The sequence below is a fragment of the Pseudoalteromonas sp. BSi20439 genome (genome assembly GCF_000241165.1).
GTDB lineage: Bacteria > Pseudomonadota > Gammaproteobacteria > Enterobacterales > Alteromonadaceae > Pseudoalteromonas.
Genome location: NZ_BADW01000043.1, coordinates 1 through 57,671, shown reverse-complemented (window position 1 = coordinate 57,671; position 57,671 = coordinate 1). Strand labels below are relative to the sequence as shown.

Genomic DNA, 57,671 nt, shown 5'->3' with positions numbered 1-57,671 from the left:
ACTGACACTGCTTCGCGTTGCTGCGATTAGTGCTTGTGGTTTGTTATTCCTATCATTTAGCTTAGATCTTATGTCGTCGAGTATTATTTCAAATATGAGTTTAGTTTTGATCAACACATTTTACTTGTTCAAAGTTTATACATTTGGGCAATTTACTGTATCTCAACACTAATTACTTCCCCTTAGAATATTTTATAGCCCAGTTTTTCTGGGCTTTTTTTATCCCACAGCTTTAAAAATCTTGGGTCTTAGTTTGAACTAAGTTAAAATTAATCTCGTATTAGCCTATTTTGAGATAAGCCCATGCCGTTGTCAGATTTCGATTTATTCTTATCCTCTATGGAAGATGTTACCCCTATCAGTCACGACACCGTGACATTGCCACCTAAAAGCCATAAAGCAGCTATCGCTCAACAAGAAAAAAATAAAGCTGCACAATCAAATTTAAACAGTGAACAATTTAATCCGTTAGATGAACCACTTGAATTGCTCGACCCACTCGCCATATTAAGCTTTAAACGAGATGGCGTGCAAAGCCCGGTTTTTAAAAATGTAAGATTAGCTAAATATCAGCTCGATGCGACGTTAGATTTACACGGGCAACTTCTAAAAAATGCCTATGCTTCGTTGCAGGCCTTTATTAAAGATTGCCACAATCGCAATATAAGAATGGTTCTTGTTCGTCATGGAATAGGCATTAAAAATAAAGCCAAACCGGGTATTTTAAAAAGTTACGTAAATCAGTGGCTGCAAACAATTCCTTGTGTTTTAGCATTTCATACTGCACTCAGGCAACATGGAGGAAGTGGTGCAACGTATGTTTTATTGAAGAAAAGTGATGATAAAAAGCATCAAAACAGAGAAATTCACAGCAAGCGCAGTTAAACCTTGCTGTGCTAATAAGGGTTAGTTAAGCATCAGGGCTGCCGCATTAGCTTGATTAAACCACGCAGATATTCCTAATATAATGATGGATACAACCACAATGCTGATTTTTGCGCCCCCTTGACTGGGTTTCATAATTCATCCTATTTATTATTTTTGTTAGAACGGCTTTTAACAATAATAAAAATTACAAATGTTAACAAGCTGTTTCTGTTAAAAATTAAACAAATTGTTCATTAATAACCCTGAATTTTGTTAATACTATTATGTAATGGCTGTTTCGCTTGTAAGCGTAGGATGTTGCCTGCTATTTGTTCAATAACACTATCTAGATCTGACAGCGCAGCACAGTGCGGCGTTAAAGTAATATTTGGGTGCTGCCAATAAGGGTGTTCGCTTGGTAGTGGCTCACTGGCAAATACATCAAGCGTTGCTGCTCGTAAACGTGCGTTGTTGAGCACATCGAGCAAATCAGCTTCAACAACATGCTCACCTCGGGCCACATTAATTAGCACGGCGTGCTCAGGAAGTTGCTTAAGCAACTGTTGATTAATAATACCTTTAGTATTGCTAGTAAGTGGCAATAGGCAAATTAAATAATCGGTTTGCTCAAGCATCTGTGTTAAGCCGTCATCGCCATGGTAGTGTGTTGCTATCGTTGATATTTTAGGGCTTCGGCTCCAAGCACTAACTTTAAAACCATTATTAGCCAACCTGTAGGCACAAGCTTGGCCTAATTCGCCAAACCCTAAAATACTGACTTGATTGTGCTTATACGCTCTTTTGGGCTTCCATTCACTTTGCTGTTGTTTTAAAAAATATTCTTTTAATCGCAATTTTTGCGCTAATACATGAGTAAGTACATATTCAGCCATGTCGTTGGCTAACTGTTTATCGACAATGCGCACTACTTCAACATGTGCAGGTAGTAAACTTAAATCGATACTATCAACCCCAGCACCAAACGATGACACCGCTTTCAAATTTATCAACTTTAGCCATAAAGACGCGGGCGCATTCCAAGCCAGTACAAATTCTACACTTGCAAAATCTTGGCAATCATCAAGCTGCTCAATTTGAATATTGGGCAATTGCGATTGCATTTTTGCAATTAATTTTGTGTTATCTCGACCGGTAATCGCGACTAAAACTGACATGATGATTCCTTAAAAAGTAACCGTAAATAATAGTACTGGTATGGTTTAATTCAATAGTAAGTAAACGGTTTTAAAAAGTCACACAACTGACCGCGTATTGTCATATGCGCACTCTAAGCTAAACATATTGGCCTTAGCCTAGTATAAAAAGAGGTGCGTATGATCAGTGTAGATAAAGTAATAGCAACCAATTTACCACAGTTAACTAACTCATTTAAAATAAAAAACTGGTAAAAAAAGTCTTAGCTACTTATTACATGAACAAGAATTTACAAACTTTGCAACTGCCTATCCCCACCTTCAAGGAATAGAATTTGTAGAGCAAGTACTTGATGAACTTGACTTTGAAACTCGTTATAAAGCTAAGCAAATAGAAAATATTCCCAGTGAAGGAAAAATTGTCATTATTGCAAACCACCCTATCGGCTCCTTAGATGCGCTTGCATTAATTAATGTGTTATCAACGGTAAGAGCCGATTTAAAAGTGGTGGCTAACCGTATGTTAATGACCGTTGACGCCATGCATTCGTTATTACTACCCGTTGATAACCTATCAGGGCAAAGTAAAAAACAAGAGCTGAGTAATATCCACCAGCACTTAAAAAATGAAGGAGCGTTACTTATTTTCCCTGCCGGTGAAGTTTCTCGACTTCGTCCTACGGGTATAAAAGACTGCAAATGGAACAGTGGCTTTTTACGCATTGCTAAAAAGGCTAACAGCCCTATTTTGCCTATCTATATTAAAGCCAGAAATAGTCCGCTGTTTTACGGCGCATCAATGCTTTATAAACCACTGGCTAGCTTATTACTGGTAAAAGAAATGTTTAAGCAACGTCAAAAATCACTCGAGTTTGAAATTGGCGCTTCCATTGCTCCTGAGTCTTATTTAATCCCAGACTTAAAAGACAAAGAAGTGGTTGAGCTAATCCGTAAGCAACTATATCGTTTAACCACAAAAAAAACGCTACCATTAAAAACTCATGCTCCGATCGCCTCTCCTGAATGTAAAAAAGAATTAAAAAAAGCCATAGAATGCTGCGAACATTTAGGTAAAACCAGTGATGGCATGGTGATTTATTTGTACCAATATCAAGGAAGCTCTCCCTTATTTCGTGAACTGGGCCGCTTACGAGAAATCGCTTTTCGGGCTGTAGGTGAAGGTAGTGGAAACCGCCGAGACATAGATAAATACGATATGCACTATCAGCACTTAGTATTGTGGGATGAACATGCACTAGAGTTGGTGGGTGCTTACCGATTAGCTTGTGCACAGGATGTGATTGAACAACACTCACAAAGTGGGCTTTATACCGATAGCCTATTTAATTATACCCAAGATATGACTCCTTATTTTAAACAAGGCATAGAGCTAGGCCGAAGCTTTGTACAACCTAAATATTGGGGCAGAAAAAGTCTCGACTACTTATGGTATGGTATTGGCGCTTTTATAAATCGCTACCCTCAATACCGTTACTTATTTGGTGCGGTGAGTGTGTCAAACGCACTACCTGAGCAGGCAAAGTCTTTATTAGTGCATTATTATCAGCACTATTATGGCTGTGAAAAATCACTCGCAACGCCTAACAATGCTTTTCGTCACACAACTGATCAGCAAACTCAGTGCACTAACTTGTTCGAGGGTAATAATATAAAAGAAGATTTTGTAGAGCTTAAACACATACTCGCTAACATGGGCACGCATGTACCCACACTATTTAAACAATATACAGAGCTATGCGAACCAAATGGCGTTAAATTTTTAAGCTTTAGTATTGATCCACAATTCAATAATTGTATTGATGGCCTAGTATTGGTTGATCTTGAAAAAGTAAAACCAAGCAAAGCAAAACGCTACTTGGGTACTGATAAATCAGCATCAGCAAGTTAAAGCGTTAACCCTTAATCGAATAACTATTAAAGCGGCATTAAGCGGCGCTTTAATAGTTATTAATACTTCAAGGCTGAGTAAAAATACCATCGAGTAATTGCGTATAAATCTTTTCTATTTCTAACAAGTCGCAAATCGGTACATGTTCATTAACCTGATGAATACTATGGTTTCGTACCCCACACTCTATGACTTGTGTTGTTTGCTGTGCAAAAAATCGTCCGTCCGACGTCCCACCACTGGTGCTTAATAAAGGATAATTCCCCGTCACTTTAAAAATTGCCTGCTCTAACTGAGCGAGTAAGCAACTCTCAATCTTATGGCTTGTATAATAGGGTTCACATGGACGCTCCCACTGTATAACCAAATGCTCGCTGAAATCCTTCAGTGCAGCAAACACACGTTGCTTAACATGTTTACTTTTATACCCATGGCTATAGCGAATATTAAAAGTAATATCACACTGAGCTGGCACGAGGTTATCTAACACATTATCAATATTAATACCGGTGACTTGCAGCGTTGTTTTTGAACTAAGTTCATCTAAAGGCCAGTCTATTTGTGTGAGCCTGTTAACCACTTCAGCACTGATGTGCGCAGCATTAATGGTATTCTCAGGATAGGCTACATGCCCAGCCTTTCCTTGAATAGCTAATCGCGCAGATAAGGCTCCACGTCGACCATTTTTTATAGTGTCACCTACCTGCAGGTGGCTGGTTGGCTCACCAACAATACAGCCATCAAGCACAACGCCCTGTTGTGCTAATCGCTTGGCAATCAACACAGAGCCATGCTCCGCCTCACCTTCTTCATCTGAGGTGATCAGCCAAAATAATGTTCCCTGCTTTTGCTGCGCGCTGTTTATTAGCGTCTGCGTTGCGCTAAGCATGGCGGCAATGCCTCCTTTCATATCGGCGGCACCACGCCCATAAATCGCATCGTTAATTATGTGTCCATCAAAGGGATCGGCTAACCAGCCACCTTGCCCTGCGGGTACCACATCAATATGCCCAGAAAATGCCACCACAGGGCCTGCCCCAAAAGTTATTTTTGCAATTAAGTTTGTCACATTATTAGAACTAAATTGCTCTGTACTAAAGCCTAACTCAGTAAGATGGTTCGCAAGCCACTCAATGCCACCAGCTGAGTTAGGAGTAATCGATTTAAATCGGATCAGAGTTTTTAAGTGACTCACTGTTTTTAACTGTGCAATAGTTAAGTACGGCGCTTGTGCTTTTGTATTGATAGCTTTTGTCATAATAAACACACCTCGTTTTAGCAGTGTATTTATTACAACGACTTTTTATGACCGCATTATGAATTTACTTGCTAACGTGCGCCCTCTTCTATTAATGTTTCTCGTGTAACCTGCACTATGTGCTTATCTTCTTTGGTTAACTTGGTTTTTTTCCAAGAACCACGCATAAACCATGCAAATGCTATTAATGCGATGGTTATGTTAGTAATTGCAAAAGAATACCAAATGCCTTGATCGCCAAGTTCAGTATGATTAGAAAGAATATAAGCGGCGGGGAACTGCACTACACATTGTGATAATAATGCGATAACCATGGCGTTGAGCATGTTTCCAGAGGCACGAAAAGCAGCAACAATACAAAGCTGCACCCCAATTCCACCCCAACTTAAGCACATTACTTGCACAAATTGCGCCCCATTAGTAATAACGTCATTATCGTCAGGAATAAAAAATGCAACTAATGAATCTGCATATAAATATGCAATGGCGCCAACACATGAGAGCCCTAACAAGCCCCACACACTAGCAAGTTTAGTGATCTGCTCAGCCCGCTTGATATTACCAGCCCCCATATTTTGCCCAACCAAGGTTGATACCGCCATTGATAAGCCCATAGCGGGGATCATTACCATTTGCAAAATATTAGAGCCAACACCATAAGCAGCAATTGTCGTTGTACCAAAGCTGGCAACTAGAAATGACATGATGATCAAACCAAATGCACGTGTCGATAATTCAATAGAGCCAGGCGCTCCCAAGAAAAAAGCGCGCTTAATATAGTGCCAGTCGGGGTAAAAGCTTTTTAGCTGTAATTGAATACCATGGCGACCACGTAAAAATATAATGATGCCCGCAAGCGCCGCTAAGCTCTGTGTAACCAATGTTGCTAGCGCAGCGCCCATCACACCAAGCCCCTCAAAACGACCATAACCAAATATAAATAACGGATCGAGTATAAAATTAAGTAACACGGTTGTGCTGACTATAATTAACGGCACCTTAGTTTGCCCAATACCCCGCATTAGCGATTGAAACATGGCATAAATAAATACAAAAATAACGCTAATAAAAGATACATGCATAAACTTTAACGCATCACTATATACGGCTTCTTCAACCCCCAGTAAGGTTAAAAAATAAGGTGATAATGCATAACCTAATAAACCAAGTAATAATGCAACTAATGTCACCATTAACACCGTTTGCGCTGCAACATGGTTGACCTTATCTTGTTGGCCTGCCCCCATGTATTGTGCCGATAAAATCGCCCCCGCCATAGCAAAGCCTGAACCTATCGCAATAACCAAAAATGTGACGGGCGTACTTATAGATACAGCAGCCACTTGCGCAGCCCCTAATCGGCCAACCCAAAAAGCATCTGTAAGCTGATAAGCAGACTGCAAAATATTAATGAGGATAATCGGAATGCCTAATTTTAATAGCGCTTTGGCAATAGAGCCTTGAAGAAATAGTTGACCAGAGGGAGTCATGAGGCCGCTTACTTGTATTAAATCGTGAACATAGCGTTAGTTTAACAAACCTAGCTGATTATATTCTGAATACTTCGTTTACGGCTGGTATTTATATGATCAGTCAATAATTTTTAAGCACGAACTGACTAAAAGTTTAATCTAAATCAATAAATAGAAGCTCTTTACTCACAGGCTTTTTAAACTTTGATCTAGAACAGGTTTTTATTTTTAACCTCGAGCAATAATAGCGCCATCAACAAATAGTCACACAGTAGTTCACGGAGAACAACATGAAAACTAAACTAAGCATTGCAATACTTACTTCTTTACTGGCTCTTTCTCCTGCAGCACACGCTAACTTTAGCGTTAATGTTGGCGCAATTAATGTTAACCCAGATAACGATGGCTCAAAGATTAACGAAGCACCTACTCTTGGTTTAAAAGGTGATTCAAATACTCAGTTAGGTATTACTGTAGATTACGCATTTAACGACCAATGGGTGTTAGAGCTTATTGCAGCAACGCCGTTTTCTCATGATGTAGAAGGTACGGGTGGTTTAGCTGGTAATAAGATTGCCGACATTAAACATTTACCACCATCATTGGTTGCACAATACCACTTTTTAGATAGCAGCTACGCACTTCGTCCATTTGTTGGTGTAGGTATTAACTATACGACGTTCTTTGACGAGCAACCTTCTGCAGCACTTAAAGCAACCTTAGGCACTAACGATGTGGAAGTAAAACTAGATGACTCATTTGGTTTTGTTGCTCAAGTAGGTGCTAACTACAAGATTGATGAGAAATGGGGCCTACACGCTATGGTATCTATCATGGATATCGATACCGATGCGACTGTTTATGCTAATGGTGCAAAAGCATTAACTTCAACCGTGTCACTTGACCCTGTTGTAGCTATGTTTGGTCTTAAATATTCGTTTTAATAACGATTATGTGTGTGTTAAAAAGGCCGTAAGGCCTTTTTTTTGCGTGTAATTAACGAGGTAAGTTATTTACTTTTTTTGCTCAAGCATTTCTTTCCAATGAATTATTTCTGCCGGTAAAATAGGTGCTACGCCTTCAAAACCAGCAACCTCCAGCATATGCTCAACGCTTACCACCCCTTTTTTACTTTTAAATACGCCACGTACATAGGCAATTGCATGTAAGCCACGCTCTGAATGAAATTTTTGTTCAATATAAAAGTATTTATGATCCCAACCGACTAAACGGGTACTAATGGTAAAGCGCTGCATAGGCTTAATATCACGGATATAAGTAATGGCGGTTGCATTAACAATAGGAAACCAACGACGCTTCATTATTTGCTTTAGTAAGCCGACTCGCTCAGTCATCCATGTGCGCGATAAGTCCATCATTGCTAAATAGCGTGAATTAGTTAAGTGTAAATTAATATCACAGTCACTTGGCAGTGCTTTGTAGTCTATATCAACCGTGTCTAACAATGATTGATAATCACGATTACGTTTAATTTTGAAAAATAATAGCAGCAGTCTAAAATATAAGTTCACAGTAGAGGTCTTACCAGTTTGTTTTTTGTGAGTGTATCATAGCAATTGATCCCCTAGGGTATTTTTACACCAAGGGGCCAATCACTAAGAAAGGTTGTTTTAATATCTATCTTTAAACTTTAACCGTTTTACGGTTAATACCGTAATCACGTAGTTTATTAGCTACTGCTGTATGACTCAGCCCTAGGCGCTTAGCTAACTGACGTGAACTTGGATAAGCTGGATAAAGCTTACGCAATAAGGTAGCTTCAAAACGCTTAACCGCTTGATCAAGCGAGCCCTCAAAATCAGACTCTAAATAGCCTAAATCATGGGTAAACGTCGGCAGTTGTAAATGCTCAACGCGCAGTTCACTGTCTTCTAACAAGGATACCGCACGGTAAATAGCATTTTCTAATTGGCGCACATTACCTGGCCATGGGTAATCTTGTAAAAACGTTAAACACTCTTCAGATAACTCAGGCACAGTATGGCCATTTTGCTGCGCATATTTTTGAATAAAGTGCTCAGCAAGTGGGCCAACATCGGCTTTACGATCTCTCAATGGTGCAATTTCTAACGTTAGTACATTAATGCGATAGTATAAGTCTTCTCTAAATACGCCTTCTTGCACCATTGCAGGTAAATCTTTTTGGGTAGCAGCAACTATGCGAACATTTACTTTAACTTCGTTTTCGTCGCCTACTTTTCGAAACGTACCGTCTTGTAAAAAGCGCAGTAATTTAGTTTGGAGCTGAGTCGACATTTCACCCACTTCATCTAAAAATACTGTTCCACCATCCGCTTGTTCAAGTACACCGCGTTTAGGCGCTGCGTTTTCTTCATATCCGGCGTAACCAAAAAGTTCTGACTCGGCAACATCATCTGGTAACGAGGCACACGATAAAGCAATAAACGGTTTTACTGAGCGGTTAGATGCATAGTGACAAGCTCGCGCTAGTAACTCTTTACCCGTACCCGTTTCACCCGTAATAAGAATGGGGGCTTCAAGTTGCGCCATTTTTCTCGCTTCGCGCACCACACGACGCATCGCCGTGCTAAAATTATGAATAGTCGCAAAGCTTTCTTGGCCATAGCGTCTAAATGCACTCACTTGTTGGCCTAGACGGCTTTGCGATTTTATATTAATTACCGCACCCGCTAACACATCCCCCTCACTGCCTTGTGGTACAGCAATAGGTAAAATATCGGCAATAAAGTCTTCACCTGCCACTTCTACACGGGTAGTTTGCCCCAGTACTTCTTTGCCCTCTAACCAACGGGTAAAATTAAAACCTTTAAGTAAATTATTGATATTGGCGCCAATAACTTCTTTTTCTGTTAGCTGTAAATCTTTACACGCCGCGTCGTTACACAGACGCACCCAGCCTTTAGCATCAATAGATATAACGCCATCGGGAAGTGCTCTTAATAAGGTGTTTAATTCATTGTGCTCACGTTCAGACGGTAAAAACGCGGTCGTGCGTACATCATGTACACCATCGATTAAGCGAATAGACGGCATAATTTTTTGAAATTGTTCAAATTCAATCTCAGGAAAACTCACATACATACGACAATTTACTGAGTCGACTTCAATCCCTTTTAAGTCAACATTGTAGCTAACTAAAATATTAAGAATCTCTTGAGCAATACCAACTCGGTCTGCACAGTGAATATCTAAACGCATACACCCTCAGGTAAGGAAAAACTAGTTGGCGTGAATAATACGCTAACTCTGTTTACGAGCATAGTTTATTGTAAAGAAATTTGGACGGAAAAATATTTTTTAAATAGCTAAAGCGCTTTTTTTAAGCAATTAACGTTTCTAACCCTTGTTGTTCACTAAAAGTTGAGTTGATTGCAAGTAACCACTGTAAAGCGAGTTTGTATAAATTATGTTCTGCAGAGGCTTATCACTTCTGTACTTAGGTTAATGCTAAGCCATGTTTAATCTAAGCGGTGATTATTAAATTAAAGTAGTAAAGGTTAACTATTATTGAAAAATTTGGTAGCTGTAACTACCCGTAAAACAAAGCTTTTATTTGTTTTTTAAGGCGTGTTTAAACAATATAAAAGGTAACTTTGCAAAGACAATATTACCTATGATGTTAACTATCTTTTTTGATAAGTTTAGGTGTTTACTGCAGCAAATAGAGGTTCACATACTGGTATTTAACAATTACATAACCGATGTATGATAGCGCGCTCAACGCTTCCCCTCGCACAAAGGTCTATGTATACTTAAGCGCAATTGTAACTAGGATAAGGGTGTGACTCTTACCTAAACGTATAGCTGCGTTTAGCAAACCATTACCTTAGCTGCATAAAAAACACTGATGATCGAGCATTTATTATACTTTTTAGAAGTAAAAATTTAGCTAAATAAAAAACCACAAGGTCATCAAAACAATAATGAATTAGGAAGTAAATATGAGTTCAAATTCTGACAGTGGCTGGTTTGGTCACCCTAAAGGACTTTCAACCCTGTTTTTCACAGAAATGTGGGAACGAATGAGTTACTACGGTATGCGAGCGATGCTCGTATTATTTATGACAGCAAGTTTACAACAAGAAGGCCTAGGATTTACCGTTGCTTCTGCTGCTGCAATTTATGGCTTATACACAGGTTCAGTATACTTTTTAGGTTTACCTGGTGGTTGGTTAGCAGATAGATTGTTTGGTGGCCAAAAAGCAGTATGGTATGGCGGTGTTATTATCATGTGTGGCCATATTATTTTAGCCGTGCCACATGAATATTCATTTTTTATTGGTTTGATCTTTGTTGCAACAGGTACTGGTTTACTTAAACCTAATATCAGTGCCATGGTAGGTCAGCTTTATACTGACGAAGATGAACGCCGTGATGGTGGTTTCGCTATTTACTACATGGGTATTAACTTAGGTTCTTTAATTGGTTACTACGTGTGTGGTTACTTTATGGAAAACGTAGGTTGGCACTGGGCATTTGGTGCGGCGGCTGTTGGTATGGGTATTGGTTTAATTCAATACAAGCGCACACTTAAAAACTTACCAGATCACAGCGCATTACCTGCTAACCCATTAAGCCCTAAAGGTACTTCGCGCGCATGGGGCGGTATTGCTGCGTTTGTTATTGCGACCGCCGGTGTTACCGCTGCTGCGATGACGGGTGCGATTGTAATTAACCCGACTATTGTTGCAGGGTACACCGCAGTTATATTTACTGTTATCTTTTTCGTTTACTTTGGCCTTATTTACTTTAAAGGCAAACTAACCGACGCTGAAAAGCAAAGAATGTGGGCGCTATTTTTAGTCTGTGTCGCTTCTGCGTGTTTTTGGTCTGGCTTTGAACAAGCGGGTTCTTCATTAAACCTATTTGCTCGTGACTACACAGACCGTCTTATTGGCACATTTGAAATTCCAACGACTTGGTTCCAATCTTTAAACTCGCTATTTATTATTGCCCTATCACCATTTTTTGCCGCTCTTTGGATTAATTTATCTAAGAAAATGGTATCGCCTACTTACAGCGTAAAATGTGCGTTGGGCTTAGTTATTATGGCTTCAGGCTTTTTAGTTATGTTTATGGCAGCGCATTACGCAGCTGAAGGCTTAAAAGTAGCTCCTTACTGGCTGGTTACTACGTATTTCTTACATACAGTGGGTGAGCTTTGTTTAAGCCCAGTTGCATTGAGTGCGGTAAGTAAATTATCTCCTCGTCGCTATACGGGTCAAATGATGGGTGTATTTGTACTGACATACTCAATTGGTAACGTAATTTCAGGCTTACTTGCTGGTAACTTTGATCCTAACAATGTTGCAGAAATTCCTAACCTTTACTTACAAATTGCATTATTTAGTATCGGTGTAGGTATCATCTTAGTGCTGATGAGCTTCAAAGCTAAGGTATGGGAAAAACAAGGTTTAGAACAAACCGCACCAGCACAATAATTTAGGTTTATCACAGTGCGTAATTATGCGCTTTGACTAATGATATTAAATACCCCCTGCAGCTAACTGCAGGGGGTATTTTTATGGCTAACTAACCTAATTGTTACAATGTAATACTACACAGTAAATGAAGTTAGTGAATCAAATCCTCAGTATCTATTGCTTTGTTAATGTTGTGAGCAGCTACGCTCAGGTTGAGTGTAAACAATAAAATACAAAAACCACTCTTTTTTTAGTATGAAAAAACTAAAAAAACAGATGGGTAATTAAATTTAAAAGCAATAAATTCAATAACATAAATAAAAAATACGTACATTATCCGAGCTGGCTAATTTTTACTTACCTCGGCACGTATGTAAATAAATATCATACTTTGCTAACCGTCCCGTAAAATTTACACACGCGCTATTTACTAAATAACAACACCCTCTTCCCCAAAGCAGTAATCTGGTTAATCATGCAGGCAATACGATAACTAATAATCGCAGTGCTTAATTGCGGGAGTAATTATAATGAGTGAAGTAAATAATCCTTTAGGTTTGGTTGGTATTGAGTTTACTGAATACGCAACACCCGATGCCGATTACATGGACAAAGTGTTTACCGATTTTGGTTTTTCAAAATTAAAAAAATTCAAAGGTAAAGACATTGTTTATTACAACCAAAACGATATTCATTTTTTACTAAATAATGAACGCGACGGCTTTTCAGCTGAGTTTGCTAAAAACCACGGCCCAGCAATTTGTTCTATGGGCTGGCGTGTAGAGAACGCTCAAGCAGCGTTTGAAGCAGCGGTTAAGCGTGGCGCTAAGCCTGCCACTGATGCAGCTAATAAAGACTTACCATACCCTGCTATTTACGGCATTGGCGATAGCTTAATTTACTTTATTGAACAATTTGGAGATAAAGGCTCTATTTACGATAATGATTTCGAAGATCTGAGCGAGCCAAACAAAGTAGATAGTAAAGGCTTCTTACGTATCGATCACTTAACCAACAACGTATATAAAGGTACTATGGAAACATGGGCTAACTTTTACAAAGACGTGTTTGGTTTTACCGAAGTACGTTACTTTGATATTAAAGGCCAAAAAACAGCCCTGCTTTCATATGCATTAAAATCACCATGTGGCACATTCTCTATCCCAATCAATGAAGGTAAAGGTAACGACAATAACCAAATTGATGAATACCTAGGTGAATACAATGGCCCAGGTGTGCAGCATTTAGCGTTTTTAACTGACGACTTAGTAAGCTCACTAGATAAGCTAGATAAATCAACTATCGCTACTTTAGATATTATTCCAGAGTACTACGATACTATTTTTGACCGTGTGCCATGGGTTAAAGAAGACAAAGAAAAAATCCGTGAGCATCAAATTCTGGTTGATAGCCAAAGCGAAGATTGCTACTTACTGCAAATTTTCTCTAAAAACTTATTTGGCCCTATCTTCATTGAAATGATTCAACGTGTTGATGATGGTGGCTTTGGTGAGGGTAACTTCCAAGCACTGTTTGAGTCAATTGAACGTGATCAAGAGCGCCGCGGCGTTTTATAAGCAAATAAAGCAACTTTAAAAAGCAGCGTATTTCGCTGCTTTTTGTCGTTTAATCGTAATTGAGAGGTAAAACTATCTCTCTGTGTGTTTAAATCGCGCTTTTCATCACCATATAGCTAGGTAATAGATGAAATTAACGGGTGCTATATTCTTATTTAATAAATTGATATTTATACTGATAAGCGCGACCAACTAAACCAAAGGAAATGTAATGAGTTTAATTAACGAAACCCATGATATAAATTTAACTAGCTGGGTAGCATCAGCAAATGATGCACAATGTGACTTCCCTATTCAAAACCTACCTTTTGCAGAAGTACGTCGCAAAAACAGCAATGAAGCTTTTCGTGGTGCTGTTGCCATTGGCGACCAGGTTATTGATTTAGCAAAAGTAAATGAACTCGGTATTTTTTCAGGTGATGCCCAAACAGCCGTTGCATCTGCAAGTAACCCGACTTTGAACGAGTTTATGGGATTAGGTGAGCAATATTGGTCAGCACTTCGTTTAGCACTGTCTAAAGCATTACGTGAAGGTTCTGCTCATCAAGAGCAACTAGCACAAGCGCTTATACCTCAAAGCGAAATTGAATTTGCTCTACCATGTCGCATTGGCGATTACACTGACTTTTACACATCGATTTATCATGCCACGGCCGTAGGAAGTTTATTCCGTCCTGATAACCCATTACTACCAAATTACAAATGGGTGCCGATTGGTTATCATGGTCGCTCATCGTCTATTGGTGTGTCTGGTCAGCAGTTTCATCGCCCTAAAGGACAAACTAAAGCGCCAGACGCAGAAGTTCCTTCATTTGGTCCATGTAAACGCCTTGACTACGAGCTAGAACTAGGTATTTATCTAGGTAAAGGTAATGAGCTTGGCGATGCTATTGCAATTGAAAATGCTGAAAAGCATGTATTCGGCTTTTGTGTTTTCAACGATTGGTCAGCACGTGACTTACAAGCATGGGAATACCAACCGCTTGGTCCATTCTTAGCTAAAAACTTCGCATCAACCGTGTCTCCATGGATTGTAACCACCGAAGCACTTGCACCATACAGAACAAGTTGGACGCGTGATGAAAACGATCCGCAACCACTAGAGTACTTAGAATCAACGGCTAACCGTGATCAAGGCGCATTTGATATTCAAATGGACGTTAAAATTCAAACGCAAAAAATGCGTGATGAAGGCTACAACCCAACTCAAGTGTCTAAGTCTAGCTTTAAACACTCATACTGGACTGTAGCGCAAATGGTAACTCACCATACAGTAAATGGTTGTAACTTTATGCCAGGCGACATGCTGGGCTCTGGCACGCAATCAGGACCAACTCACGAAGAAGCCGGTTCACTACTTGAGCTTTCTCGTGGTGGAAAAGAAAAGATTACGCTAAGCAACGGCGAGCAGCGTAGCTTCTTGGAAGACGGCGACAATGTAATAATGCGTGGCTGGTGTGAAAAAGAAGGTTTTGCGCGCATTGGCTTCGGCTGCGTAGAGAGTACCGTACTGCCAGCAAAATAATTTTAAAATCAATAAACTAGTAAAAAAGGGTTGCTGAGTAAGCAGCCCTTTTTTATTAATTAAGCCGCAGTTACAATTTTTTTCTGGCTTTTTTAGTTCAAATTGCTATCTTGAATCCGTTAATAGCCAGTATATATGTGACATGCCTGTATTTATAAAGTCTTTTTTTCATAAACATTTCCCAGCTCGCCAGCTGCTTATTCGCCAAAATGGTGAAGTTAAGCATGTTGTTTTGGCGCCTTGGTTACAAGTTTCTGTGCTTGCTGTTATTTTTATTGCTATTGCATGGATCAGTGTTTCTAGTATCCGTGTTTATATGCAAACACACCAAATCTCTCATATCGAGCAAACCCAGCTTGATAAACAAGTACAATGGCAACAAAAAGTAAAGCAACAGCAGGCACGCTATGCATTACAACAAGAACAATTAGCTGAACTTGAACAAAAACAAGCTTTACTTCAAGGTATGATAGAGTCACTTCCTGCTTCTATTAGTAAAGATGCGATTAAACTTGAAGAGCAGCTTGGCTCTCCTGTTAATGAGGGCGAGAGCGAATTTCATGAGCCGCTCGAAGAAGAAAAGCCACAAAACAAACACGCACAAAACGGTGTTGTCAGTTTTGAACAGCGCTATACTTTGCTAAATCAACAATACGACACTAATTTCACCTTATTAGCCGCGCAAATTAATCAACGTCACGATGCGATTATAGAAATACTACAAGGCACGGGTCTTGAAAATGCACTGGCGCAACATCTTGCTTTAAGCACACAAACAACGGCGCAAGGTGGCCCGTTAGATATACTCGATGAAAGTAAAATTCCTAGTTCCTTTCTCGCCATTGCAGATAAGCTACTGTTGTTAAACCAGCTTGAGAGCTTTTTAACAGCGCTGCCAAATACCCTGCCTTTACCTGCTGCTAAGTATTATATTTCCAGTAATTTTGGACTTAGAAAAGACCCAATGAATAAAAGGCGCGCTTTTCATAAAGGCATTGATTTAGCTGGGTGGCATAAAACAGAAATTTTTGCTCCTGCCGATGGCACGGTTCGTCGAGCGGGTCGTAATGGCGGTTATGGTAACTTTATAGAGTTAGAGCACAAAAATGGTGTCGTTACACGGTTTGGTCATTTAAACAAAATTAATGTTAAAAAAAGGTCAAGCTATCACAAAGCACGATGTCATTGGTTTAATGGGCAGTACCGGAAGAAGTACAAGTACTCATTTACACTATGAAGTATTAATAGACGACAAGCATGTCAATCCACTAAAAATAACAAAGGCGCTTTCTCGTGTTTGGTAAAAATAAACAAGCAAAAAAAGACTCATCCATTAAGCGAGTGAGTCACACTCCCTCAATCATTTCTAATGATGTGCGTATTACGGGCTCTTTGGTAAGCCAAGGTGAAGTACAACTCGACGGACGTATTGATGGTGACATTAAGGCCGAACATTTAGTGATTGGCACCTCAGGTGTTGTTGAAGGCGTTGTTGAGGCAAGCAGTGTCGTTGTTAAGGGTAAAATCATCGGCTCTTTAAATGCAAGTGAAGTAAAGATCGAAAATAATGCTCATGTGCTTGGCGATATATTTCATGACACCCTGAGCATAGAAGCAGGTGCGATTATTGAAGGCAGTTTAAAGCAGCGCTTTGAAAAAGAAGTCATTGAACATGCTAAAGATAAGCCAAAACCAGCTCACGACGTAAAAGCCATTGTTGATAATGAAGACAGCGGGCTTTCGTTTGTAAACAAGCAACCTGCAGCCAAAAGCTAGTTGTATTAGTTTAAATGGTTTAGCCTGCCTGTTGGCTAAACCATTAATCACCTCTTTAAAATCCCTTGGGCGGCTTATACGCTTACTTTTTCTGCGTTATATACATGGTTATGTCTGCGGTAAACACCAGTTCGTTACGCGTATTGTAAAGCTTTACCGGTACGACTAAATCTTCTTTATCAACCCACTGATGAGGCAGGTCAATCTCAGCGATAGCAGTAACATCAGTGTCGACCTTAGCCAAGTACTGTACTGTCATTCCCTTAGGGATCCAACGGTGGGTTTTATAAGGTACCGTTGCATCAACCATTACCCCCGCGCACAGCTCAGCTAAATTACATTGTGCAATCGCATGGATAGTGCCAATGTGATTGTGCACACGGCGAGTATTTTTAACCACAGCACTACAGTGCCCTGCTTTTAAATCTAAAATCGTCGGTTTCATAGAGCCAAAGTAAGGCGCTTTAAAACATACGGCTTTACTAAACAGCCAATTACCAAACGGCAGCTTTTTAAATTTATGCCATGTTTTTATTAGTGCAGACTCATTACTCATTATTGTTTTTCCATTGTCTTTGCTTAAAAAGCAAATTAACACATCGGATCAGTTTAAAGAAGTGTGATACTTAAACAAAAATAATCATAATAAAGTTAAAAGTAGGTAACATGTCTGATGCATCGGTCATAAGCCCTTTCTTTTTCATCAGTCGCCACTTAAAATACCGACAAAAGGAGACCTGATGCAAACACAGCCCGCTAAACCAAACTTAATTTTATTACTGATCTTAGCGTTACTCGTCATTTTTTGTCCTATGGGCATTGATATTTATTTACCTGCCTTTCCTACTATTGCAGAGCAATTTTCAGTGAGCGAAAAACAAGTACAGCAAACGGTGGCTATTTTTATGCTTACTGTTGGTTTGGGGCAATTAATTGCAGGCCCTCTTGCTGATCGTTTTGGACGTAAGCCGGTAGCCTTAACCGGTGTAACTTTATATGGACTGGCGGCATTAGGTGCATACTATGCTCCTAGCTTTTTAATACTGATGTTTGCTCGTGCAATTCAAGGGTTAGGCGCATGCGCCACCTTTGTTGTTGCTTTTGCAATAGTAAGAGATAAGTTTGGTAGTGAACGCAGTGGCCAAATAATTACCTACCTAAACGGGATCGTGTGCTTTATTCCAGCGTTAGCACCCATTTTAGGTGCGTGGTTAACCGTGCAGTTTGGTTGGCAAATGAACTTTCTATTTCTAACTGGCTTTGCATTATTGGGGTTTATTGTCACCTTATTCTTGTTCAGAGAAACACGCCCAGCAGACAGTCATTATCAGGGGCATATATTAGATTTAAGACGCTTTATCCCTATTATTTCAACTCCGTTATTTTTATTTAATAGCTTGCTATGTATGGTCACTATGTCGGCTATATTAGTATTTGTAACATTGGCTCCTGGTTGGCTTATTACTGAATTAGGGGGCAGCGTAGCCGACTTTACCTTTTGGTTCTCGCTTAATGCAGTGCTTAGTATTCTTGCTAGCTTTATCATGCCTCTTTACATTAAACGCCAACCAAAAAGAGCACTAAAAGCAGGTCTTGTGTTGTTAGTGAGTGCAGGCTTACTGATGCTAGTATTAAGCCAATATAAAACCCCATTAGCATTAATGATCCCTATGTTTATTGCTGCCTTTGGTTTTGCTTTAACACTTGGCTCTGCCGCTGGACGAGCTTTAAGTCTGTTCCCTAAGCAAGCTGGCACCGCCTCAGCTCTTTTAGGAGCGATGCAAATGAGTGGGGCAAGTTTATTGGTGTTTATTACTCAATATTTAAACTTATCTACACCCGAGCTTATAGGCACACACTTTTTATTATTAATTCCCTTTTCTTACTTACTATTTCGTTATACTAAATATGCTTAGCCGCTAAAGCGTTTTCTATTACTCTTCAATTTTGGCTAATTCAGGTTTTACCTGATTAGCCGCCCCTAATTCAAATACAAATGTATATTTTTTGTTTAATACTGGCTGCTTTAAAGTTAAATAGTTTTGTTTTTGTAGATAAAATAGCTTGTTTTCTGCTTTATATTATTTTACTGTCTGCTAAAGTTAACAATTAGTTAACCAATTAATTCTAGGATAATATAATATGAAAAAGAATAAACTCGCCTTAGCATTAGTTCTCTCTGGTATTTGTTCAGCAGGTGCTGCCCAAGCTGCGAACGATCGCTTCATCATCCAAGTTGATAATAATAAAAAAGGTGTTGTTAAAGCGCTGACTAAAAAACTAGGTGGTGACATTAAAGTAGATGGCAATGGATTCATTGCAGCCAAGTTTACTGGACAAGATTTAAGTAGCTTAAAAGGCCTGCTTAACAACCCGCATATTAAACTCATTGAAGAAGATCATAAGCGCGTTCCTATGTCATTATTTAACGATGATGTAGGTGATGCCATGCAGCAACAAATTACGCCATATGCGGTTTATCAATCACAGGTTGATCAAGTTACTTTTGATGCCAATGCCGGTATGAAAGTATGTGTTATCGATTCAGGCTTAGATAGCTCAAACCCTGATTTTGTTTGGGGTAACATTACTGGCGATAACGACAGCGGTACTGGAAATTGGTTTGATAATGGCGGTCCACACGGGACGCATGTCGCCGGTACGATTGGTGCTGCAGATAATAACCTCGGTGTTGTGGGTATGGCACCGGGTGTGGCAATGCACATTATTAAAGTATTTAACGAAGCGGGTTGGGGTTACTCATCTGATTTAGCTCAAGCGGCTGATTTATGTTCTCAAGCAGGTGCAAATATTATTAGCATGAGCTTAGGGGGCGGTGGCTCAAACAGTACAGAGTCAAATGCGTTTGCTAACTTTACTAATGCTGGCGGCCTTGTAGTTGCTGCAGCGGGTAACGATGGTAATAACGTACGTTCTTATCCTGCGGGCTACTCATCGGTGATGATGGTCGGCGCTAATGATGCCGATAATCAAATTGCTGACTTTTCACAATTCCCAAGCTGTTCATCTGGCCGTGGTAAACGCGCAACTAATGATGAAACAATTTGTGTTGAAGTAACTGCTGGTGGTGTTGATACTCTATCGACCTACCCTGCGGGCATGGCAACAGCAGCGAGTATGTCGGCTGATGGCACAGCATATAATTCATCAGCAATGGAAAATGCAGGTCAAATCACTGCGAGTACCTACTTTATGGGAACTGGCGAAACAGTTGATCCAGCGGCGGCTGGTAAAGTATGTATGATTGACCGCGGCGTTATTTCATTTTATGACAAAGTCGCTAACTGTGAAAACTCAGGCGGTGTAGGTGCGGTTATTATCAACAATGAAGCTGGCATGTTATACGCAACACTAGGTGATACCAACGATACTACAATTCCCGCTGTAGGCGCTGCATTTGAAGATCGTAACGCATTAGTTGCTAGTACAAACGTGACAATTAATATTGGCGCAACTGATTATGGCTTTATGAGTGGAACGTCAATGGCAACTCCTGCGGTTTCAGGTATTGCTGCGCTAGTATGGTCTAATCATAGTGACTGTACAGGCACAGAAATTCGCGATGCGTTAAAGGCAACTGCGCAAGATCAAGGGGCTGCTGGTCGTGATGATTACTTTGGCTACGGTATTGTAAAAGCGGCTGACGCTGATGCTTACCTTACAGCAAACGGCTGTGCGGGTGGCGATACTGGTGGTGTTGATCCAGAGCCAGGCGTAGATGCTATCTCTCTTAGCGCTTCAGGTTACAAATCAAAAGGCACTAAATTTGTTGATTTAAGTTGGAATGGCGCGGCAACAAGCCAAGTTGATATCTACCGCAATGGTAACAAAGTCATTACCACTGCAAATACTAATGCCTACACCGACAGCATTAATACTAAGGGTGGCGGCACCTATACATATCAAGTGTGTGAAGCGCTGAGCACTACGGTGTGTTCAAATAATATCACCGTTAGTTTTTAATAAATTTAGCACTTCATTATGTTTAAAAGCATAACGACTAGTTTTATAACAACTTAGTATCCTCAACTTAGCGGGCAATATGCCCGCTTTTTATTTTCCTCATTGCTTGATAAAATCACTTACCACTTCTTTTTCGTACTATTTAATGATCAACCCCGACTTTTTGCTCTCATTTTTACTCGCTAGCTTTTTAATGGCCGTTGCGCCTGGGCCATCAAACGCGTTTTTAATGGCGCAAACTTTTGCAAATGGGCGAAAAGCAGGTATGCAGAGTGCTTTTGGCTTTGCGTTAGGTGGCGTAGTACATACATTTTTTGCGGTTGTCGGTTTAAGCGCTATATTAAAGGCCTCTGAAACGGCTTACGCCAGCGTGCAATATGCAGGAGCAGCCTATTTATGTTACTTAGGGTTTATGATGCTTAAAGGCACCTTCAAGCCCCCCATTTGCGAGCAAGACGATAAGCCTCATGTTACCACCAGTAAAAACAAAAACGTGATGTTTCAAGCTATGATGACTGAAGTACTTAACCCAAAAGCCGCTTTGTTTTTTATTGCTTTTATCCCACAATTTGTTGACCCTAGCTTATCCTCGGCGACCTTTCAGCTGGCGTTTTTTGGGCTACTGTATCCAATCTTTGCTTTTCCTATCGACTGCACGTATATTTATTTCGGCGATAAAATAGCCCAGTTTTTTAAAAGTCACCCTAATAGCCAACTTTGGATAGATAGGTTCACAGGCATTGTATTTATTGCCTTGGCTATCAATTTATTACTCTAACTAATAAGAATCAGCATGGACCAAAAAATACAATCTCTTCCAGCTAAGAAAAACATAGCCCTTGTTGCACATGATGGAAAAAAAGCCGCGTTAAAATTGTGGTGTGAAAAACACACCCCAATGTTAAGTAAACATAAGTTATACGGTACTGGAACAACCGGACATTTAATAGAAAAAACCACTGGTTTGAATGTCGTGCAATTACTCAGTGGACCTATGGGTGGCGATCAGCAGCTAGGGGCTAAAATAGCGGAACATGAAATTCATGTGTTAATCTTTTTTTGGGATCCTCTGGCTTCTCAGCCGCACGACCCCGATGTAAAAGCATTGCTTCGTTTGGCCGCGGTGTGGAACATTCCTGTTGCCTGTAATGAAGTAAGCGCTGATATGTTACTAAGCTCACCACTTATGGACACCGAATTTGAGCGTTCTTTGCCAGATTACGAAAAGTACCTCGCAACCCGACAAATCTCTTTATAGCCGCTTATTTATAAAGCATATTCGCCCATTTAGTCAGGCCTGCGGTAACACTGCCAAAGTGATCACCATTAACCATTTTAATGTCGCCTAAGTGGGTTTTTAAAGCCGCTTTGATCAGTGGTGATTGCGCGCTACCACCCGTTAAATAAATTACATCTGGGGTGGTGTTAGCATCTGCAATGGCCTGTTTTGCTAATGTCACTATTTGGCTAATACTATCGTCAACGGCTAATGCTAATTCATTAATAGAAATATCTTTATCAAGTGATGAATCTAAAAATGTTAAATCACAATTAAAGCTTTCAGACGAGCTTAGTGCAATTTTTGCCGCTTCAGCTTGTTGAACTAATTGATGCCCTTGCTTATTTTGCTGTAAATGGATGAGACGTTTATATAAATCGGGAGCACTCACATCGCGTAGCTGTGCACTCAGTTCACGATAATGCTGAGCACTATAAAACTGACTTTGTAAATTCACATCGTTAATTTTACATGCTTGCCAAAATGCCTGATTAGGTAATGGTAAACCCGATTTAAAAGTACTGCCTAAGCCAAGTAACGGCATTAAACCATGGTAGCTCAGAGCAATATCTAAATCATTACCGCCTACTCGCTTTCCGCTATGTGACTAAAAAGTCTGCATCTCGCTGTTGTTTATTTCTAAAGCTGGGCCCCATTTGTACAAATGAACAGTCACTTGTACCACCGCCAATATCAATTACCAGCACTTTTTGGTCTTGCGTTAAATCACTTTCATAGTCAATCCCAGCGGCAAGTGGTTCATATAAAAATTCCACATCTTTAAAGCCGGCTCGGTTTGCTGCGCGTGTTAAAATACCCACGGCTTGTTGGTTTGACTGCTCACCACCAACCGCTTGAAAATTCACTGGGCGACCAATAACAGTTTGGCTCAGCGTATACCCTAACGATGATTCGGCACGTTGTTTTATTTTTAAAATCATTGCAGTGGCAATATCTTCAAAAAAATTAATTTGTCCTTGCTTTAAACCAGTAGCGCCAAAAAATGATTTAGGGGATTTTACAAAATAACCTTCTTCAGGAAATTGCACATATTCACTAATCGCCTCTCGGCCGATGAATAGAGTCTCGTCGCCGGCTTGTAGGTCTAGGTCTGATTTAATTCGCGCAAGCGTATTAAGTAATGGTTGGCGCGCGGTTTTATAGCCATGCTCATGCTCTGAGCCCTGCAAGTGCTGCGCTACAAAATCAACGACTAAGGCACTATGATGTGTGTATAACGTTGATGGAAGATAATGTTTGCCTTGCTCTAAAGGAATGAGCTGAACACGCTCTTCGTTTAAAACACCCATAGCACAATTAGAACTACCATAATCAAAACCAACGAACATAGATCACCAAACATCACTAAAAAGGCCGCGCAATTTAGCATAATTGCTAAAAAATATATACTGAATTGGCCTACACTCGTTATTTTTCGGGTCTTTCCCGTAAGAAGCTGGCAAAACGCGGCAAGCCATTTTTAGTGTACCCGTGGTATCGATAAGTAATTGTTGCGCCTATAGCTGGCGGATACTTTCGCTCTTTATCGCTAAAACCCGTACCAATAGAAAATGTCAGCCCTTGTTTTGTCTGTACTTTCAATGCACCAAGCATTCCTGCGTATTTACCTTTACCCGGTAAATGTTCAATCACTAACGCTTCGGCATCTAAATAAGGCTTGAGTTTTAACAATGCACTAGAGCGACCAGTTGTATGCTTAGCCTCTGCTAAATGAAGCATAACGCCCTCGCCGCCTTGTTTAGTAACCTGATTAAAATAATTACTGAGTTGCTGATTGTCGCTAAATTGATATTGCTTAACCGCTTTAATATGGGGACTATTTAGCTTAGTAATAAGTGACAAGTAATTTTGATAACGACGGTGAAAAGGCATGCTTGTATCTGGCATATCAAACACCTGATAAGTAACGGTTTGCCATTGCAAATCGTTGGGTATTTTTGTTCTGACAATACCACTGAGTACAGAAAATTGACCTCGTTTGGTCCATAACTCACCATCTAACCAAATATCTGGCAAAGGAGCGGTAAACCACTCAGGCGGGTTTATGGAGTTGCCTTGACGGGTTACAAACTGCTTTCCCGTCCAGATTGCTCTAACTCCATCAAACTTTTCACTCACCAAATATTGGCGAATATCCTCATGCTTAGTTTCATCGTAAACATTAGCAAGTTGCACTGGAGGCAATTGCGCCAATAAGCTAGCACTAAAAAGGATTAAAAAAGTAAACAGCGTTGCTTTAATCATCACCATTGCTGCATCCTTGCAAATTTTAATATGGCTTAAACTATAGTTGAGATTGAAGCCATTGCCAAAATTCTTCAAGGCTTTGCATTTGCTGTGTTGCTTTACTAAAATCATGCTCCTGTGTATGTTTATTAGCGATAGCGACTACAGCTAAAGCAGCATTATTCGCTGCGGTTACACCGGTGAGAGTATCTTCAACGGCAATCGCATTTTGTGCAGCAACCTGCATACTTTTAAGTGCTAATAGATAGGGATCACCGGCAGGCTTTGGATTAATTACATCATCTTTAGTTACCACGGTATCGAATAAATCATAAAACCCTAATCCTTTTAGTATTGGCTCTGCTTCATGCCTTGCGCTGCCTGTTACTAACGCCATTTTTAAACCTTGCTCTTTAGCCGCTAATAGAACATTTTCAGCATAAGGCATTAAAGGCGGTAAATTGGTTTTAACGTACTCACTAAATAAACGATATTTTTCATCCGCTAAATAGCGGCTACTTACAGACAAGTTATGAACTTGTTTTATTTCCTTTGCAGCGTCAATAGTGGGACGTCCCGAAAAGCGCCGACAAAAATCATCTTCTTTATAACACACACCAAAAGGCGCAAGTAATTGGCTCCAGCAGTTATAGTGCACACTTTCCGAGTCAACTAAAGTGCCATCCATATCAAATAATACCGCTTCAATTGACATACTTTTCTCCTGGTTATTTAACCTAAACTTTGGGTAATAAAAAAGGTGCCTAGGCACCTTTTAATAATTTGTGTTACTCAGCCAAACCTGCTGGCGGCTCAGCATAAGCGTCTTCGCCGGTATCTACATCAACTAACTCATAACCTCGGGCTTTGCGCATTACTTTAAGTATCGGCTTTTCGAAGGCGGTTTTTAAGCGCTCAGCATCATCTTTTAACGCATCTAATGTGGTGCCAAATGGTGCTGCACCAGTCTCTGACCAGTTAGTTACTTTACCATTTAAGTTATATTCCACTTCGTGTATTTGATATTGCGCCGCTTCATCTTTGGTTGCTTCACAATAAATTACACGGTAATTCCAAAATCCAGCCATTACTTTTTCTCTTTAATAAACATATGGGCGCTACTTTAGCAGCTCTACAAAAATAAAAAAGCCTGCACTAGGCAGGCTTTTATCAATAATTACAATTTAACGTTAAATTTATCGATTAGAAAAAGTTAACTTTAAATTCAGCGCCAATATAACGCTCTTCGTTAACCATGGCTGTATTGTTGTTAAAATCAACACCACCAATTGCTTGCTGCTCGTCAAACATATTACGCACGAATGCTGATACTTCATATTCGTAGTCGCCTTGCGCCCATGCATAACCGGCACGTAGACCAACTTCAGTTAGTGGCTTACCTTCAAACTCAACTGATTCATATAAGAAAAAGTCAATTTCACTGCGGTACGACACATCAGCGTAAGCAAAGAAATCACCTTCAGCGAGTTCTTTAGTGTAACGAAGTGTGATGTTAGAGATCCACTCTGGTGCATGCGGTAAGCTGTTACCATCTAAAATAGCACGATCTTCAGGACCAAATGCACCTGGTACTTGGAAGGTAGGATCAGTAACAGTACACTGTGCACACACTGCAACGGCTAAATCTTTGTCTTTAAGCTCTGTTTTGTTGTAACTTAAATTAAACGTTGCATTTAGTTCATCCGTTAACACCCACTCAGAATCAATTTCGAAACCGTAGCCAGTTGTTTTATCAGCATTTAATAGGCGGTTAAAGTTAGCACCACCACCTACAGCAGTTAGCTGTTGGTCATCCATAGTGTAATAAAATACGGTTGCATTTACGCGGCCTTGGCCATCTAACACATCAGATTTAATACCTGTCTCGTATGACGTAACAGTTTCTGAATCAGCAACGGTTACTTCATCACCAAATAAGATACGACCCTGAAGACTTGGTGCACGGAAACTGTTAGCAATACGACCATACCAGTTTACGTCATCGTTGATTTTGTAGTTAGCTGATAAATCCCAGCTTACGTGATCATCGCTAACATTTTTTTCAATGTAAGTAGCAGCACCACCTACAGGGCTAAGCGTACGATTTGCTGAGAATTCTTTCTCATCGTCTGAATAACGAAGGCCCGCGGTTACTTTCAAGTCATCAGTAATGGTGTAATCAACTGAGCCGAATACAGCCCATGCTTTAGTATCTTGCTGCTGACTAACAAAACCGTTTAATACGCCATTATTGGCTGTATCATAGCTAAAGTTTTCAATCGTTAATGCTTCGTCGAAGTAAAAAACACCCACCTGGTAATTTACGTCACCGGCAAAGTTGCTTGATAAGCGAAGTTCTTGCGTGTATTGGTCTTGATCTGGAATACCATCAGCACTTTCTGAAGAGAAAGGAATAAAACCAGGGCCCATTGCAACTGGAACATCATTGATAGAGAACCCACCGTAGCCACCATCGATGTCAGCACGAGAGTAAATTTCTGCACTTTCCCAACCAGAAATTGACGTTACTGTATGATTAGCTAAGTCCCACTCAAGCTTAAGGCTTGCACCTTGCGATTCCACTTGCTGCGTCGCACGAGATGCGGCATCGTGATACACCACGTCATTTTCAAAACCATCAACTAAATCGTTAGTACCAGGTTTGATAGTGTTAGCACGAAAGGCAATTGGAGAGCCATCTAAATCACGAACATGGTAATTAAATAATCCAGTGAAATCGTCACCTTCATATAAAAATTGAATACGGGCTGCTTGTTCAGTGTAACCACCTAAAGCATCTTTTTGCTCAAAACCTGGTGCACGATTATCAATGTAATCGTCTTTATCTTGCCAAAGTACTGAAACACGTGTTGATAAACGATCTGTTAATGAACCACCAACAGCACCTTCAAAGTCAACAGCACCACGGCTACCGTAAGAAACAGCGCCATAACCTTCAAATTCTTGGCTTGGTTTAACAGTATCAAACTTAACTAGACCAGCCGGTGTGTTACGACCAAATAGTGTACCTTGTGGGCCACGAAGCACTTCAACACGTGCTACGTCAAATACCGGGAAGCCTTTTAAGATTGCGTTTTCTTGTACAATTTCATCAACCACAAGTGACACTGGTTGCGAAGCATTCAAATCGAAATCAGTGTTACCAAGACCACGTACATAAAAGCGTGGGAATGAACGGCCAAATGAAGATTCAATAGATAAACTTGGGATTTTCGCATTCATAAAACGAATATCCATACCAGCTGAGCTGTAAGCATCTAAGCTATCGCCTTGCAGGGCTGAAACAGCAACAGGTACTTCTTGAGCGTTTTCTACTCGTTTACGAGCAGTAACTTGAATAACTTCTAGTTGGTTCTTCTTAGCAGTAGTTTCTTGCTCAGCAGCTACGGCTGAAATTGACGTACCTGCTACGGCAGAGAACAACGTTGCATTGATAAGGGTTGCTAACGTAGATCTTTTCATTGCTTTCATGTCGGGGTTAACCTTTTTAGTGCACTCTTGTTCAACGGTTGATGTGTTGCGCAATTAAATAATTACGGATTCAGTCAATTTTTCGCGACTTGCTCTATGCGGCGCGGACCTTATTACCGAGAGTACAAAAACGGCATAAATAAGGCTGATTGAATGCGCCAGATTATACCATGCTGTAATTAATTTACCGCATATTGAGCCCTAAAAAAGTAAACTTATTTTTAACACTTAACGGCACTATCAACTCTTTTACTGCCTTTTTAACAACAAAAAGCACAAAAGGCGGACATATGTCCTTACAATGAATCATTAAAAAATATAGAAAATAATGTGACGATTTTTTTAAATACTACTTTTTAACTAAAGAACGCGTCAATGCGATTTCGCCATCTATATGAATATCTCGCTGCGGAAATGCAATAACCACATCGTGCTGTTCAAACACCTCATAAATACTAAAGCGAATATCACTGCGCACTTGCCTTAAGCGAGTTTCTGATTCAGCGCAGACCCAAAAAATAGCATTAAAAACTAATGAACTATCTGCAAAGTCATCAAATAATACGGTTGATTGAGGTGTTGCTAATATTGCCTCATGCTCATCTAACACTTGCTGAATTAACGTTTTAACAAGCAATACATCAGAGCCATAAGCCACGCCAACACTCACTGATGAGCGCGCGTTGCCATCAATTAGCGTCCAGTTGGTTACTGTGTTTTCTAATAACTGGCTATTGGGTATCAACATATGAACACCGTCGTTTCTACGAATACGGGTAGAGCGAGTATTAATAGTTTCAACCACTCCCTTGGCAGTGCCAACTTCTAAAAAGTCACCAATACGAATTGGCCGTTCCCACATTAGTATCCAACCACTAATAAAGTTATTAATAATGTTTTGCGCACCAAAGCCTACACCAATAGCAATTGCGCCCGATACAAACGCAAAGGCGGTTAGTGGAATATTAAGCACTTCGAGGGAGGTAAAAAGCAAAATCGCAATACTTAAAATAAAATAAAAACGCGTAAATAAATGCACAGCATCAGGGCTCATTTTTCGAGCTAATAATGACTTTTTAATTAACTTGCCAATCTGCGTCACTACAAACCACATGGTAAACAAAATAAGGGGGACTTGAATGACTTTTGCTACGGTAATGTGAATGTCGTTGTAGCTAAACAATACGAAGGCGAGAATGTGATTTATTTGTTCTAAGTTCATTGATTTTCCATGTATAAAGTCGCACGCAAATAATTGTTTTTTATGTGCTAGTAATACCCCAAGTTTAGCATGTGGCTAGCTTAAATCTATATTTACAAATTTAAAATAACCACCCAATTAAGCACTCTGAACCCCGCTACTTGCATTTATGTTTTGTATTGTGGTCGGTGCTTGCTAAGGCTGTATACACTTTATTGATGATTTTTACTGCTGTTTTTATCTACATATCGAGCTTATATAATCTAATTTGCGTTTAAATCCCGCTTTAAATCGATAAACTTTGTTGTATATAAGTCAAAATTTGGTAAGTTAACTGGGTTTTCGACTCGAAAAGCCTATTTCGGCTACTATTTTTATGGAGTTATTATGCGTAAAACACTGATCGCCACTACGATTGCTAGTGCACTTTTATTATCTGCCTGTTCTTCTGAAAGCACTCAAGAAACAAAACAACAAAGCACAACACAAGTGCAAGATATCAATGCAAGCAATGTATTATTTAAACCAAGCCCATTACAATACATGGCTCCTGAGTTTGATAAGTTTGGTACCACTGAATACGAAGCCGCATTTGATGCAGGTATTGCACAACATAATGCAGAAATTATGGCAATTGCCAATAACCCAGAACCAGCTACTTTTGAAAATACGCTGGTAGAAATGGAACTTGCAGGTGAGCTATTAAACCGCGCATCAGCTGCCTTTTACAACTTATCAGGTCTTATCTCTAACGATGAGTACCAACGGATTGATAAAAAAATGGCGCCTGTGTTCTCTGCACACTCTGATGACATTTACCTAAACGGTGCATTGTTTGCTCGTGTACAAACAGTATACGACAACAAAGATAAATTAAGCGCTGAAGATCAACGCCTTGTTGATTTTTACTACAAACAGTTTGTTAAAGCCGGTGCTAAATTAAACGATGCTGAAAAAGCAAAAATGCGTGAAATTAACGCTGAACTTGCAAAGCTATCAACAGAGTTTTCTCAAAACGTATTAAAATCGTTTAAAGAAGACGTCATTTTAGTAACAGACAAAAGCAAACTAGCTGGTTTATCTGAAGGTGAAATTGCAGGTCTTGCAGCTGCTGCTAAAAAAGCCGGCAAAGACGGCTACATGATCACCCTAGTGAACACCACGCAACAGCCAATCTTAGCAAGCCTTGAAAATCGCGAGCTTCGTGAGCAAATTTTTAAAGCGTCAACCAATCGTGCAGCTAAAACCAACGGCCCTATTATTATTAAAGAAACTAACTTACGTGCACAAAAAGCAGAACTGTTAGGCTTTAAAGATTGGGCTTCGTATGTAATGACTTCACGCATGGCGCAAACTACTGATAACGTGTACGGTATTTTAGATGACCTTGCACCAAAAGCAGTGGAAAAAGCGCAAGCAGAAGCAAAAGCGATTCAAAAAGTAATTAACGATTCGGGCGAAAGCTTTGAACTTAAGCCATGGGATTGGTCTTTCTACGCAGAAAAAGTGCGTGCTGAAAAATACGACCTAGATCCAGCCTTAGTTAAGCCTTACTTTGAAATGCAATCGGTTATTCATAACGGTTTATTCTTTGCAATGGAAAAGCTTTACGGCATTACATTTAAAGAGCGTAAAGACCTACCGGTTTACCATGATGATGTAATGGCATTTGAAGTATTTAATGCCGATGGCAGCGCAATTGGTTTATTTTACATGGACCCGTATGCACGTGAAGGTAAGCGTGGCGGTGCATGGATGAGTGCATATGTAAGTCAGAGCGGCTTAAAGGGCACTAAACCGGTTATTTATAATGCGCAAAATATTCCTAAGCCAGCTGAAGGCGAACCAACGCTAATGACGTTTGACGAAGTGTCGACTATGTTCCATGAGTTTGGTCATGCAGCGCACGGTTTATTCTCTGACGTTAAATACCCAAGCCTAGCGGGTACTGCTACAGCGCGTGATTTTGTTGAATTTCCATCACAAGCACATGAAGACTGGATGATTGAGCCAAGTGTATTAGCTAACTACGCTAAGCATTACAAAACAGGTGAGCCAATTCCTCAAGCACTACTTGATAAAGTACTTGAGTCGCAAAAATTCAACCAAGGCTTTGGTACCACTGAATATTTAGCTGCAGCACTACTGGATATGGAATGGCACTCATTTGGTTCTGATAAGAAAGTAGCTGATGTACAACAGTTTGAAAGTGAGGCATTAAAGGCACACGGTATTGATTACTACCCTGTACCACCTCGTTACAAATCAAACTACTTTAGCCATACCTTTGCAGGTGGTTACTCAGCAGGTTACTACGCTTACCTATGGACTGAAGTATTCGCCGCTGATGCCTTTGCTCACATGGAGAACAACGGTGGCTTAACGCGCGAAAATGGCGATAAGTTCCGTAAAGAAATCCTATCAAAAGGTAACAGCCGTGACTTAATGCAAAGCTACATTGAGTTTAGAGGCCAAAAACCAACGACTGACGCATTGCTTAAGCGCCGTGGTTTAGTTGACTAATAAACCATAATGTCGTTAATAAAAGCCCGCTCGCGGGCTTTTATTTTATGTATATCAAACACTTTAGCTGATTTACAACACACTTAAACTCAAACTTACTCACAACCTAGCTTGCCCATGTTAACCTTAATAAAAAATTAAGGTGCCTTTATGAAATACACTCTCCTACTCCCATTCTCATTGTTACTAAGTACATTGAGTTTTGCTAATGAAAAACAACATGTCGACCTACTCATTCATCATGCCAATGTGGTTGATATTAAAAATGCAGTGGTGATCCCCAATCAAACTATTGCTATTACCGATGCTAAAATTATTGCCCGTGGCGATGACGCTATTAAGTTAAATTACCATGCCACTACACAAATAGATGCTCAAGGGCGCTTTGTTATGCCAGGCCTTTGGGATATGCATGTACACTTTGGCGGTGGCGACGCATTAATTGAAGAAAACAAACAATTGCTGCCTTTATATTTAGCCTACGGCGTTACTACGGTGCGTGATGCGGCAGCCGATTTAAGCCCCTCGGTTTTAAGCTGGCGTGAGCAAATAACTAAAGGTGAGCTAATAGGTCCCACTATTTATACCTCAGGACCAAAACTAGAGGGTAAAGACTCTATTTGGCCAGGCGATCTTGAGGTTGAAACAACCCAAGAAATGCATGCAGCTATTGATAAACTAGATGCGATGAATGTCGACTTTGTTAAAATTACTGATAGCGCATTAACTCCAGAACTTTATTTACAAGCAGTAAAAGAAGTTAAAAAGCGTGGTTACAAAATATCAGGTCATATTCCGTTTTCTTTATCCGTTACTGATGTATCTAGCGCAGGTTTAGACGCAATAGAGCATATGACTTATTTACTCAAGGCGGCAGCTAAAAACGAAGATGATATTTCAGCTAAAGTAAAAGCGGGTGAACTGAGCTATCGCAGCGCCTTACCCATTGTGATGGATAACATAGATAAAGACACCGCAATGAAAAAGTACCGTCTTTTAGCCAAAAATAACACTGCGGTTGTACCAACCTTAATTGGCGGCCAAGTTACCGCTTATATTGACGAAGATAGCCACCAGCAAGATGAGTTTTTAAATTACTTAGGTAAAGGTTTAAAAGACACCTACCAGTGGCGTGTTGATCGAGCAAATAAAGATACCCCCGCACAAATAAAAGCGCGCAAACAACGCTTTGTTCAAACCGCTCAACTACTACCTTGGGCACAAGAGGCGGGTGTGCCTATTATTGCGGGCACCGATGCAGGCTTTTTAAATTCTTATATTTACCCTGGGCTGTCGCTTCATCAAGAGCTGGCTATTTTTAGTGACTATGGCCTTACCCCCCAACAAATACTACACAGTGCGACCCAAGCAGGGCCAACTTTTTTAGATAAAGCACAACAGTTTGGTTCTTTAGAGGTTGGTAAAGTGGCCGATATTATTATTTTAGATAGCAATCCATTAATCAACGTGCGTAATACCCAATCATTACAAGGGGTGATCAGCCACAATCGCTATTACGATAAAGCCGCATTGGAAAACCTTAAAGCACAAGCCAAGCAATTCGTTAGCTCACAACAGTAAATCAACTAATGGGCTTAGCTTGCTGAGCCCTCCCTTTCATACCCGTTGTGGTATACACTCGCATTTTTAGTTTGGAGCAAACAATACTATGGGCTATTTATTTGCCGTTACTTTACTTTGGGCCTTTTCGTTTAGTTTAATTGGTGTGTATTTAGCAGGCCAAGTTGATGCGTGGTTCAGTGTGTTAATCCGTGTGGCTTTAGCTACCTTAGTGTTTTTGCCGTTTTTAAAGAAAACCCCTCTCCCCCTTGTGTGCAAACTGATGCTAATAGGTGCACTGCAGCTAGGGATTATGTACGGCTTTTATTACCACTCATTTTTATTTTTAACCGTACCAGAAGTGCTGTTATTCACCGTAATGACGCCGCTTTACATTACGCTTTTAAACGATGCATTGAATAAACAGTTCAACTGGCAATTTTTTATTGTTGCCTTTATTGCCGTGTTAGGGGCTATTACCATTCGGTATGAAAACCTAACCAACGACTTTCTACTTGGCTTATTATTAGTTCAAGGCGCTAATATTAGTTTTGCAACAGGGCAAGTAAGCTACAAGCGTTTAATGGTTAATCAAAAACTGGATGACAAAACCGTATTTGGCTGGTTTTTTATTGGTGCGCTTGTTATAGCCAGCGCTTGCTATGCGCTGTTTGGCAATACCGAGAAATTACCTACCAGCTCAACGCAATGGGGCATTCTTATTTACTTAGGTATTATAGCCTCAGGTTTGGGCTACTTTATGTGGAATAAAGGCGCAACACTGGTTAATGTTGGTGCATTGGCGGTGATGAATAACCTGCTTATTCCTGCCGGCATTATTGTTAATGTACTTATTTGGAATCGAGATGCGGACATAGCCCGATTAACAATCGGTGCTGCTATTATGTTACTAGCATTAGTGGTCAATCAACTATTAACAAAGCGAAAAGTTAATCCCGCTGTCGTTTGATTGTCACTGTTTAGGGTTAAGGTAGGGGTTACTTTTATTTTTAAGGACAAATAATGAAGCGACTTCCCCTATTCACTGCCTGTATATTGTTAGCTGCACTTACTGGCTGCAATGATGATGTTGAAATAGTCGAAAAAGAAGTGGTTGTTACTAACACTGAGGTTGAAATTGTTGAGGTTCCTACCCCGGTTATTGTTGAAGTGGCGCATGGCACTAATATTCAACTAGGTACTCGCCCCGACTACTTAATTGAGGATATGGCCGACGGCGCACTAAAAACAAAATTAGCATCGTGCAAAGACGGTGCTTTTTATCGTACTGACTTTTCAATCGGCCATCGTGGTGCCCCCATGCAATACCCAGAGCACACTAAAGAGTCATACATAGCGGCTGCTCGTATGGGCGCCGGTATTGTTGAATGCGATGTCACCTTTACTAATGACAAAGAGCTGGTATGTCGCCATTCACAATGCGATTTACATACCACCACTAATATTTTAGCTATTCCAGAACTTGCCGCTAAATGCAGTGTGCCCTTTACATCAGCAGACTCGAACAGTGGCACGCCTGCTTCTGCTAAATGTTGTACCAGTGACATTAGCCTGGCGGAATTTTTAACCCTTGAAGGTAAAATGGATGGTGCTAATCCTCAAGCAAGCAGCGTTGCTGAATATTTACAAGGCACCCCAAACTGGCGCACTGATTTATATGCAAGTAGCGGCACGTTAATGACCCACAAACAAAGTATTGCGCTATTTAAACAGCTAGGGGTAAAAATGACGCCAGAGCTTAAATCGCCTCAAGTGAGCATGCCTTTTGATGGTATGACACAACAGCAATACGCGCAAAAAATGCTAGATGAATACACGCAAATGGACGTACCCGCTGAGCGGGTTTTTCCGCAATCGTTTAATTTAGATGACGTAAAATATTGGATTAACACCAACCCCGCGTTTGCAACGCAAAGCGTCTATTTAGATGGCCGAGATAGCGATGCAGGGTTTGACCCTAATAACGCCGATACATGGCAGCCTAGTATGGCTGCGCTTTTTAATGACGGCGTTAAAATTATTGCTCCACCAATTTGGGTGCTATTAACCATAGATAACGAAAATAATATTGTACCATCGCAATACGCTATTGATGCTAAAGCCGCAGGGCTTAATATTATTGCATGGAGTCTTGAACGATCTGGGCCGCTAAATAACGGCGGTGGTTATTATTACCAGTCAATTAGTGATGTTATAGATAACGATGGTGACATGATGACAGTGGTTGATGTACTTGCAAAAGAGGTTGGTGTAATCGGTATATTTTCTGACTGGCCAGCTACAGTTAGCTATTACGCCAGCTGCAATAAAATGCCTGCCGCTATTTAAGCACAGTTTAGGTTAGTTAATTTGTAGCAAAATTCGTTTATTTTACCGCGCTCAGCTATTATATTCATTTTACTGAGCGCTTTTATGATCATTCAACACCATAACGCTGACTTACCAACGCCTACAGGGTTAATGCGAACTACCATTTACCGCCCACAAACATCGGGGCAATACCCTGCCATTATTTTTTATTCTGAAATTTTTCAGCAAACGGCACCCATTGCCCGTAGTGCAGCTATTTTAGCCAGTCATGGATTTATCGTACTTGTGCCAGAAGTATTTCATGAGCTTAACCCAATTGGGACAGTGCTTGCTTATGATGACGAAGGTAAAAATAAAGGTAATAGCGATAAATGGGCTAAACCTTTAGAGCATCATGATAGCGATACGCAAAGCCTTATCGACTTTGTAAAACGCCAGAGTTATTGTTCAGGAAATGTTGGGGCTATGGGAGTGTGTATTGGTGGGCATTTAGCTTACAGAGCCGCATTAAACCCACTTATAAAAGCTGCATTTTGTTTATACGCCACCGATATACACAGTAATACACTGCCCGCACAACCCGGAAATAACTCGTTTGAACGCATGGCCGATATACTCGGTGAAATTCATTTTATTTGGGGTAAACAAGATCCCCATGTTCCACAAGATGGCCGAGACAAAATATACCAGCAAGCTGTTCGTACTGGTATAAATTACCAATGGCAAGAAGTTAACGCGCAACATGCCTTTATGCGTGATGAAGGCGAGCGATACGATGCAGCTCTCGCTATAGCAATGTATCAACAGGCTGTTGCCTTATTTAACCGAGCGCTAGCCCTTACGCATACCTAATGCCGTATGCTGTTTTACAAAGTACGCTTTTAAATAATCAATAAACAAACGCAACTTTTTAGATCCCGTCGCCCCTGGCGGGAAAACCCCATACAACTCAATGTCTTTGCTTTTGTAGTCGTCCATTATAATTTGCAGCAAACCCGCTTGTACTTTTGGCCATGCATCGTATAGCGGTATACGCCCTATGCCATGTCCTGCCTCCACAAATGCAGTCCGTGCTGCGGCATTATTAGTACTGAGCGATCCTTGCATGGTAATGTCGACTTTTTTACCGTCTTTTTGCAAGGTCAAGGTTTTGCTCCCTAACTGATAAACCACCCACTGATGCTGTGCTAATTCATCGGGCGTAGTAGGCTTGCCATAATGCGCAAAATAATCAGGCGCGCCACAAATACAGGTACTCATTGTGGTTAACTTAGTTGCCTGTAGGTTTGAATCGCGCAGCGCAACCCCTCTAATTGCAAAATCAAACCCGTGTTTAATAATATCCACCACATCATCAGTTAACTGTAAATCTATATCAATTTTGGGGTATTGGCGCTTAAAGGTATTAATTGCAGGCACAATTAATTGCATCCCCACATTAACCGGACAACTAATTTTTAATAATCCTTGAGGCTCACTTTTTATATTTTCTATTTGTTGATTAGCAGCATTGGCTTGCTCGGTAATAACGCGGCAGCGCTCATAGTAAGCCATACCGGCTTCAGTAAGCGCCATGGTACGTGTTGAGCGGTTAAGCAAGGTTACTTCAAGTTGCGTTTCTAGCTTTTTTAAATGGTAACTGGCTACTGCTCGCGTTAACCCTAGCTGCTTTGCCGCTGCAGTTAAACTGCCCTGCTCAACTATTTGTGCAAACACCACCATACTTTTTAATTGTTCAAACGAAACTTTCATCACTGCATCCTACTTGTAGCCTTAAACTATTGTATCAATTATTAAATCAATAAAGTTAAATTTATCATCGTTGTTTAAAGTTACGTTAGTGCATATAGTAACTGCTAAGCAATGATTACAACTTTAAATCATCAGAAGGAAAAAATAATGGCTAAGAAAATATTAATGGTACTTACTTCACACGCTGACTTAGGCAACACCGGTGAAAAAACAGGTTTTTGGGTAGAAGAATTCGCCGCCCCTTATTATGCATTTGTTGATGCTGGCGCAGAAATCACTCTAGCTTCACCAAACGGTGGCCAACCACCAATCGACCCAACCAGTACATTAGCCGACTTCCAGACTGATGCTACCAAGCGTTACGACAACGACAGTGCAGCGCAAGCATTAATGGCAAACACAAAAGTGCTAAGTGAAGTGAATGCTTCTGATTTTGATGCGGTATTTTACCCAGGTGGCCACGGCCCATTATGGGATTTAGTAGATAACACGGATTCAATCTCGCTCATCGAAGATTTTGTAAAATTACAAAAGCCAGTGGCAGCTGTGTGTCATGCCAGTGCCGCATTTTTAAATACAAAAGATGCTGATGGCAATGCATTGGTTGCGGGTAAAAAAGTTACCGGCTTTAGTAACACTGAAGAAGCCGCTGTACAATTAACAGATGTAGTTCCATTTTTAGTCGAAGACGAGCTGATTAAAAAAGGTGGTGACTATCAAAAAACTGACGACTGGGGCGTGCTTGCGCTTGAAGACGGTTTAGTGATCACTGGTCAAAACCCAGCAAGCTCTGAGCTAGCAGCTAAAAAATTACTTACCAAGCTTGGTTAATTACAATTAATCAGTATAAAAAGCACAGTTTAATCGCTGTGCTTTTTAATTTGCTTTTCATTACTCACCACTATTCCTATACTGGCCACTCTTAATATAAATAAGGGCACCGTATGCAAAATAAACCATCCACCTTGTCGTTACTTAGCAGCACCCGTTTTGCCATTATAAGCATTGTGACTATTTGTTTTGTGTTGCAACTAATTAATAGCCTGCCAGGCATTAGTTTAAATGGTTTAGGTATTTATCCCAGAAGTATTCAAGGGTTGGTTGGTATTCTTTGCGCTCCCTTTTTACACGGTAGCTGGTGGCATTTTGCTAGTAATATGCTGCCCTTCATTGTTTTAAGCTGGTTAATTTGCCAATACAGCGTAAAGCGTTTTTATAGTGTATTTATATTCACCGCATTAGTCGGTGGATTACTGGTATGGATGTTTGCTCGTGGCAATATTCATGTCGGCTTAAGTGGCGTTATTTATGGGTTATGGGGATTTATTTTATGCTATGGCATTGTAAGACGTTCTTTTAAATCTATTTTTATAGCCGTGGTGGTGGCCTTTTTATACAGTGGCTTTATTTGGGGCGTGTTACCACAGCGGTTTCACATCTCGTTTGAAAGCCATCTGTTTGGCGCACTTAGTGGATTCTTTTTAGGGTATAAATTAGCAAAAGCAGATAAATTAAAAGCAACAACGGGCAAAGCAAATACGCACGTTTAAACTATTAGAGGCTATTTATGAGTGATAACAACGACTACACCCCAGCAAAAGTATGGACATGGGACAATGAAAGTGGCGGTAAATTTGCAAACATTAACCGCCCAATTGCAGGTGCAACTCACGATAAAACACTGCCTATTGGCAAACATACATTTCAGCTTTACTCATTAGCGACCCCCAACGGGCAAAAAGTCAGTATTATGTTTGAAGAGCTATTAGAGCTTGGTATTACTGAGGCTGAGTACGATGCTTATTTAATTAATATTGGTGAAGGCGACCAGTTTGGCTCTGATTTTGTTGATATAAACCCAAACTCAAAAATACCTGCGTTGATGGATCACTCTACAACACCAGCAACCCCTGTATTCGAATCAGGCGCTATTTTACAATACCTTGGCGAAAAGTTTGATGCGCTTATTCCTAATGATTTTCAAGCTAAAACACAATGTCGTAATTGGCTGTTTTGGCAAATGGGATCGGCGCCTTATTTAGGTGGCGGCTTTGGTCACTTTTACAGCTATGCGCCAACCAAAATGCAATACCCGATTGACCGTTTCACCATGGAAACTAAGCGTCAGCTAGATGTACTAAACCGCCATTTAAGTGACAACGAATACATGGCAGGCAGCGAATATTCAATTGCCGACATTGCAATATGGCCATGGTATGGCTCACTGGTATTAGGCGACTTATATGATGCCGCCGAATTTTTAGATGTTGCATCTTATACCCATGTGGTTCGTTGGGCTAAGCAAATAGCTGTGCGCCCAGGTGTAAAACGAGGCCGCCGTGTTAATCGTACTTGGGGCCCAGAAGAAGAACAAATGGCAGAGCGCCACAGTGCTCGTAATTTTGAATAAGACGCTGCTTTAGTACAAACAAAAAATCAGCGCTTAGCTGATTTTTTTGTTGTTTATTTGGGGTTCCTTTATTCTTAGCAGGTAAAATGACTTTGTAATCCCAACAGTAGAAAAGTTAAGCATACCATCTTAATATATCTAAATATTTACACTGATAGCGTAGTTATTAATTGTGAAAAAACTGACAAAAGAACAAATCTATAAACGCTTAAACAATGAAGAAGACGCCCGAGCTTGCAAGGCCATCGACGACAATGCCTGTCAGGAAGTACCCGGTAATTTTATTATTTTACTCATTAGCCAGCTTTTTAGTAAATTTGCCGATGCGCTACTCAACCCCAAAATAACGCTGCCATGGTTAATGCAAAGCTTAAATGTACCAGCGAGTTTTATTGCTTGGTTAGTACCAATCAGAGAATCGGGTTCATTGCTGCCCCAACTTGCTATTGCTAACGTTATTCGCAAACTCCTCGTTCGTAAATGGGTATGGGTAATAGGTGCAGTGATGCAAGCAGGATGCATTTTAGCCATGGTTGCGGTGGCGTTTACCCTCAAGGGCGCACAAGCAGGCTACGCTATTATTGGCTTATTAATTTTATTTAGCCTTGCCAGAGGGTTTAACTCTGTCGCTGCAAAAGATGTGCTGGGCAAAGTTATTCCTAAACAGCAACGCGGTAATATTAGCGGGCTTGCTGCGAGCATTGCCGGTTTTGCCACCTTAACGTTTGGTCTCTTGATGTGGTTTTTTTCACAGCAAAAAGATCAAGACATTGTGATCATCGCTTTACTGCTGGGTGCATTAATGTGGCTGATTGCCGCGTTTTTTTATGCACAAATTAACGAATATAGTGGCGCTACCGAAGGAGCGAATAATGGCCTATTGCACGCGTTTTCAAAGTTAAAAATTTTATACCAAGACAAACAGTTTGCGCATTTTGTTATTACACGTGCCTTACTGCTTTGTTCAGCATTGAGTGCCCCTTTTTATATTATTTTAGCCAGTAAACAGTCGTTTGAATTTTCTTTACTTGCCACCTTTATTGCCGTTTCCGGCTTTGCAAGCCTAGTCTCAGCGCCGATTTGGGGGCGCTTAAGTGACTTATCTAGCCAGCGAGTGCTGGTACTTAGTGCCACTTTGGTTACCATTAATGGGCTGGCTGTATTTGTTATTGCAACTTGGTATAACGAGCTGCTACTAAATTGGTGGGCTATGCCTATTTTGTACTTTTTACTCTCAGTTGCGCACCAAGGAGTACGCTTAGGGCGAAAAACGTACCTCGTCGATATGGCAGAGGGTAACAAACGCACCGATTATGTGTCGGTTAGTAATACCGTTATTGGGGTTTTATTACTGATGTTAGGCAGTATAGGCTTATTAGAATCGTTTTTATCAACCGCAGAGCTTATTTTGCTTTACAGTGGGTTAGGATTTTTGGGTGCAATTAGTGCACTTTTTTTACCAAAAACAGAGTAAATAGCGTGCTGTTTAACCTGATGTAATTAAAACGCTCACCTTTAAAGTTGTGGGCGTTTTAGTACAAACTTATCTTTGGTGGTGCTAAAGTAATCGCCGCCCATTTTACCTACTGCATCTAAACGTATCGGATCTATGTAGCCATTTACCAACGTGGCGTCATCTATAAAAATTCCCACTACATCTAAGAGCATCATTTTGCCACCGCTTGGTTTATCTGAAATAGTGATCACTTCTCGAAGCTTACATTCATAGCGTACTTTTGAAGCTGCAACACTCGGCGGATTAACTAACTGGCTTGGGACTCTCTCTATGCTGGCCTCATCAAACTCACTGACATTATTAGGGTAATTAGCGCAGCTTTGGTTCATTTGCTCTACTAAGGCATGACTAACAATATTAACCACACATTCTTTGGTGGCTAGTAAATTTGTCAGTGTATCTTTATTGGCTTTATCACTGGGGTTAACTTGAGTCACACTTAGCACTGCAGGCTGACAACTTGCTACGGTAAAAAAAGAGTAAGGTGCAATATTGCTTACCCCCTCATTACTTAGGGTGCTTATCCATGCAATCGGTCGTGGACTAATACCGCCAACTAAGTAGCTATAAACAGAGCGGTTGTTGTTTTGAATTAAATCTAAAAACATTATTTCTCACTTTTAAGTTAAAAACTAAACCCTAGTACTAGGCAATACGTACTTATAGATTGGATCTTCATTAATACTACACCGTTAGCAAATAGTTTAATTTCATGCGCCAAAAAATAAACATTGTCTGGTTTAAACGCGATTTACGCTTAAGCGATCATCAACCGCTTAAACATGCGTTTAGCAATGGGCTTCCAACATTATTGCTGTACAACTTTGAGCCGCTGTTACTCGAAGATGCTCATTATAACGAGCGACATTGGCGCTTTGTGTATCAGTCACTATGTGATTTAAACCAACAACTTGATCGCTTTAATAGCTGCGTGTACATATTTAAACAAAATATGCAGTCGTTGCTTGAAGAGCTACTCACCCAGTTTGAAATAATTAATCTCTTTAGTCACCAAGAAATCGGCTTAAATAATACATTTGAGCGCGATAAAGCGATTAAAGCATGGTGCCAACATAATCAGATTAACTGGTTAGAGTCACCAACGGGGGCTGTCATTCGGGGTAAAAAAAATCGCAATAATTGGAATGAATGCTGGCAACAAACAATGCAAGCGCCAATTGCCATCCCAGATTGGAAACACATTAAAACAGTGACACTCACACACTACCAATCGCCAGAATTACCAGACAATTACACGACTGACGATGACAATTTTCAACTCGGAGGGCCGCGACTTGCCCGCGATGTTATGCAAAGCTTTTTTGCTGAACGCGGTAAGGGTTATCAAAAAGGAATATCCAGCCCAAGCTTAAGCCGCACGCATTGCTCTAGGCTTTCGCCCTATTTAGCCTGGGGCAATATTAGTCTTAGGCAGGTGTATCAAATGGCGATAGACGCATACCATTCAACCCATCCCGATAAAAAAGGCTGGAAGCGTCCGCTTGCTGTGTTTGTATCTCGCCTGCATTGGCATTGCCATTTTATGCAAAAGTTTGAAAGCGAATGCAGCATGGAATTTAAAGCCTTAAATCCGGGTTACCATGCATTTCCGTATCGTGATGACGCTAAGGTTACTAGCGATATTGAACGCTGGGCACAGGGGCAAACTGGTATTCCTATTATTGATGCCTGCATGCGCTGTTTAAAAGCCACCGGTTATATTAACTTTAGAATGCGCGCTATGCTGGTGAGCTTTGTAACCCATCATTTAAACATCAGCTGGCAACAGGCAAGTTTTCCGCTGGCTAATTACTTTTTAGACTTTGAGCCAGGTATTCATTATCCGCAAATTCAAATGCAAGCCTCTGTCACCGGTATTAATACTATTCGTCATTACAACCCAATTAAGCAATCGGAGGATCAAGACCCAACCGGCGCATTTATAAAAAAATGGTGCCCCGAGCTTGAAAAGCTCCCCATTGAATATTTACATCAACCTTGGGAACAAACGCCCATGGAAGCATTATTTAATGACTTTAAACTTGGTGAAGATTACCCAGAGCCCATGCTTGATTTAACTCAGGCATCTAAAGAGGCACGCGAGCGATTATGGCAATACCGAGAGCGTAGCGAGGTTAAACGTGCTATTCATGCCATACTTAAAAAACATGTAGCCATCACTCCCTCGGTACGTAAAACCAAAAAGCAATCAGGCAAATAATCATGGCACATAAAAAACTAACCCTACCTGAAAAAATATGCCCTGTGTGTAACAAACCTTTTGCATGGAGAAAAAAATGGCAACGAGACTGGGATAACGTTATTTATTGTTCACAGCGATGTAAACGTAGCAAATAGAGATTGGCGTTTATCTTGCACCCTCCATATTACTGCGTACATTTTTCAGCAATTATCGGATAAATTTACATACAACCGATATCAATGCTGAAAAATTTACATTAATCACAACAAGGAGAACATGATGACAATCAAAAAAACGGCAAGCTCAAATTGGTCTGGCGATATTAAAAGTGGTAAAGGCACTATTTCAACTCAAAGCGGCGCACTCGATAACCAGCCGTATGGGTTTAATACCCGCTTTGAAGATAAACCCGGCTCTAACCCAGAGGAGTTAGTTGGTGCAGCCCACAGTGCTTGCTTTAGCATGGCGTTATCGCTGGCGTTAGGAGATGCGGGTTATACTGCTGACGATATAAACACCAAAGCGACTGTAAGCTTAGATGAAGTAGACGATGGCTTTGCAGTGAGTGAAATTGAATTAGTGGTGAATGCAAAAGTTGCTGATATTTCAAATGAGCAATTTCAAACCCTGTGTGAAGACACTAAAAAAGGCTGCCCTATCTCTAAATTACTCAATACCAGCATAAAACTAACCGCAACACTTAACTAATTTTGCAAACCTACTATACTTTTAGCGTAGCAATAAGGTTATATAAGCATAACCTTATTGCTGATTTTTCATGAGTTGAATAAAAACTTAATTATGAGTTACATTAATGTTAGCTAATATAATTATGTAAAATCTCAATACTTTGTTAGGATTACCAAAACTTAACCACCTTTTAGTGTGGGTTAATAAAAAAGGTGGATGAATGAACGAAAAATCACAAAGTTGCGAAAAAGTATCTTGTAGCAACTGCGCTGATTCTAGCGAGCTAGACTTTGACTTTACCATGGCATTTCAGCCTATTATAAGTTGTCAAAATAACACTATTTATGGGTATGAGGCTTTAGTTCGTGGTTTAAACAACGAGTCGGCTTTCTCTATTATTTCCCAAGTAAACGACGACAATCGCTATACCTTTGATCAACTGTGTAGAATAAAAGCCATTGCGCTTGCCTCTAAGCTAGGCATAAACACCATGCTAAGCATTAACTTTTTACCCAACGCTATTTATAAGCCTGAGCGCTGTATTCGTACCACCCTAGAAGCGGCTAAAAAGTACAACTTCCCTACAACTAATATTATGTTTGAATTTACTGAAGTTGAAAAAATAGAGGATAGCAGCCACGTTGAACGGGTTGTAAGCTACTACCAAGAGCTGGGCTTTAAAACAGCCACCGATGACTTTGGCTCAGGCTACTCTGGATTAAACTTACTAGCTGATTTTCAAACAGATATTATTAAACTCGATATGGCACTTATACGCGATATCGACAAAGATACAAAACGCCAAACTATTGTGCGTAACTGCTTAAATATGTTTAAAGAGCTAAACGTAATGGCACTGGCTGAGGGCATTGAAACAGTTGATGAATATCACTGGTTAAAAAATGCCGGCATTGATTTAATGCAAGGCTACTTGTTTGCCAAACCAGGCTTTGAGTGCTTACCAGACGTTAATTTTCAATAACATTTAGTTGTTATAAAAAAACCGCCGCAAAGGCGGTTTTTTCGTATTTGCTATGCAATAACCCAAATTACATATTACCCAGCTCTATCATCATTGCGGTGTACATACGTAAATTAAGTGCTAGTTGCTCAAGCGTAATAAATTCATGCTCTGAGTGACCTGTGTAGCGTTTACCCGGCATTGATGGGCCAAACGATACGGCATTATCAAATAATTTAGCGTTGGTACCACCACCAATCGACACAAAACCTGCGTCTTGATCGCCAGTAAAATGTTTAAAAATATCAAGTAACTTCTGCGCATGAGGCGCTCCATCAAGCAGCATGGGTGTGCCAATGGTAGTTTTAACATTTGCCAATGTTACTTTATTATCAGCTTGCCATTGGGTAAGCGCACTATTAATTTGCTGCTCAAGTAAGTCAGCCTCTTTACCCATAGGGCGACGAGCATTAACCGCTAACGTTAGGTTATTACCGTCTCGTTCAATAACCGTGGGCGCTACTGTCATTGGCCCCATAAAGTCATGTTTATACGCAATATCACCAAATTGTTTACCGTATATATCTAGGCCTATTAGCTGATTTACAAACTTAATGAGCTGCCCATCACTGTTGTTTTCAAGCTCAACGGCTTTAAATAGTTCAGCCAAATAAGTAATGGCATTAACGCCTGATTCTGGTTCAGATGAATGTGCCGATACCCCTTTTACACTAATTAAAGTTCCATCTATTTGTTCGTTAAAGGTAAATTCTACTTGCTTAAGAGCCGTGGCGGTTTGTTTTAATTGAGTCACTAATTCAGCACTGGCGTTATGCAAGGTTAAGCTGGCATCTTCAGGAATTTGGCTCGCAAAGGCACCACCCGTAAGATTACTTACATACACACCGGTTTGCGCTGATGTAGCTGCAAACGTAGGCGAAATTAAGCTCCAGCCTTTTTCAGCAACCACCACGGGATATGAGGCATCAATGGTGACCGCATACTTTGGTTGCTCATAAGTTTTCATAAATTCGGTTAAAGGCCCCCAATCAGATTCCTCGGCTAAATAAACCATCAGCTCAATGCGGTTATCAAGGGTTATACCTTTATCTTTTATGGCTTTCATCGCATATAAAGCGGTGGCTATAGCGCCTTTATCGTCTTCGGTACCTCGGCCAACTAATTTACCCGGCTCTGAGGTATCAATAATAAATGGGCTTTGTTTCCATTTGCTGGCGTTTGCAGGTTGTACATCACCGTGAGTCACTATGGTTACTTTTTCTTTTTGCTCACCCATGCCTATGAGTACGGTATAGCCTAAATCTTGGTAGTCAAAGCCAAGTTCAGCGGCTTTCATTTTTAATAACGCTTTAAAGCCTATAAAGTCGGGGTTTTGTGGTGCGCTGATCTCACTTTTATTAACCGTAGGGAACGATACTAAATTAGTAAGCGTATGCACCTGTGCATTTTGATAGTTATTAACTGCGTAATCGGCCACGCTTTCACTGTGTTTATTTAATTGTGCATGAGCGCTAAATGCACATAAGGCAATACTTGCTAAAGCTAGCTTGTTCAAAACAGATTCCATTTAATTAACAACAAAGAACACTAATTATAACCTCCTTGTAAAGTGACAAACAGCGCTTTGCGGCAGACCCACAAGCAAAGCTTATAATTTATCTAACAGCTTTGAACAAGATGCCTGTATAATGCGCAGCTCAAAATTACGAGGTGAATCATGAATCGCAGAAAAAAGATCATTACAAAATTTAATAACAAAGATAAGCGTGCTAATGCAAAGCTGCATAAAAGCAACAAACCGGCTTATGTTTCAAAAGCAGAGCGCGCAAAGCTTGCTGAGCAAGATGCCGAACAAGCAATTGAGCACGGGGCTACCGAGGTAGTGCAAACAAGCGTTTAATCATTATTGCGATAGGGTAAGAGGCTTAAATTGAGTGTTAAAAAACTTAAAATGAGCCAAATAACGAACCGCCACATAGCAAACTACCCCACTGGCCACAATCAATTCAAACGTTGCTAAATACTGTATTTGCTTAACAAACTGCAAATCAATTCCCACTGTATGCATCCATGCGGCAAGTTTAAATAACGCGGTAGCACCAATGACCACAGGAAAAGTAAACGCAGCGTAACCTGGGCAAAATGGACGGCGCAGTAATTTAAAAAATGCGACATAAATTATAAAGGTCATCAGTACTGCAATTCCAAATAACAAGCCAATAATAACCGGTGACGGCTCGCTGTTCACTGTAAAGTAACCAGCTAACGATAAACTTGCTGGCGCAGCTAAAATAGCTAGTGTAGGCTGTGCAGCATCAGGAATGTGAGCTGCAAAAATGATTCTGTAAATCATCATAGGCAACATAACTGCGTACATCAACATGCCAAAGTAAAGCGCCCCTTGCGCTAAAAACAGCAGTGCCGGATTCCCTGAAAACGCCACATCGGCAACGATGATCCCAACCGGCGGTACAAACCAGCTTGGCACCATATGCTCAATTTTAAATTCAATCACTCGATGAGTAATAAAACTGATTAAAAACACCACATGTAATAAAAATGCACCAACCCAAAGCATATCTCCCGCAAGGGAGTAAAACTGCCCTAAAGAATTAGACACCACTAAAGTAGCCATAGCAAAAGTAGGCACCACACTGCCTACAACTGGGTGGGCTAAATCGGCTTTAAGCAGCTGAGGATGCAATAAAAACTTAAGTGTTAACAATAGCAATAATACGCTCGCAATAGCGGCGCCTGTATATTGTGCTACGCCATTTAGGCTAAACATACTCTCCCAAGCCCAACCTAGGCTGGCAATACCTAATGCCAAGCCGCCCATTGGTGTTGGTGCACCTGATACTTTTGTTTTTATATGTTTAAACATCTCTATTCCACCCTGTGGTTGTAACTTACAGAGAAGTTTACGCTTGCATTTCGTTTAATTAAATCTAATTATATAGAACACTCGTTCATATAAACCAAACATAAAATCATGAATATTTCCCTTAAACAGCTCAAGGTGTTTGTAGGCATAACCCAGCACAACACACTTACAGCGGCGTCTGAGTCATTGTTTTTATCTAAAGCGGCGGTGAGTATGGCGCTTAGCGAACTTGAAAAGCAGTTAGGCCATCCGTTATTTGATCGTGTAAATAACCGATTACTATTAAATCAAGAAGGGCAAAAGCTACTGCCCCTCGCTGATGAGCTATTAAATCGGGCAAACACTATCGACACCTTGTTTTTAGACAACGCCCCTGCCAGCGGAACCTTAAAAATTGGTGCCAGCGATACTATAGGTAATCATCTATTGCCTGCTTTACTAAGCAAATTCAGAGCGCAGCAACAGCATTACTCGCAACAAATACTGATTTCTAATTCGGCGCTTATTTGTCAAAAGCTTATAGATTACGAGCTCGATATAGCACTTATTGAAGGCCAAGCCCATCAAGGCGATTTAGTCTCTAATGTGTTTAGCCATGACGCTATGTGTATTATTGCGCCAATAAACCACCCACTGGCTGCAAAAAAGCAACTTAGCTTTAACGACTTAAATAGTAGCCAATGGGTATTAAGAGAGACGGGCTCTAGCTCGCGTTCCTTCTTTTTACATAGCCTTGCACCACATATAAAAAATTGGGCACAAAGCGTGGAGCTCAACACCACTGAAGCGCTTATAAACTGTGTAGCGAATGGCTTGGGTTTAGGATGCTTATCATCACTCGCCGCACAATATGCCCTAAAAGATGGCCGCGTTACGCAGCTTAACTTAAACCACTCCATGCAAAGACAGTTTTGGTTAGTGATGCATAAAGACAAATACAAAAATCCGCTGCTAACGCAGTTTATAGATTTTTGTCACAAGCAGACTTAAAAAATTAATAGTAATTAACCGTCAGACTCGATTAACCAAAAATCGAATCTGACAGCTCGCACTAACTTACTCTCTCATCTTAAAACGCGTAACTCATGGCTAAATTTATTGAGCGCCCCTGCCCTGCCAATTGGTTAAAGCCCTGCGACATGTCTTGTTTAAACTCCGCAATACTCACGCCACCTAATGGTAATTCATAATACTCATCAAGCAGATTGGTAATATCAACACTTACGGTCAATGCATCCCAACTGGCTTTTGAGCTTAAATTAAGTAAATGGTACTGCTCAGTTTGGTTTTCTAGGCGGTTGCTATCTACGCGAGTTTTACTATCGACCCACTGCCACGTGAGTGCGTTTTCAAAGCGGCCAACTTGCTGGTTAATGGCAAATTGGCTTTGCAGCGGCTTGATTTGATAAAGCGGCTGATTGGTATCATCGCGCTTACCACGGGTGTTGGTAATATCCGCTTTTAATGACCAGCTACCATAGTGCTTAGACTCGTGCAGTGCTAAAACCGCATCTAGCTTTACACCATAAAGCGTAGCATCTAGGTTATTAAATATAAGTACATTACGGGTATTGGCAGCAAGCGCTGTGCGGTTAAAGCTTCTTACTATGTTGGCATCAATATAGTCATTCACGTCGCTCACCCACGCATTAGCACTTATACGCCAGCTGTCGTCTTTTGCCATACGGGTGTACGTGCTGCTAAGCGTGTGTGCGGTTTCTGGTTTAAGGTTTATATTACCAATATAGCCATTGCCATCGCCATACCATCCAATCATGGTGGTGGCCATATTACCTACGCCCCAGCTGTAGCGTTCGTATAAATTAGGCGCACGATTTTTACGGGCTAGGCCGATTTGCAGCTCGTCGTTATTGCTTAGTTGATAATTAATCAGCACGTTTGCATCAACTAAATTATCTGTTTGTTTTTTACTTTGGTTATTAAACTTTTTAGCCGCCATTGCATCACTTGGCATCGCCATGGCCATTGCATTCATTGCAGCCATGCCTGCACTATATGCTTGCACATCATCAGTGTTGGTCATTACATTTTCAAATCGAATACCTGCATTTAACCACCAGCGAGTATTTAGTTGGCTTTCATATTCAGCAAGCACTGCAATACGCTGACGCCGGCCATTATTAATATTGTTATAGTCATTTGGTCCCATCATCATTGAGCCCTCAACTGCAGGCCACCAGTCCTCTAATTTCATGTGGTGATACTCTTGCGCGAGTAGTAACTGGCTGTTGTTATCAAGCGCTAGTCGCCATTTTAACTGGGTGCTTATATCCTCAGCATCGGTTTTCATAGGCATTTTTCCGGCTTTTTCTGCGCTAAAAAACCCCATTTCATGCTTTACGTTATGCCAATTTAACTGCGCTTCAAGCTCACTGCTTGTAAAAGCACGTTGATACTGAGCAACAGCGCCATAGCTGGTGTTATCTGTCATATCCATATATTGATTAGCAAAGCCTTGATAGGGTATTTTTTGATGGCTTAGCTTAACCACTAATTGTTGCTTATCATCGCGCATGGCAGCACTTAAACTATGGTTTTGCGCGCGGTATAGGGTATCGAGCACTAAATCGCCGTTACCATCTTCATAGCTGTTAGCATCGCTAAACGCACCTTGATAATTAAAACTGAGTACATCGCTGGCAATGCGCATACCTGCGCCGACCTTTTTGGCGTTATCAAGGGTGTTGTACTGGGCTGACACATAACCTGAATGCCATGCAAGTTCGCTACTTTCACTGTACTGAGGTGAAATAGAATTAACAGCAATCACACCTGCAATATTATCGCCTCCCGCGCTTACTGGAGAAACACCTGCAACCACTTTGTAGCTACTAATTTGATTAGCTGAAATATAAGACAGTGGCGGGTTCATTTGGTTAGCACAGGCGGCGGTGATTTGCGCCCCATCAACCAGTACCGCCACTCTATCGCCCATTAAACCATTTAAAACAGGTAAATTGGCCATGCCACCGGCGGCTGAAAAGTCCACTCCTAAATCGGTTAATAGCGATTCAGATGAGCCTAATGATAGGTGTTTATTTTGTGCTTGGCCGTGCACTTCAATCACTTCAATTGAGGTGTCATCTGCAAAAGCAACTGGCGATAATACGCTACTTATAACAAGCGCTAAAGGGGATAATAAATAAGAGGTTAAAGAATTTTTTTTATCAGTCATTATTGATTTACCACAAAATTTTTGTGGGTAAATTATACTTGCTGTAGCAATCTAAAAAGCGCGACATATTGTCGCACTTTGTTAATTTTTAACCCTGTTCGTCGTCAAAAATATCTTCTATTTTTAACTCAAACAACCTCGCAGCTTTAAAGGCCAGTGGCAAGCTGGGGTCAAACTTACCTTTTTCAATCGCATTAATAGTTTGGCGAGAAACATCTAGCAGCTCGGCCAACCTTGCTTGGGTGTAGTTATGCTCGGCTCTTAATACCTTTAATCGGTTTTTCATTCATCACCTGCACAATAGTGTTTGTTAAGCACATACACGCTAATTAAATACACTGCTCCCATTAAAAACATTAAATCGGGTATCTGTGCTTTAAAATCAATTAAGCCACTCAATTGCAAATTAGTGTACGCAAGCCCACCTACCAATATTGCACCTAGGGTAAACCCCATGGCACTGAGATGTATTTTTTGCATCAGCTCATCCATCCCCTGTAAGTAACGTTTGTTAGCCAAAATCATTACAATGCCGGCTATTACATTTACAACTATAAAAAAGCCGCTAATTATCTCTGCGCGATCCCAAATTAATGTCGGGCCAAAGCTACATAACGCTAAGGTGAGTAACCAAATCAAGGTACATTTAGCTAAGTAGCTAGTATTTTTAATTTGGCGTTGTTTTAAATTTAATTCTGCTTTCATTGCCTTTATCCTGCTTTTAAAAGTAATGCTTACTTTACAAATATCATCCATAGCACGCAAAAAGCCAAGTTAGCATTACATTTTAAATTTAACACTGCTTATTTTATATTGCGTTAATACTTTGCTGACTTACTTAGCCATCCTTTGGTTGGCTCAAGTTAAATTTTATTCATCTTTAATTATGGTTTAGGCCATGACTGGGGAAGGCTTTTAATTTAAAATGCCTGCCTCTTTATTCCTCATTCCCATATTCAATTTTAAATAAACGAGTGTGTTTTATTTTTTAAACATACAGGCGTTTTATTTGTTATCAAATTTTATTCAATACCTTCAAGGATTTTACATGGCCGTTGATATTATATCGCCGTCGAGTCAGCCCAATAGAGCCGCTATTTTAGTAGTGCTTGCACTAGGCACTTTTATTTTGGGTTTATCTGAATTTTCTATGATGCCTATGTTGCCATTAATTAGTGAAGCATTTGCTAGTACCCCATCACAAAGTGGTTATGCCATTAGTGCTTATGCTCTGGGGGTGGTTGTTGGCGCGCCTATTTTAATGTTGGCAACAGCCAACATGCGTAAACAAAAAGCGCTGTTACTATTTTTAAGTTTAATGTGTATTGCTAATAGTTTAAGCGCCTTAGCTAGCTCATTAGAACAACTGGTGCTCTTTAGGTTTTTAAGTGGTTTACCCCATGGCGCATATTTTGGCGCAGCCTTGTTATTGGCCTCAGATATAGCGCCTGTTGGAAAGCGTGCTAGCTTTATGTCAAAAGTATTTATGGGGCTGACGGTCGCAACCATTGTAGGCGTACCCGTAGTAACCCTCGTTGGGCAAAACTTGAGCTGGCGCTATTGTTTAGCTGGGGCAGGTGTACTGGCGTTTATTGCCTTTATTTTTGTTTATTATGTGGTACCCAATGTTAAAAACACTCATAAGTCTAATTTACTTAACGAGTTAGGGGTATTAAAAAATAAACTGGTTTGGTCTATTTTGGGTATTGTTATTATTGGTTTTGGTGGCGTGTTTTGTATTTATACTTATGTCGCCGACACTATTTTAGATGTAACCCAATCACCCGCGTACACCATTTCAATTGCGATGGTGATGTTTGGTATTGGCTCCACACTCGGTAACTACCTACTAGGAAAAGCAGCTGATAAATCGGCAATTAAAACCACGGGACTAACCCTTGCCTCAACTATTATTTTTGCATTTGCGTATGTGAGTGCCAGCTATAATATTTACTTACTTTATCTGGTGATCTTTTTTATTGGTTGTAGCTTAGGGCTTTCTACTTTAGTGCAAACACTGTTAATGGATGTATCGCCCAATGGCCATGCCATGATTGGTGCTCTCGTGCAATGTGCTTTTAACATTGCTAACGCGATTGGCCCTTGGGTGGGTGGCATTGCTATTGCGCAAGGTGCACAACCGAATCAGACCGGCTATGTTGCCGGAGCACTATTTTTAGGCGGGTTATTTATGTGGTGGCTAAGCTTTATACAAATAAACAATAATAACGCGAAACAAACGGCTGCAGCGTATTAAGTATAAAAAGAGCCGCGTATAGCGGCTCTTGTTATATTCATTACTTTAATTAATTACACGTCAATCGACGCCATATCAATAACAAAACGGTAACGCACATCTGAGCGTTCCATGCGCTCATAGGCGGTGTTAATTTCATCTATATTGATCATTTCACATTCAGGTAATACATTGTGCTCACCACAAAAATCGAGCATTTGCTGTGTTTCTGCAATACCACCAATCAAGGATCCTGCCACACGACGACGACCCATTAACAATGGCACTGTGTTTAGCTCATCTACAGGGCCTACTTGGCCAACAATCACTAACGTGCCATCAATATCAAGTAGCGGTGTATACAGTGATAGGTCATGCTTTACTGGTATAGTATCAATGATCACATCAAACGCTGATTGTGCATTTTTCATTTCATCATCGTTGTTCGACACTAAATAGTGCTGTGCACCTAGCTCAATAGCATCCTCTTTTTTAGATTCAGTACGGCCAATAACAGTAACCGTTGCACCCATTGCCACGGCATTTTTAACCGCCATATGGCCAAGCCCACCAAGGCCGACAACTGCAACGCGGCTGCCTTTTTTAACACCCCATTTGTGCAGCGGAGAGTAAGTAGTAATGCCAGCGCACAATAAAGGCGCCACTCGCGATAGCTCTAGATTTTTAGGTACTGAAAGCACAAACTCTTCACGAACTACAACATGCTTAGAGTAGCCACCTTGTGTCATTTCACCGTTTATTCTGTCTTTGCCACTGTAAGTGCCAACCATGCCTTCACGACAAAATTGCTCTTCGTGATTATGACATTGGTCGCAGCTTTGACATGAGTCAACCATACAGCCTACAGCAACGGTATCGCCTTGCTGATATTTAGTAACATCGCTACCAACCGAAATTACTTTACCAACAATTTCGTGCCCTGGTACTAATGGGTATTTACTGCCACCCCAATCGTTTCGCACTGCGTGTAAGTCTGAATGACAGACACCACAATATAAAATCTCTATTGCTACATCGTTATTTCGTAAATCGCGGCGCTCAAAAGAAAACTCTGTAAGTTCAGAACCTTGGCTTTTTGCTGCATATCCGACTGTTTTCATAATAACTCCATAGTTTATTAAAATTTATAACTCACACAGTATGCATTATCAGCTCTGAACATGAACTGACGTAGCAACTGCAAAAAACCCAGCATAATGCTGGGCTATTTTTATCAATTACTGCACCACAACGGCGTTTAACTCGTCAATCAGAGCTTTAATACGCTGGGCATTTTTGCCTAAATCACTTTTACCAATGCGAGATTTACTGCGTATGTCTACCACACGCTTACTGCCTTTGTCGTTAATACGCACGACAACATCATCTTTAAAGCCAAACCAGGTTGTGGTGTCTGTGGCTTCAACAATACCATTATTAACATCACTATTAACCAGTTCCCAACCAAGGTTTTCAATGGCTTTTGTTGTGGCTGCCACTAACTCTAGTTGCGTTTGGTTGTACTCGAGCGGTTTTAGCTCTGGATATGCTTTTCGTTGTTGCGCTGCAGTTTCTTCACCCGCGTAAGCAACAGGGTTGGGTGCATCAGCACGCAAAGGCACAACCGCAACAAACTCAGGTGGGTTAATTAAATCGGTAGAAATATCATGAATTGGCGGAACACTTTTTGCGGTATTCATCATGTTAAGCGGCATTGCAATAGCAACAGCTGCAAAAATAACCGTGATCACTGCACTGGCTAGGCTTACTGTTTTACGCATAAATAGCACTTGAACTAATAATAAGGCTAATGCTGCCCCACCAACATAAACACCTAATCTAAAACCAGCAAAAGCAGTGCCTAGTTCAACAATATTAAATTTATAAAGGGGTCCCGGTAGTACTACCATTAAAAAAGCGATAAGCCCAACTAAGGTCACTAAATGTTTCATTGCCTACTCCGTTATTGTTATATGGTTATTGTTTTTTAAACAGCTTTATACTGTTAACACTCCAATTTAGATTACTATGACCGATAAGTATCTATAAGGTCATAATTTATTGCTCTTTTAAAGTAGATAACTTGACTCCTTGGTAAAAATCAACAAACTACGGGGGTAAAATTATCAGGGTATTATTATTTATGAAAACAGAGATTAGTTACCGATTTGAGTCATCACAAGTGGCTAACCGCTTTTTACACGAATTAAAAGATTGGCCAGTCAATGACGTAAAAACACGCCTTTTCAATGGCGGCGACAGCGTTAAAGTAAGCTACGAATATGATGAAAGCGGATTTGATTATACCGTTGCCGAACTTGATGATTTAGCTGAGCAACACGGCGGACAAGAAGTATCGAGTTAAATCGACTTAAACCTAATCTGGTTACGTCCCTCTTTTTTTGCTTGATACAATAACTCATCTGCTGTTTTAATCACCGATTTAGGTTGTATATTTTGCTCAATTATACTGTTTGCATTGATACTCACGCAGCCAATACTAATAGTTAGCTGATTTTGTATATCAGAGCCAATATGATCAATATGTAAATCAATAATGGCGTTTAACAACAAGTTTGATACCTCAACACCTTGTTCATCACTGAGTCGATTAAATAAAAGAATAAACTCTTCGCCACCGTAACGAGCTGCCACCCCCTGATAAAGCAACGCTGTTTTATTTAAAACATTAGCCACTTTTTGCAGTGCGGCATCACCCGCTTGATGGCCATACACATCATTAAATTGTTTAAAGAAATCCACATCAACCAGTAATATCGTTAAAGTACTACGCTCATTTTTTGCTTCGCTCCACTGCTGATCAAATATTTCATCAAATGCACGACGATTAAATAAATGAGTGAGCCCATCTATCTTACTAATTCTCTCAAGCTCTTTATTTTTTTCACTTATTTGCATAAACAAAGCGTTAAAACCTTTAATCAGAACTTGCAGCTCTAAAAACTGATTACTCATTCTTAATGGGCTTAACGTGTTACGAAGTAGCATTTTATTTAATGCCTCAGCTCCGCTTATTAAAGGACGAATAAAATAACGATTAATAATAAATAAGCCCAGCAACGAAATAAGCAAAAACATTAATAGTGTTAACAACAAATCACGGTCTAATAAAGTAGGTAGTTGTTGATGATAATGTTTAATATCTATCAGCATAAGTGGCTCATTATTAATGTCGAGTAACACTCTTCGCCTTTGAGTAGCAATTTTACCGCCTTGTAAGCTACCCGTTAATTTTTTTAGGTGCGTATCAAACTGTCCATCGGCTGGAATAGAGTGGGTAAGGTCAACCTGTGACACACTGGCAATTTTTTGTATAAACGATGGGCGTACTTTTCTTATAAAAACCATAGCGCCAATTTGTTCACCCGTGTTATTGGTTTTTCTGATCATATGAGATGCAAACATCACTGGTCCATATTGCGTTTTTAAAAAACCAGAATGTTGTAAGCTGTTATTTTGTGGGGTGATATAGTTGAGAGGTAAAATTGATTTATTTTTTTTGTGTGTTTGTAAGTTAAATTCAGGGGCATCAAAATCATTAACTTGTACATAATTATGTGTTCTAGAGTAAACCAAATTAAAGTTCATATCATAAATAAATACGCCATCAATTTTCAACGATTTAAAGGTATCATCAACAAAGTTTGAGCTAATGTAACGAGAGCCTAGCGTTTGTAAAAACTCATAACTATCGTCCCACACAGCGTAATCATAATTTAGCGTTTTTAAAAATACAAACTCACGGTCTAAGGCAATTTTTACGCTTAGTAACTCTCTGTTTTGGTAATCTTCAATACTTTGCTCAATGTTAGGTAAACTAAAAAAGTAGCGATAACCAACTAGTAAACCAGTGACCATGGTCATTAAAATTAATATGCTTGTTATTACAAAGTATCTAAGTGACATAAGCTCTGCATTTTAGTATTTTAGGTACAGCTGCATGTAAGCTTTAAGTTTAAAGCTTACATGCACTTTGTTGAAATAGGTATTACACAACGTATTAAAGACCCCTTACCCAATTCACTTTCAACCTCTATAGTACCGTTGTGCTCTTTGAGTATGTTGTAAACTATAGCCATTCCCATACCAGTACCTTGGCCTACGGGTTTAGTGGTAAAGAAAGGATCGAATATTTGTTTAAGTATGTCGCCATCCATCCCACAGCCGTTATCTGCCACCTCAATATAAATATTATTTTTA

Annotated in this window: 50 protein-coding genes and 3 pseudogenes (1 of these 53 running past the window's edge); 30 read left to right on the top strand and 23 right to left on the bottom strand. The window is 40.3% G+C overall.

Going from position 1 to position 57,671, the window contains the following annotated elements; all coding sequences use genetic code 11:
- Both P20439_RS03645 and smrA read left to right on the top strand, forming a co-directional pair.
- Positions 1-172: the 3' portion of a hypothetical protein gene (locus P20439_RS03645; RefSeq protein WP_008114416.1), read on the top strand. Its footprint begins 74 nt before the window's first position; 172 of the gene's 246 nt are visible here — the last part of the coding sequence; its start codon lies off the left edge, out of view; its stop codon occupies positions 170-172.
- A 131-nt stretch (positions 173-303) separates the two neighbouring features.
- Positions 304-885 carry a DNA endonuclease SmrA gene (gene smrA, locus P20439_RS03640; protein ID WP_036932839.1) on the top strand — a complete coding sequence of 194 codons (582 nt, stop codon included), beginning with the start codon at positions 304-306 and terminating at the stop codon, positions 883-885.
- A 236-nt stretch (positions 886-1,121) separates the two neighbouring features.
- Here smrA and P20439_RS03630 read toward each other — a convergent pair whose 3' ends face one another.
- Positions 1,122-2,042 (bottom strand): glyoxylate/hydroxypyruvate reductase A, encoded by a 921-nt coding sequence (locus P20439_RS03630; protein WP_008114410.1) that lies wholly within the window; start codon positions 2,040-2,042, stop codon positions 1,122-1,124.
- A gap of 159 nt (positions 2,043-2,201) precedes the next feature.
- On the opposite strand from P20439_RS03630, the pseudogene P20439_RS03625 reads away from it, so the two are divergent.
- Positions 2,202-3,930 (top strand): annotated as a pseudogene (locus P20439_RS03625) (GNAT family N-acyltransferase).
- 67 nt (positions 3,931-3,997) lie between these two features.
- Here P20439_RS03625 and dapE read toward each other — a convergent pair.
- Positions 3,998-5,188 carry a succinyl-diaminopimelate desuccinylase gene (gene dapE, locus P20439_RS03620; RefSeq protein ID WP_008114406.1) on the bottom strand — a complete coding sequence of 397 codons (1,191 nt, stop codon included), beginning with the start codon at positions 5,186-5,188 and terminating at the stop codon, positions 3,998-4,000.
- A gap of 71 nt (positions 5,189-5,259) precedes the next feature.
- Positions 5,260-6,678, bottom strand: a complete 1,419-nt coding sequence (locus tag P20439_RS03615) for an MATE family efflux transporter (RefSeq protein ID WP_008464708.1) — start codon at positions 6,676-6,678, stop codon at positions 5,260-5,262.
- A gap of 272 nt (positions 6,679-6,950) precedes the next feature.
- On the opposite strand from P20439_RS03615, the gene P20439_RS03610 reads away from it, so the two are divergent.
- A complete protein-coding gene (locus tag P20439_RS03610) occupies positions 6,951-7,604 on the top strand; it encodes an OmpW family protein (protein WP_008109545.1) in 654 nt (217 codons plus the stop codon).
- 69 nt (positions 7,605-7,673) lie between these two features.
- Here the strand turns inward: P20439_RS03610 and P20439_RS03605 are convergent, their stop codons facing one another.
- A complete protein-coding gene (locus tag P20439_RS03605) occupies positions 7,674-8,192 on the bottom strand; it encodes a thioesterase family protein (protein WP_008464705.1) in 519 nt (172 codons plus the stop codon).
- A gap of 112 nt (positions 8,193-8,304) precedes the next feature.
- The gene (gene tyrR / locus P20439_RS03600; protein WP_008109548.1) at positions 8,305-9,861 is read right to left on the bottom strand and encodes a transcriptional regulator TyrR; all 1,557 of its coding nucleotides are present in this window, start codon (positions 9,859-9,861) and stop codon (positions 8,305-8,307) included.
- Positions 9,862-10,604: 743 nt separating this feature from the next.
- Between tyrR and P20439_RS03595 the strand changes: the two genes are divergently transcribed.
- The 5 genes and pseudogenes from P20439_RS03595 (at position 10,605) to P20439_RS03575 (ending at position 16,964) form a co-directional block, all read left to right on the top strand.
- A complete protein-coding gene (locus P20439_RS03595) occupies positions 10,605-12,104 on the top strand; it encodes a peptide MFS transporter (RefSeq protein WP_008464703.1) in 1,500 nt (499 codons plus the stop codon).
- Positions 12,105-12,616: 512 nt separating this feature from the next.
- On the top strand, positions 12,617-13,663 hold the full coding sequence (gene hppD / locus P20439_RS03590) for a 4-hydroxyphenylpyruvate dioxygenase (RefSeq protein WP_008464701.1): 1,047 nt from the start codon (positions 12,617-12,619) through the stop codon (positions 13,661-13,663).
- 211 nt (positions 13,664-13,874) lie between these two features.
- The gene (fahA, locus tag P20439_RS03585; RefSeq protein WP_008464699.1) at positions 13,875-15,188 is read left to right on the top strand and encodes a fumarylacetoacetase; all 1,314 of its coding nucleotides are present in this window, start codon (positions 13,875-13,877) and stop codon (positions 15,186-15,188) included.
- Positions 15,189-15,330: 142 nt separating this feature from the next.
- A pseudogene (locus tag P20439_RS03580) lies at positions 15,331-16,492 on the top strand (M23 family metallopeptidase).
- Positions 16,482-16,964 carry a polymer-forming cytoskeletal protein gene (locus tag P20439_RS03575; RefSeq protein ID WP_008464695.1) on the top strand — a complete coding sequence of 161 codons (483 nt, stop codon included), beginning with the start codon at positions 16,482-16,484 and terminating at the stop codon, positions 16,962-16,964. The pseudogene P20439_RS03580 and the gene P20439_RS03575 overlap by 11 nt, the downstream one beginning before the upstream one ends.
- Before the next feature lie 82 nt (positions 16,965-17,046).
- On the opposite strand, the gene P20439_RS03570 is transcribed toward P20439_RS03575, so the two are convergent.
- On the bottom strand, positions 17,047-17,520 hold the full coding sequence (locus P20439_RS03570) for a hotdog fold domain-containing protein (protein WP_008464694.1): 474 nt from the start codon (positions 17,518-17,520) through the stop codon (positions 17,047-17,049).
- A 184-nt stretch (positions 17,521-17,704) separates the two neighbouring features.
- On the opposite strand from P20439_RS03570, the gene P20439_RS03565 reads away from it, so the two are divergent.
- The 4 genes from P20439_RS03565 to P20439_RS03550 all read left to right on the top strand — a co-directional run bounded on the left by P20439_RS03565 (position 17,705) and on the right by P20439_RS03550 (position 22,206).
- Positions 17,705-18,880, top strand: a complete 1,176-nt coding sequence (locus P20439_RS03565) for a multidrug effflux MFS transporter (RefSeq protein ID WP_008464692.1) — start codon at positions 17,705-17,707, stop codon at positions 18,878-18,880.
- Between the two features lie 226 nt (positions 18,881-19,106).
- Positions 19,107-20,948: a S8 family serine peptidase gene (locus P20439_RS03560; protein WP_008464688.1), complete on the top strand. Its 1,842-nt coding sequence runs from the start codon at positions 19,107-19,109 to the stop codon at positions 20,946-20,948.
- Positions 20,949-21,093: 145 nt separating this feature from the next.
- Positions 21,094-21,726 (top strand): LysE family translocator, encoded by a 633-nt coding sequence (locus P20439_RS03555; protein WP_008464687.1) that lies wholly within the window; start codon positions 21,094-21,096, stop codon positions 21,724-21,726.
- Positions 21,727-21,741: 15 nt separating this feature from the next.
- Positions 21,742-22,206, top strand: coding sequence for a methylglyoxal synthase (locus P20439_RS03550; protein WP_008464686.1), 465 nt, complete (start codon positions 21,742-21,744; stop codon positions 22,204-22,206).
- A gap of 4 nt (positions 22,207-22,210) precedes the next feature.
- Here the strand turns inward: P20439_RS03550 and yegD are convergent.
- The 6 genes and pseudogenes from yegD to P20439_RS03520 all read right to left on the bottom strand — a co-directional run bounded on the left by yegD (position 22,211) and on the right by P20439_RS03520 (position 29,188).
- A pseudogene (gene yegD, locus P20439_RS03545) lies at positions 22,211-23,576 on the bottom strand (molecular chaperone).
- A gap of 79 nt (positions 23,577-23,655) precedes the next feature.
- Positions 23,656-24,498, bottom strand: coding sequence for a DNA ligase (locus P20439_RS03540; RefSeq protein WP_008464681.1), 843 nt, complete (start codon positions 24,496-24,498; stop codon positions 23,656-23,658).
- Positions 24,499-24,532: 34 nt separating this feature from the next.
- Positions 24,533-25,189, bottom strand: a complete 657-nt coding sequence (locus P20439_RS03535) for an HAD family phosphatase (RefSeq protein ID WP_008464680.1) — start codon at positions 25,187-25,189, stop codon at positions 24,533-24,535.
- Between the two features lie 73 nt (positions 25,190-25,262).
- A complete protein-coding gene (locus tag P20439_RS03530; RefSeq protein WP_008109576.1) occupies positions 25,263-25,562 on the bottom strand; it encodes a hypothetical protein in 300 nt (99 codons plus the stop codon).
- Positions 25,563-25,677: 115 nt separating this feature from the next.
- Positions 25,678-27,966 (bottom strand): TonB-dependent receptor, encoded by a 2,289-nt coding sequence (locus tag P20439_RS03525; RefSeq protein ID WP_008464679.1) that lies wholly within the window; start codon positions 27,964-27,966, stop codon positions 25,678-25,680.
- Between the two features lie 349 nt (positions 27,967-28,315).
- Positions 28,316-29,188 carry a mechanosensitive ion channel family protein gene (locus P20439_RS03520; RefSeq protein ID WP_008108776.1) on the bottom strand — a complete coding sequence of 291 codons (873 nt, stop codon included), beginning with the start codon at positions 29,186-29,188 and terminating at the stop codon, positions 28,316-28,318.
- Between the two features lie 366 nt (positions 29,189-29,554).
- Here P20439_RS03520 and P20439_RS03515 point away from each other — a divergent pair, with 366 nt between their 5' ends.
- The 5 genes from P20439_RS03515 to P20439_RS03495 all read left to right on the top strand — a co-directional run bounded on the left by P20439_RS03515 (position 29,555) and on the right by P20439_RS03495 (position 36,433).
- Positions 29,555-31,690 (top strand): M3 family metallopeptidase, encoded by a 2,136-nt coding sequence (locus P20439_RS03515; protein WP_008108778.1) that lies wholly within the window; start codon positions 29,555-29,557, stop codon positions 31,688-31,690.
- 150 nt (positions 31,691-31,840) lie between these two features.
- Entirely contained in the window at positions 31,841-33,271 is a 1,431-nt protein-coding gene (locus tag P20439_RS03510) for an amidohydrolase family protein (protein ID WP_008464678.1), read from the top strand.
- 88 nt (positions 33,272-33,359) lie between these two features.
- Positions 33,360-34,220 carry a carboxylate/amino acid/amine transporter gene (locus P20439_RS03505; protein ID WP_008464677.1) on the top strand — a complete coding sequence of 287 codons (861 nt, stop codon included), beginning with the start codon at positions 33,360-33,362 and terminating at the stop codon, positions 34,218-34,220.
- A gap of 53 nt (positions 34,221-34,273) precedes the next feature.
- Positions 34,274-35,599 carry a glycerophosphodiester phosphodiesterase family protein gene (locus P20439_RS03500; RefSeq protein WP_008464676.1) on the top strand — a complete coding sequence of 442 codons (1,326 nt, stop codon included), beginning with the start codon at positions 34,274-34,276 and terminating at the stop codon, positions 35,597-35,599.
- 84 nt (positions 35,600-35,683) lie between these two features.
- Positions 35,684-36,433: a dienelactone hydrolase family protein gene (locus tag P20439_RS03495; protein ID WP_008464675.1), complete on the top strand. Its 750-nt coding sequence runs from the start codon at positions 35,684-35,686 to the stop codon at positions 36,431-36,433.
- On the opposite strand, the gene P20439_RS03490 is transcribed toward P20439_RS03495, so the two are convergent.
- On the bottom strand, positions 36,413-37,333 hold the full coding sequence (locus tag P20439_RS03490) for a LysR family transcriptional regulator (RefSeq protein ID WP_008464674.1): 921 nt from the start codon (positions 37,331-37,333) through the stop codon (positions 36,413-36,415). The genes P20439_RS03495 and P20439_RS03490 overlap by 21 nt on opposite strands.
- A 147-nt stretch (positions 37,334-37,480) precedes the next feature.
- Here P20439_RS03490 and P20439_RS03485 point away from each other — a divergent pair, with 147 nt between their 5' ends.
- From P20439_RS03485 to P20439_RS03470, 4 genes are all read left to right on the top strand, one after another.
- A complete protein-coding gene (locus tag P20439_RS03485) occupies positions 37,481-38,164 on the top strand; it encodes a type 1 glutamine amidotransferase domain-containing protein (protein WP_008464673.1) in 684 nt (227 codons plus the stop codon).
- Positions 38,165-38,277: 113 nt separating this feature from the next.
- Positions 38,278-38,883 (top strand): rhomboid family intramembrane serine protease, encoded by a 606-nt coding sequence (locus P20439_RS03480; protein ID WP_008464672.1) that lies wholly within the window; start codon positions 38,278-38,280, stop codon positions 38,881-38,883.
- Between the two features lie 17 nt (positions 38,884-38,900).
- A complete protein-coding gene (gene yghU / locus P20439_RS03475; protein WP_008464671.1) occupies positions 38,901-39,743 on the top strand; it encodes a glutathione-dependent disulfide-bond oxidoreductase in 843 nt (280 codons plus the stop codon).
- A gap of 172 nt (positions 39,744-39,915) precedes the next feature.
- Positions 39,916-41,217 carry an MFS transporter gene (locus P20439_RS03470; protein ID WP_008464667.1) on the top strand — a complete coding sequence of 434 codons (1,302 nt, stop codon included), beginning with the start codon at positions 39,916-39,918 and terminating at the stop codon, positions 41,215-41,217.
- A gap of 41 nt (positions 41,218-41,258) precedes the next feature.
- Here P20439_RS03470 and P20439_RS03465 read toward each other — a convergent pair whose 3' ends face one another.
- Positions 41,259-41,867 (bottom strand): flavin reductase family protein, encoded by a 609-nt coding sequence (locus P20439_RS03465; RefSeq protein ID WP_008464665.1) that lies wholly within the window; start codon positions 41,865-41,867, stop codon positions 41,259-41,261.
- Between the two features lie 104 nt (positions 41,868-41,971).
- On the opposite strand from P20439_RS03465, the gene P20439_RS03460 reads away from it, so the two are divergent.
- From P20439_RS03460 to P20439_RS03450, 4 genes are all read left to right on the top strand, one after another.
- A complete protein-coding gene (locus tag P20439_RS03460) occupies positions 41,972-43,480 on the top strand; it encodes a cryptochrome/deoxyribodipyrimidine photo-lyase family protein (protein WP_008464662.1) in 1,509 nt (502 codons plus the stop codon).
- 2 nt (positions 43,481-43,482) lie between these two features.
- A complete protein-coding gene (locus P20439_RS18120; protein ID WP_008108799.1) occupies positions 43,483-43,617 on the top strand; it encodes a DUF2256 domain-containing protein in 135 nt (44 codons plus the stop codon).
- Between the two features lie 124 nt (positions 43,618-43,741).
- Complete coding sequence (locus P20439_RS03455; RefSeq protein WP_008108801.1) at positions 43,742-44,170, top strand: OsmC family protein; 429 nt, start codon at positions 43,742-43,744, stop codon at positions 44,168-44,170.
- Positions 44,171-44,372: 202 nt separating this feature from the next.
- Positions 44,373-45,134, top strand: a complete 762-nt coding sequence (locus P20439_RS03450; protein ID WP_008108802.1) for an EAL domain-containing protein — start codon at positions 44,373-44,375, stop codon at positions 45,132-45,134.
- Positions 45,135-45,201: 67 nt separating this feature from the next.
- On the opposite strand, the gene P20439_RS03445 is transcribed toward P20439_RS03450, so the two are convergent.
- Positions 45,202-46,689 carry a dipeptidase gene (locus tag P20439_RS03445; protein ID WP_008464660.1) on the bottom strand — a complete coding sequence of 496 codons (1,488 nt, stop codon included), beginning with the start codon at positions 46,687-46,689 and terminating at the stop codon, positions 45,202-45,204.
- Positions 46,690-46,851: 162 nt separating this feature from the next.
- Between P20439_RS03445 and P20439_RS03440 the strand changes: the two genes are divergently transcribed.
- Positions 46,852-47,034: a DUF2986 domain-containing protein gene (locus P20439_RS03440; protein ID WP_008108806.1), complete on the top strand. Its 183-nt coding sequence runs from the start codon at positions 46,852-46,854 to the stop codon at positions 47,032-47,034.
- A 3-nt stretch (positions 47,035-47,037) separates the two neighbouring features.
- On the opposite strand, the gene P20439_RS03435 is transcribed toward P20439_RS03440, so the two are convergent.
- Positions 47,038-48,018 (bottom strand): TDT family transporter, encoded by a 981-nt coding sequence (locus P20439_RS03435; RefSeq protein ID WP_008464659.1) that lies wholly within the window; start codon positions 48,016-48,018, stop codon positions 47,038-47,040.
- Between the two features lie 108 nt (positions 48,019-48,126).
- On the opposite strand from P20439_RS03435, the gene P20439_RS03430 reads away from it, so the two are divergent.
- On the top strand, positions 48,127-49,008 hold the full coding sequence (locus P20439_RS03430) for a LysR family transcriptional regulator (RefSeq protein ID WP_008108810.1): 882 nt from the start codon (positions 48,127-48,129) through the stop codon (positions 49,006-49,008).
- Positions 49,009-49,087: 79 nt separating this feature from the next.
- Here the strand turns inward: P20439_RS03430 and P20439_RS03425 are convergent, their stop codons facing one another.
- From P20439_RS03425 to P20439_RS03415, 3 genes are all read right to left on the bottom strand, one after another.
- On the bottom strand, positions 49,088-51,214 hold the full coding sequence (locus P20439_RS03425) for a TonB-dependent siderophore receptor (RefSeq protein WP_008108811.1): 2,127 nt from the start codon (positions 51,212-51,214) through the stop codon (positions 49,088-49,090).
- An 88-nt stretch (positions 51,215-51,302) separates the two neighbouring features.
- On the bottom strand, positions 51,303-51,500 hold the full coding sequence (locus tag P20439_RS03420) for a helix-turn-helix transcriptional regulator (RefSeq protein WP_008108814.1): 198 nt from the start codon (positions 51,498-51,500) through the stop codon (positions 51,303-51,305).
- Positions 51,497-51,919, bottom strand: coding sequence for a hypothetical protein (locus tag P20439_RS03415; protein ID WP_238529419.1), 423 nt, complete (start codon positions 51,917-51,919; stop codon positions 51,497-51,499). Before P20439_RS03415 ends, P20439_RS03420 begins: the two co-directional genes overlap by 4 nt.
- A gap of 343 nt (positions 51,920-52,262) precedes the next feature.
- Between P20439_RS03415 and P20439_RS03410 the strand changes: the two genes are divergently transcribed.
- Positions 52,263-53,471, top strand: coding sequence for an MFS transporter (locus tag P20439_RS03410; protein ID WP_008464656.1), 1,209 nt, complete (start codon positions 52,263-52,265; stop codon positions 53,469-53,471).
- A 53-nt stretch (positions 53,472-53,524) separates the two neighbouring features.
- Here P20439_RS03410 and P20439_RS03405 read toward each other — a convergent pair whose 3' ends face one another.
- Entirely contained in the window at positions 53,525-54,571 is a 1,047-nt protein-coding gene (locus P20439_RS03405) for an NAD(P)-dependent alcohol dehydrogenase (RefSeq protein ID WP_008108622.1), read from the bottom strand.
- 117 nt (positions 54,572-54,688) lie between these two features.
- Positions 54,689-55,402 carry a DUF1499 domain-containing protein gene (locus P20439_RS03400; RefSeq protein ID WP_008108625.1) on the bottom strand — a complete coding sequence of 238 codons (714 nt, stop codon included), beginning with the start codon at positions 55,400-55,402 and terminating at the stop codon, positions 54,689-54,691.
- Between the two features lie 191 nt (positions 55,403-55,593).
- Here P20439_RS03400 and P20439_RS03395 point away from each other — a divergent pair, with 191 nt between their 5' ends.
- A complete protein-coding gene (locus tag P20439_RS03395) occupies positions 55,594-55,815 on the top strand; it encodes a hypothetical protein (RefSeq protein WP_008108632.1) in 222 nt (73 codons plus the stop codon).
- Here the strand turns inward: P20439_RS03395 and P20439_RS03390 are convergent.
- A complete protein-coding gene (locus tag P20439_RS03390; RefSeq protein WP_238529416.1) occupies positions 55,812-57,377 on the bottom strand; it encodes a diguanylate cyclase in 1,566 nt (521 codons plus the stop codon). The genes P20439_RS03395 and P20439_RS03390 overlap by 4 nt on opposite strands.
- 56 nt (positions 57,378-57,433) lie before the next feature.
- Positions 57,434-57,671: sensor histidine kinase (locus tag P20439_RS03385; protein ID WP_036932834.1), on the bottom strand; the 238-nt coding region annotated here is incomplete at its 5' end.

What these genes read in the sequence shown, in the direction of transcription:
- P20439_RS03460 (WP_008464662.1), top strand. Translation starts at nt 41,972, where the DNA reads ATGCGCCAAAAAATAAACATTGTCTGGTTTAAACGCGATTTACGCTTA.
- P20439_RS03565 (WP_008464692.1), top strand. Translation starts at nt 17,705, where the DNA reads ATGCAAACACAGCCCGCTAAACCAAACTTAATTTTATTACTGATCTTA.
- P20439_RS03455 (WP_008108801.1), top strand. Translation starts at nt 43,742, where the DNA reads ATGACAATCAAAAAAACGGCAAGCTCAAATTGGTCTGGCGATATTAAA.
- tyrR (WP_008109548.1), bottom strand. Translation starts at nt 9,861, where the DNA reads ATGCGTTTAGATATTCACTGTGCAGACCGAGTTGGTATTGCTCAAGAG.
- P20439_RS03395 (WP_008108632.1), top strand. Translation starts at nt 55,594, where the DNA reads ATGAAAACAGAGATTAGTTACCGATTTGAGTCATCACAAGTGGCTAAC.
- P20439_RS03570 (WP_008464694.1), bottom strand. Translation starts at nt 17,520, where the DNA reads ATGAGTAATGAGTCTGCACTAATAAAAACATGGCATAAATTTAAAAAG.
- P20439_RS03555 (WP_008464687.1), top strand. Translation starts at nt 21,094, where the DNA reads ATGATCAACCCCGACTTTTTGCTCTCATTTTTACTCGCTAGCTTTTTA.
- P20439_RS03480 (WP_008464672.1), top strand. Translation starts at nt 38,278, where the DNA reads ATGCAAAATAAACCATCCACCTTGTCGTTACTTAGCAGCACCCGTTTT.
- P20439_RS18120 (WP_008108799.1), top strand. Translation starts at nt 43,483, where the DNA reads ATGGCACATAAAAAACTAACCCTACCTGAAAAAATATGCCCTGTGTGT.
- hppD (WP_008464701.1), top strand. Translation starts at nt 12,617, where the DNA reads ATGAGTGAAGTAAATAATCCTTTAGGTTTGGTTGGTATTGAGTTTACT.
- P20439_RS03500 (WP_008464676.1), top strand. Translation starts at nt 34,274, where the DNA reads ATGAAGCGACTTCCCCTATTCACTGCCTGTATATTGTTAGCTGCACTT.
- P20439_RS03550 (WP_008464686.1), top strand. Translation starts at nt 21,742, where the DNA reads ATGGACCAAAAAATACAATCTCTTCCAGCTAAGAAAAACATAGCCCTT.
- P20439_RS03520 (WP_008108776.1), bottom strand. Translation starts at nt 29,188, where the DNA reads ATGAACTTAGAACAAATAAATCACATTCTCGCCTTCGTATTGTTTAGC.
- P20439_RS03630 (WP_008114410.1), bottom strand. Translation starts at nt 2,042, where the DNA reads ATGTCAGTTTTAGTCGCGATTACCGGTCGAGATAACACAAAATTAATT.
- P20439_RS03390 (WP_238529416.1), bottom strand. Translation starts at nt 57,377, where the DNA reads ATGTCACTTAGATACTTTGTAATAACAAGCATATTAATTTTAATGACC.
- P20439_RS03410 (WP_008464656.1), top strand. Translation starts at nt 52,263, where the DNA reads ATGGCCGTTGATATTATATCGCCGTCGAGTCAGCCCAATAGAGCCGCT.
- P20439_RS03530 (WP_008109576.1), bottom strand. Translation starts at nt 25,562, where the DNA reads ATGGCTGGATTTTGGAATTACCGTGTAATTTATTGTGAAGCAACCAAA.
- P20439_RS03615 (WP_008464708.1), bottom strand. Translation starts at nt 6,678, where the DNA reads ATGACTCCCTCTGGTCAACTATTTCTTCAAGGCTCTATTGCCAAAGCG.
- P20439_RS03420 (WP_008108814.1), bottom strand. Translation starts at nt 51,500, where the DNA reads ATGAAAAACCGATTAAAGGTATTAAGAGCCGAGCATAACTACACCCAA.
- P20439_RS03510 (WP_008464678.1), top strand. Translation starts at nt 31,841, where the DNA reads ATGAAATACACTCTCCTACTCCCATTCTCATTGTTACTAAGTACATTG.
- P20439_RS03415 (WP_238529419.1), bottom strand. Translation starts at nt 51,919, where the DNA reads ATGAAAGCAGAATTAAATTTAAAACAACGCCAAATTAAAAATACTAGC.
- P20439_RS03485 (WP_008464673.1), top strand. Translation starts at nt 37,481, where the DNA reads ATGGCTAAGAAAATATTAATGGTACTTACTTCACACGCTGACTTAGGC.
- P20439_RS03435 (WP_008464659.1), bottom strand. Translation starts at nt 48,018, where the DNA reads ATGTTTAAACATATAAAAACAAAAGTATCAGGTGCACCAACACCAATG.
- P20439_RS03610 (WP_008109545.1), top strand. Translation starts at nt 6,951, where the DNA reads ATGAAAACTAAACTAAGCATTGCAATACTTACTTCTTTACTGGCTCTT.
- smrA (WP_036932839.1), top strand. Translation starts at nt 304, where the DNA reads ATGCCGTTGTCAGATTTCGATTTATTCTTATCCTCTATGGAAGATGTT.
- P20439_RS03465 (WP_008464665.1), bottom strand. Translation starts at nt 41,867, where the DNA reads ATGTTTTTAGATTTAATTCAAAACAACAACCGCTCTGTTTATAGCTAC.
- P20439_RS03540 (WP_008464681.1), bottom strand. Translation starts at nt 24,498, where the DNA reads ATGGTGATGATTAAAGCAACGCTGTTTACTTTTTTAATCCTTTTTAGT.
- P20439_RS03525 (WP_008464679.1), bottom strand. Translation starts at nt 27,966, where the DNA reads ATGAAAGCAATGAAAAGATCTACGTTAGCAACCCTTATCAATGCAACG.
- P20439_RS03515 (WP_008108778.1), top strand. Translation starts at nt 29,555, where the DNA reads ATGCGTAAAACACTGATCGCCACTACGATTGCTAGTGCACTTTTATTA.
- P20439_RS03595 (WP_008464703.1), top strand. Translation starts at nt 10,605, where the DNA reads ATGAGTTCAAATTCTGACAGTGGCTGGTTTGGTCACCCTAAAGGACTT.
- dapE (WP_008114406.1), bottom strand. Translation starts at nt 5,188, where the DNA reads ATGACAAAAGCTATCAATACAAAAGCACAAGCGCCGTACTTAACTATT.
- P20439_RS03450 (WP_008108802.1), top strand. Translation starts at nt 44,373, where the DNA reads ATGAACGAAAAATCACAAAGTTGCGAAAAAGTATCTTGTAGCAACTGC.
- P20439_RS03505 (WP_008464677.1), top strand. Translation starts at nt 33,360, where the DNA reads ATGGGCTATTTATTTGCCGTTACTTTACTTTGGGCCTTTTCGTTTAGT.
- P20439_RS03440 (WP_008108806.1), top strand. Translation starts at nt 46,852, where the DNA reads ATGAATCGCAGAAAAAAGATCATTACAAAATTTAATAACAAAGATAAG.
- P20439_RS03430 (WP_008108810.1), top strand. Translation starts at nt 48,127, where the DNA reads ATGAATATTTCCCTTAAACAGCTCAAGGTGTTTGTAGGCATAACCCAG.
- P20439_RS03405 (WP_008108622.1), bottom strand. Translation starts at nt 54,571, where the DNA reads ATGAAAACAGTCGGATATGCAGCAAAAAGCCAAGGTTCTGAACTTACA.
- fahA (WP_008464699.1), top strand. Translation starts at nt 13,875, where the DNA reads ATGAGTTTAATTAACGAAACCCATGATATAAATTTAACTAGCTGGGTA.
- P20439_RS03490 (WP_008464674.1), bottom strand. Translation starts at nt 37,333, where the DNA reads ATGAAAGTTTCGTTTGAACAATTAAAAAGTATGGTGGTGTTTGCACAA.
- yghU (WP_008464671.1), top strand. Translation starts at nt 38,901, where the DNA reads ATGAGTGATAACAACGACTACACCCCAGCAAAAGTATGGACATGGGAC.
- P20439_RS03535 (WP_008464680.1), bottom strand. Translation starts at nt 25,189, where the DNA reads ATGTCAATTGAAGCGGTATTATTTGATATGGATGGCACTTTAGTTGAC.
- P20439_RS03495 (WP_008464675.1), top strand. Translation starts at nt 35,684, where the DNA reads ATGATCATTCAACACCATAACGCTGACTTACCAACGCCTACAGGGTTA.
- P20439_RS03400 (WP_008108625.1), bottom strand. Translation starts at nt 55,402, where the DNA reads ATGAAACATTTAGTGACCTTAGTTGGGCTTATCGCTTTTTTAATGGTA.
- P20439_RS03425 (WP_008108811.1), bottom strand. Translation starts at nt 51,214, where the DNA reads ATGACTGATAAAAAAAATTCTTTAACCTCTTATTTATTATCCCCTTTA.
- P20439_RS03560 (WP_008464688.1), top strand. Translation starts at nt 19,107, where the DNA reads ATGAAAAAGAATAAACTCGCCTTAGCATTAGTTCTCTCTGGTATTTGT.